Origin of the sequence: Streptomyces sp. NPDC001530 (genome assembly GCF_042894545.1) — a bacterium.
GTDB lineage: Bacteria > Actinomycetota > Actinomycetes > Streptomycetales > Streptomycetaceae > Streptomyces.
In genome coordinates, this window is record NZ_JBIAVS010000012.1 from 308,642 (window position 1) to 352,402 (window position 43,761).

Consider the following 43,761-nt stretch of genomic DNA (forward strand, 5'->3'; position numbering starts at 1 on the left):
TGGTACCAACTGAGCTACCCAGCCACGAGGTTTCCAGGAGAAACCTCAGCGGTCCTGACGGGATTTGCTGTACCCGATTGCGGCTGCGCCGCGGGCGCGGCCTCCACCTTGACAGGCCGGCGGGCTGTGGCGGGTTCTTGATCGGCGTCAGATGAACGGGCTTGCCGCTGGGCGTACGGGCTGGCGCGGGGGATACGGGTTTGCCGCTGGGCGTACGGCTTGGCTTCGGGGCAAGTAAACGATCAAGGGCCCCGTCCGTCTGGACAGGGCCCTTGGGTTGTGGCTGGGGCCGGGGTCGAACCGGCGACCTATCGCTTTTCAGGCGATCGCTCGTACCAACTGAGCTACCCAGCCACGAGGTTTCCAGGAGAAACCTCAGCGGTCCTGACGGGATTTGAACCCGCGGCCTCCACCTTGACAGGGTGGCGAGCACTCCAAACTGCTCCACAGGACCAAGCTGTTGTGTGCGAACAAGCGAACCTAGTGTCGCACACCGTGCTGCGTGCCCCCAACGGGATTCGAACCCGTGCTACCGCCTTGAAAGGGCGGCGTCCTAGGCCGCTAGACGATGAGGGCTATCGGCCCGCCTGGGCGCTTCTCAGCGCGTCGGGGACGTGAGAAGCATATGGGATGGCAGGAGGTATCGCCAAAACGGTTTACGGGGCGGTCCCGGAGGGCGTGGGGGACGGCGTGGGAGGAAGGCTCGCGCCCGGCTGGTTCTCCTTCGGCAGATGGCGGCTGACCTCGGCCGTTGTCAGGCCCAGACCGCCCAGCTTGATCTCGTCCCAGGCCTGGAGGTGGCGGGTGTCGCGGTCCATGTAGAGGATCGAGGCCTCGATGGGGTCGGGGTACTTGCCTTCCACGGCCCGCAGGCCGCTGCCGCCCGTCGAGCCCTCGATGCGCAGACGCGTGCCGTACTTCATGACCTCCATCTCCTCGTGGTGGAGATGGCCGGCCAGGACCATCGGCACCTCGCCGTCCGTCTCGCGCGCCGCCGACGGTTCGTGGGCGATGGCGACGTCCACGGGAGTGCCCGCCGCCCGCTGGTCGCGCAGGGCCGACGCCAGGCGCGCGCCCGCGAGCTCCTCCGCCGGGTTGCCGCCCGGCTTGATCGCGCGGTCGGGGGTGAACTGCGGATCGCCGATGCCGGCGAAGCGCAGGCCCGCGACCGTGACCGCCCGGCCGTTGTCCAGGACGTGCACGTTCTTCATGTGTTCCAGGTAGCGCTGGGTGAGGGCGGAGTCGTGGTTGCCGCGGACCCAGACGTAGGGGGCTCCGAGGTCCGCGATCGGGTCCAGGAAGCCGTTCTCGGCCGCGGTGCCGTGATCCATCGTGTCGCCGGAGTCGACGATCACATCGATGGCGTACTGCTGCACGAGCGACGCGATGATCTTCCAGCTCGCCGGGTTGAGGTGGATGTCCGAGACGTGCAGGACCCGGATCGTGGTCGGATCGGGCTCGTACGCCGGAAGCGTGGACGTGACGTCGTACAGCTTCGTCACGTTCGTCACCAGGCGCGCCAACTCCTTCTGGTAGACGTCGAATTCGCTGACGATGCTGCGCGCGTTGCCGACGAGGGAGGGCGCCGAGGAGAGGAGTCCGGAGAACTTCGGCTCCAGGACCGACTCCGGGTTCCACGTGGCGAATGCCGTCGCTCCGGACGCGGTCAGCAGGGTCAGGGCCAGTCCGCCGGCGGCGAGTGCGCGGCGCGGGCGCCGATAGACCGCGAGGCCGAGGGCCGTGGCGCCGGAGACGACCGCGATGCAGGAGCGTACGGCCAGGTCGAGTGTGCCGTGTTCGACGTCCCGCGCGACCTCGTCCTGGAGGCCGGACAGCCGCTCCGGGTGGTCGACCAGGGCCTGGGAGCGTTCCGGGTCGAGCTGGTCGACGTCCACGTCGAGACGCAGCGGGGCCTCGTGGCTGCGCAGTTCCAGCGCGCCGAGCGGGGCGACGTTGATCTTCGTGCCGCCGGTGAGGGAGGGGCGCAGGGTCATGGTGGTGTTCATGGGGCCGACCGGGACGCGTACGTTCCCCACGATCAGCAGTCCCAGCCAGGCGCCGAGGAGGACGACGCAGAGCAGGTTCAGAGCGCGGGCGTACGGGTGCGGCTGGGGGACGAGCTCGACCTCCGGGAGCGCGCGGCGGTCGCGGTAGTGGCGGCTCAGGGAGCGGGGCACCGTACGGGCGCGGTGGCGTATGCGGTGTGCGGCGGCGGTTACGGCAGCGGGGACGCGGGCCATTGGTCCCGTATGCCCAAGTGTGGGGGCGGGTATGCGGGCCGCGTCCCGACTCTCGTACGGGCCGTCGTGGACTGTCGTACGGGGGCGCGGTCGGCTGTCGTACGCCTTGGCCGTCCGCCTCTCGGGCGACCTCGGCGTGTCGGCCGGGGGGCGCGCCGAGGGCGCCGGTGGGTCAGCCCCAGCCCAGTTCGTGGAGGCGTTCGTCCTCGATGCCGAAGTGGTGGGCCACCTCGTGGACGACCGTGACGGCCACCTCTTGCACCACGTCGTCCGACGTTTCGCAGGAGCGAAGGGTCGGGCCCATGTAGATCGTGATCCGGTCGGGGAGGACCCCGGCGTACCACTCGCCGCGCTCCGTGAGCGGTGTCCCCTCGTAGAGGCCCAGCAGCTCCGGGTCGGACGGGTCGGGTTCCTCCTCGACGAACACGGCCACATTGTCCATGACCCGTGTCAGCTCCGGCGGGATCTGGTCCAGGGCCTCGCTCACCAGCTCTTCGAACGCTTCGCGCGTCATCTCCAGCACACGGCCATTGTCGTGCACCGTGTCCGAGAACCGTTGAGGTCTTCTCCTTCGGCGAAGTTGAGGTCTTCTCCTTCGAGGAAGGGGGCGAGGCCCGCTTGCGCGGGGCGCGTGTCTTCTTGTGGGTGGCGGGAGTTGGGCAGGAGGACTCCCCGATCCGTCCCCGGGCTCCCGGCTTCTCCCCACGTTCTCGACTTCGCTCGAACTGGGGGACTTCCATGAGCAGGGGACACCCCATCCGGAGGTGGCTGCCCGTGCGCGCCTTGTACGTACCCATCCGTCTGGCCGCCACGGTCATGGCGTTCGCCGCGGCGGCCGGTTGCATGAGCGTGGGTGACGACGGGGAGCGGCACGGCCCCTCGCACTCGGTGGGGCAGCGGGGTGGCGAGGCGCCCGACGGGGGTTCCGCGGCGAGCGGGGGCGGCCGCGGGTTCCACGGGGGCAAGGGAGCGAAGGGGGGTAACGCCTCGGCCGAGCCCGGGGAGTCCGCGTCGGGGAAGGCGTCTCCGTCGGCCTCCGCGTCCAAGGGCGCGAAGCCGTCCGCCGAGGCTCCGGAGAAGGGCAAGGGCGGGAAGGGGCAGACGGAGGAGCCCGCGCCGCCCCAGGGGGAGCCGAGTCCCACCCACACGACCGCGGAGCCGACGCCGCCGCCTCCGCCGCCCGCGTCCTCACCGCCGGCGTCCGATCCCGCCACGGCGGAGCCGTCGTCCTCGGCGCACGAGCAGCAGGCCACGCAACTGGTGGAGCGGGAACCGGCACCGGAGGCGGGGTCACCGGCGTAGGCTTCCGGGTGCACCGACTGGGTTTTCGCCCCCTCCTCGCACGCCGGGCGGGCCAAGAGTCAGCCCCTGACCTGCGCTGATGAGGCCGGTTTGCCTCAGGGGGTGGTGGGTGCGTATGGTGGTAGATCGTTTGATCCCATTTGCCCGGCGCCAACGCAGAGAGCGCCGCGTGTGGCGCGTACTCTCCCTTGCCGTGGCCGGACCGCATAGAGGCGGTCGATTGCGACTTCACGGAGTTTGGGCGCGTGCCGTAGAACTCCGGAAGGTTCGCATTTCGCATGTCTGTTTCCAGTACTGATCACGTCGTCGTGCCCGAGAACAACAACGAGGGCAACGAGGCCGTCGAGATCGTCGACACCGTCGAGTCCGCTCCCGAGGTCACCTTCGCGGACCTCGGTCTGCCCGAGGGCGTCGTCCGCAAGCTCGCGCAGAACGGCGTGACCACCCCCTTCCCGATCCAGGCCGCGACCATCCCGGACGCCCTGGCCGGCAAGGACATCCTCGGCCGCGGCCGCACCGGCTCCGGCAAGACGCTCTCCTTCGGTCTGCCGACCCTGGCGCAGCTCGCCGGCGGCCACACCGAGAAGAAGAAGCCGCGCGCCGTCATCCTCACCCCGACCCGCGAGCTCGCCATGCAGGTCGCGGACGCCCTGCAGCCGTACGGCGACGTCCTCGGCCTGAAGATGAAGGTCGTCTGCGGCGGTACGTCGATGGGCAACCAGATCTACGCCCTGGAGCGCGGCGTCGACGTCCTCGTCGCCACCCCGGGCCGACTGCGCGACGTCATCAACCGTGGCGCCTGCTCGCTCGAGAACGTCCAGGTCGCCGTCCTCGACGAGGCCGACCAGATGTCCGACCTGGGCTTCCTGCCCGAGGTCACCGAGCTGTTCGACCAGATCCCGGCCGGCGGCCAGCGCATGCTGTTCTCGGCCACGATGGAGAACGAGATCTCCACGCTGGTCAAGCGCTACCTGACCAACCCGGTCACGCACGAGGTCGACAGCGCCCAGGGCAACGTCACGACCATGTCGCACCACATCCTCATCGTGAAGCCCAAGGACAAGGCGCCGGTCACCGCCGCGATCGCCTCCCGCAAGGGCCGCACGATCATCTTCGTCCGCACCCAGCTGGGCGCCGACCGCATCGCCGAGCAGCTGCGCGACTCCGGTGTGAAGGCCGACGCGCTGCACGGCGGTATGACGCAGGGCGCGCGGACGCGGACGCTGGCCGACTTCAAGGACGGCTACGTCAACGCGCTCGTCGCGACCGATGTCGCCGCGCGCGGTATCCACGTGGACGGCATCGACCTGGTCCTGAACGTGGACCCGGCCGGCGACCACAAGGACTACCTGCACCGTTCCGGCCGTACCGCTCGCGCGGGCCGCTCCGGCACCGTCGTGTCGCTGTCCCTGCCGCACCAGCGCCGCCAGATCTTCCGGCTGATGGAGGACGCGGGCGTCGACGCCTCGCGTCACATCATCAACTCCGGTACGGCCTTCGAGCCCGAGGTCGCCGAGATCACCGGCGCCCGCTCGATGACCGAGGTCCAGGCCGAGTCCGCGGGCAACGCCGCGCAGCAGGCCGAGCGCGAGGTCTCGCAGCTCACCAAGGAGCTGGAGCGCGCGCAGCGTCGTGCGGCCGAGCTGCGTGGCGAGGCCGACCGGCTGATCGCCCGTGCCGCGCGTGAGCGGGGCGAGGACCCGGAGGCCGCGGTCGCCGCCGCCGCGGAGGCCGTCGTCGAGCAGGCCGTGGCCGAGGCTCCCGCCGAGGTGCCCGCCGTGTCCGAGCAGCCCGCCGAGCGTCCCGCGTACGAGCAGCCGCGTCAGCGCCGCGACGAGCGGGGCAACTACGAGCGCCGTGACGACCGTGGTGGCCGCTCCTTCGAGCGTCGTGACGACAACCGGGGCGGCTTCAACCGCGACCGCCGGGACAACGACCGTGGCGGCTTCCGCCGTGACGACCGTCGCGATGACCGTGGCGGGCGTTCCTTCGAGCGTCGTGACGACAACCGTGGTGGCTTCAACCGTGACCGTCGTGACGACCGTCGCGATGACCGTGGTGGCCGTTCTTTCGAGCGTCGTGACGACAACCGGGGCGGTTTCAACCGCGATGACCGCGGTGGCTTCAACCGTGACGACCGTGGCGGCCGTTCCTTCGAGCGTCGCGACAACGAGCGTGGCGGCTTCCGCCGTGATGAGCGTCGCGACAACGACCGTGGCGGGTTCCGTCGGGACAACGACCGTGGCGGGCGCCCCTTCGAGCGCCGTGACGAGCGGGGCGGCCACCGTGGCAGCGACCGTCCCTTCAACCGCGACCGTCAGGACAACCGCCCCTCCAGCGGCTTCCGCTCCGGCAGCCACGACCGCCCGTACGGCCGTCGTGACGACCACCGCGGCACCGGCACCGGTTCCTTCGGCCGCCGTGACGAGAAGCCCCGCTGGAAGCGCAACGGCTGACACAGCCTGACGTGATCCATCGAGGGCCCGTACGACTCCGGTCGTACGGGCCCTTCTCGTTGCCCCGACAACCCCTTCGGACCGCAAGTACCCACTGGTACGCTCCCGTTGCCCACTCAGGGCATGCACATTTCATTCACAGACGTCACGGGCGCCACAGGTGTCGTACGTCGAGGGGCCGGGGGGTTCCGTGGGGGGCCGTAAGTTCGTACGCCGTCGTGTGCTCGGACGCGGGGGCACGGCGCTGGCCGCGGTTCTCGCGGTGGCCGCGGGTTCGCTGGGGCTCCTGCCGTCGGGGACGGCCGTGGCCGCCACCGGCGCGGACGAGATCGTGCTGCCCGCCGCGGTCAGGACGAGTCCGCGCAATCCAGTGTTCTCGGGGTACGGCGACACCGGTCTGCTCTCCCAGCCCGAGGGATCCGCCCATCTGCGCTGGACGGACTACGCGACCGGTGAGTCGCGTGACCTTCCCCAGTACGACGGGGCCCCGGGGCCGGTGCGGCTCGCCCAGTCGGACACCGTCTACGAGATGACCACCACCAAGCCGTACGTCGTCCGGTTCACCGACCTTCCTTCGGGGGCCGACCGGGGGCAGGTCACCGTTCCCCAGGAGCTGAACTGGGGAGGCACCGCGGGCGGGACGGTCGTGGCGTACCTGGGCTCGGTCGCCGCGGTACGCGAGGTGCACCTGCTGAAGCCGGCCGCCGACGGAGCTGTCACCGACATGACGGTGACCGGCTGGCCGGAGGGCGCGCAGCTGCTCGCGGTGGACGCGCGCGACGCCAGGTCGCTGTTGATGCGCTACCGGATGTCCACGGACGACCCGAAGGTCTTCCTCGACCAGCTCGTGCTCGTCGACGTGCGCGATGGATCCGTGGCCAAGGTCTTCGCCCCCTACAAGGCGGGCTCCGGCCGGAGTCCCTTCCTCAGCCACGACTACGTCGGCTGGTGGTATCCGGGAGCCGGTGCGCGGCTGGTACGGCGGGACGACCTCGACGGGCCGGTGACCGAGGTTCCGGCCCAGGGAACCGAGGGGAAGATCGAGTTCACGGTCGTGGGCGACCAGGTCGTGGTGGCCGACGCGGACACGCGTGCCGTGCTCACGCGCCCCTTGGGCGGCGGCACATGGCGTGAGCTGTTCCCCACGATGGGCGGCTGGATCGATCCGGCCCCGGACGGATCGGCCGTCGTCCCGGCCGGCTCCGGGCCGCAGGACTGGGGCGTGCAGCGGCTCACCGAGTCGGCCGACGGGCAACTCGTCGCCCGCGAGATCATCGACCTGCCGCCGGTCCCGGCGCCGATCGACGGGCTGTCCCTCGCCAACGGCACGCTGAACTGGACGGACCAGACCGCGCCTCCGTCGTCCGACGTCATGTTCAACTCGCGCACCGTGCCCGCGGGCAGCAACCCGCAGGTGGGACCCGTGCGGCAGGGCGGCGCGTGGGTCAAGCCGTGCGGGGTCTGGTACGGCTGTATGCGCCTCTTCGGCGCCGGTGACGGTTCCACCGTCTATTCCGACCCATGGTCCTACGTCTACCGCCGGACACCCGCGGGCGAGGTCCAGTCGGTGCTGGTTCCCGATTCGTCCGGTGACGTGGTGGCGGCGTACGGCCGGTACGCGGTGCTCTCCGGCGGCACCAACCACAAGCAGCACATCGTCGACTGGACGCAGTCCAAGGTCGTGTCGACGCGTACGGCCACGGCCGCCACGGTGTGGGACGGGCAGCTGTGGACCACCACGTCCACGGCGGGCCATGTGTCGATGAGCCGTCTGGGGTCGGATGTGCCGGCCGTGGACGTCAACGTCGGTTCGGCGTGTGTGCCCAGCGAGCTGCAGGTCGATGGCCGCTGGGTCTACTGGGCCTGCGCGGCGCAGGGGACGGCGGGAGTGTTCGACCGCTCCCGGGGGCGGTCCGTGTCCGTACCGGCCGGGGACGCGCTGCTGGCCGACGGGTTCCTGGTCAGGCACGACGCGGGCCGCGGCAAGCTGGTCCGCACGGACTTCGCCTCGGGCAAGGCGGTCACGAACGATGTGGCGGATCTGCCCCGGACGAAGAACCTCGCGGAGCTGAGCGGCGGTTCGGACCGTCGTATCCGCTGGACCGTTGACCCGTACGGGAGCCGGGTGGCCTTCGTGGACCCGGGCGAGCGCATCCATCTCCTGACGGCCGGGTCGCCGGCGGCGCCGGCGTTCCGTGACCACGCGGGTCGGGACGGCCTCTCCGACCTGCTCACCCTCAACTCCTCCGGTGCGCTGACCTTCCAGCAGGGCACCGGCAAGGGAGGCTTCGCCGGGAAGGTGTCCGGGAGCGGCTGGTCGACCACGGTGGTCGCCGTACCCTTCGGCGACCTGAACAACGACCGCTGCAACGACGTCCTGGTGCGGATGAGCGACGGCTCCCTGCGCGGCTACACGCCCGCGTGCGGGCAGGCGCTGGTCCCGTCGACGTCGTACAAGGCGCTCGGTACGGGCTGGAACGCCTACAACGTCCTTACCTCGCCCGGCGACCTGACCGGTGACAAACGGCCCGACCTGCTCGCGCGGAAGGCCTCGACCGGGGATGTCTATCTCTTTGCCGCGAAGAGCGACGGGACGCTGGCGGCGGCCAAGAAGATCCGAACGGCGTGGACGGGGTACACGAAGATCGTCGGGGCCGGGGACCTCAACGGCGACGGGTTCGGTGACGTGCTCGCCCGTGACAGGGCCGGGACGCTGTACCGCTACAACGGCACGGGGACGGGCCTGTTGAAGGACCGGGTGAAGGTCTTCTCCGGGTGGGGAGCCTCGTACAACGCGATCGTCGGCGTCGGGGACATCACCGGCGACGGGAAGAACGACCTGGTCGAGCGGGACTCCTCCGGCAACCTCTACCGCAACGACGGCAAGGGGAACGGGTCGTTCGGCTCACGAGTGAAGATCGCGAGTGGCTGGCAAGGCTACAAGGGCCTTTTTTAGCCAATCGCCTGGCGCATGTCATGCCCTCGGCGAGGGAATCGCTGGGGGCATGACAGATGACGCCAAAGCGAGTGGGCTGTCGGACGAAGAACGGCTTGCCCAGCTCGGCTACACGCAGGTTCTCGCCCGCCGCATGTCGGCGTTCTCCAACTACGCGGTCTCCTTCACGATCATCTCGGTCCTGTCGGGCTGTCTGACGCTGTACCTGTTCGGCATGAACACCGGCGGTCCCGCCGTGATCACCTGGGGCTGGGTCGCGGTCGGACTGATGACGCTGTTCGTCGGGCTGTCGATGGCCGAGATCTGTTCGGCCTATCCGACCTCCGCCGGGCTGTACTTCTGGGCGCACCGGCTCGCCCCGTCCCGTACGGCCGCCGCCTGGGCCTGGTTCACGGGATGGTTCAACGTCCTCGGCCAGGTCGCGGTGACCGCGGGCATCGACTTCGGCGCCGCGTCGTTCCTCGGCGCGTATCTGAACCTCCAGTTCGACTTCGAGGTGACGCCGGGCCGCACCGTCCTCCTCTTCGCCGGGATCCTGATCCTGCACGGCCTGCTGAACACCTTCGGCGTACGGATCGTCGCCCTGCTCAACAGCATCAGCGTGTGGTGGCACGTGGCGGGCGTCGTGGTCATCGTGGGCGCGCTCGCCTTCGTCCCGGACCATCACCAGTCGGCGTCCTTCGTCTTCACGAAGTTCGTCAACAACACGGGCTGGGGCAGCGGCGTGTACGTCGTCCTCATCGGCCTGCTGATGGCCCAGTACACGTTCACCGGGTACGACGCCTCCGCTCATATGACGGAGGAGACCCACGACGCGTCCACGGCCGGCCCGAAGGGCATCGTGCAGTCCATCTGGACGTCGTGGATCGCCGGCTTCGTCCTGCTCCTCGGCTTCACCTTCGCCATCCAGTCCTACGACAAGGAGCTGGGCTCGGCGACGGGCGCGCCCCCGGCCCAGATCCTGCTGGACGCGCTGGGCGCCACGGCGGGCAAGCTCCTGCTGCTGGTCGTGATCGGCGCGCAGCTCTTCTGCGGGATGGCCTCGGTCACGGCCAACAGCCGTATGATCTACGCCTTTTCGCGTGACGGCGCGCTGCCCTTCTCGCACGTCTGGCACACGGTCAGCCCGCGCACGCGGACCCCGGTGGCGGCGGTGTGGCTGGCGGCGCTGGGAGCGCTGGCACTCGGCCTCCCGTACCTGATCAACTACACGGCCTACGCGGCCGTGACGTCGATCGCGGTCATCGGGCTCTACGTCGCGTACGTCATCCCGACACTGCTGCGGGTGCGCAAGGGCGACGCCTTCGAGCGCGGGCCCTGGCACCTGGGCCGCTGGTCCCGGCCGATCGGCATCGTCTCGGTCACCTGGGTCGTGGTGATCACGATCCTGTTCATGCTCCCCCAGGTCTCGCCGGTCACCTGGGAGACCTTCAACTACGCCCCGGTCGCCGTCCTCGTCGTCCTCGGCTTCGCGGCGACCTGGTGGCTGGCCTCGGCCCGCCACTGGTTCCTCAACCCCGACCACGAACGCACGATCGCCCGCGAGGCGGCCCGCAAGGGTGCACCCGAACCGGTCGATCCGTGACCCAGCGCGCCTTCGACGTGGCCGGGTCCCCGATACCCGATCGGAGTCCCGGCCGCGTCCGGCTATGCTCGGGGATGCATCGACACGCGATCGACATCGGGCGCCGGTGCGTGGACCCTTAGCTCAATTGGCAGAGCAGTGGACTTTTAATCCATTGGTTGTGGGTTCGAGTCCCACAGGGTCTACCGGCAAGGCCCAGGTCAGAGGGAATCTGACCTGGGCCTTCGGCGTGTTTCGGGGTCGTGGAGATCGTCAGCTCGCCCGATGCTCGCCCGAAGTGCAGACGATCAAGACATGGAGCGGCCCCGGCCGGTAGACGCATACCGGCCGGGGCCTGAGACCGCCCGCCCCCTCGGACACGGGGGCAGGCGCGGGCGGGGGTCAGTGACGCAAGGACACCTGGGTGGTCTGGGTCGGTACCGGCTTGCACAGGGCGACATGCCGGTAGACGGTCGTGCCGCCCACCGAGGCCGAGGCGATGTCGTGCGCCGTGTACTTCTCGCCGTCTCTGATCGGCTTGTCGCAGCGTCCGCAGAACTTCATCGCCTGGCCTCCCGCACCGCCGCGCGCAGGGCCTTGCCCGTCTCGCACTGGGATTGGTCGTCGGCGCACTGCTCGCACGTTCCGGCATGGTCGAGCAGGGTCCGGTAGGCGCGAGCTCCAGCGCACATGAGGCAGCCGCGCGGGAACCAGTGGGCCTCGACTCCGTGGGCATCGGAGGTCCGCTCCCCGAGGTCGACGGCCGCGCGGTTGTCGAGGGGCGCGCCGCACCAAACGCATGCCCGGCCGCACACCTGCGCTTCGGACAGCGTGTCAACGGACGGCACCGGATGGGCCGCGAGTTGGACCGTGCCTTGCTCTTTAGATCCGGCGTCTCTGCTCATGACTTGAGCAAACCGGAAGTGTCCTGTTGCCCATCAGGACAGAACTGGGGGAGTTACCGGCAGCCGACCGGACAGTTTTACCCAGCGGGCAGCGGCGGGAGCGCTACCGTCGAGGGACGCAGGTGCACGAGGGGGCACGGTCGTGGCCAGACAACGGAACGTCCAGCTTGAGGCGCTGCTCGCCGAGTTCGGGTTCACGCATCAGCGGCTGGCCGACGAGGTGAACCGGACGGCCGAGGACATGTTCGGCAAGGCCAACAACTGCACCGACCGGCATGTGCGGCGGTGGATCGCCGGGGACGTGCAATGGCCGTGGGCCAGCTACCTTCTTCCCCTTCAAGAGATCTTCGGACGCGGCCCGGAGGCCATGGGTTTCGTCCCGCGCAAGTCCTCACGCGTACTAGCCCCGCCTCGGCGGCCGGCGGCCGTGAAGGAGCAGCGCCCTGTGAGACGACGGGAGTTCATCGCGGTTGGCCTGGCCACCGCCCTAGGCCTGGACGCCATCCCCTCGGCCGGCCGTCTCGGTACGAGTGACGTCGAGCGGATCCGCGGTATCGTCCCCGCCTTGTACACCCACGATCACGCCCTCGGCGGGGGCGCCCTGCACGAGGTCGCCGCGCAGGCCCTCAGGCACGTCCACCATGCGCTCAACCACTGCACCTACGGGGAGCGTGTCGAGCGTGCCCTGTACGCCGCTACGGGGGATCTTGCCGCGTCCGCCGGCTGGTTCGCCTACGACGCGGGCAGGCAGGCGGAGGCGACCGGCCTGTACAACGAGGCGTTGCAGCACGGCATGCTCGCCGGGGACGGCATGCTGCAGGCGCGGGTGTGGTCCAACCTGGCGATGCAGGCCCGTCTCCTCGACCGTGATCAGGAGGCGCTGCGCATCGGCCGGGCCGCAGTCGAGACCCGCCAGGCCAAGGGCGATCCGTGGCTGATGGCGCTGCTCCACTGTCGCCAGGCCGTCGGGCATGCGCGCACTGGGGACCGCACTCGCGCCGAACGTTCCCTGGCCCGCGCTGAGACGGCCTATGACCGTGCGCAGGGCGAGCCCGCAGCCTGGCTGTCGTTCCTGACCCCTGCGGAACTGACAGGCCTTGCCGGGGCCGCACACCAGGCCCTCGGCCGCTACGAGCGGGCGCAGCAACTCACCGGCGCGGCCCTGGGCATGCTGGAGCCGCGCTTCGAGCGCAACCGGGTGTATTACACGGCGCAGCGAGCGCAGGCGCTTCTCGACGGCGGGGACATCGAGCAGGCGGTCACCGAGGCCGGGCAGGCGATCGCGATCGCAGGGCGGGTTCAGAGTGAACGGATTCAGGGGAAGCTCGGCGATCTGCGGCGGGACCTGCGGCGCTTCGCGCACGTGCACGCGGCGGCCGATTTCCTCGAGCAGACACGCCAGACAGGAGCGTGAAGCATGGACGGGCTGCGGCTGGAACGCAGGGACGCGACGGGCCTTGCTGATGTTCGGCACGAACTCCTCGATGTGTACGCGGAGATCTACGCGGACCGGCTCGGCGAGGAGTTCCACAGCATCGAGCGGTTCGACGAGCGGCTCGGCTGGAATACGGAAGTGCCCGGCTTCGCTGCGGTCGTCGGCTATCTCGACGACACCCCGATCGGCTACGCCTACGGCTGCACGCTGCCTGCTGACACCCGATGGTGGAACGGACTGCTCACCCCGGTGCCCGACGGTGCGATCGTCGAGACTGGCGCCCGCACATTCGCCCTGTCCGAGCTGATGGTCGTCGAGAAGCTCCGCGGTACGGGCGTGGCGCATCAGATCCACGACGAGCTTTTGCGCAGCCGGCCCGAGGAACGGGTGACGCTCCTCGTTGAGCGCGACCATCCGAAGGTCCGCGGCCTGTACGAGACGTGGGGCTACGAGTGGTTCGGCGAGGTGCAGCCCTTCACGGACGCGCCCCTGTACGACGCGATGGTGCTGAACCTGCACTGACCCCGGACATGACGAAGCGCGCCCTGCGCGGCTGTCATGACCGTGCAGGGGGCGTCTTCACGCGTACTCGCGGCGGGAGGGTCGAGTCCTGCAGCGAGCGGACCATTCCCGTTCCCGGGGTCGTCGGGCTGCGGTGCGCCGTCCTTGTGGCAGACGAGCGCGTCCGGGTCGTAGGACGGGACCTCGAGGTGGTAGCCGTCGGGGCAGGTCTGCCCGTCGCGACCGTCGGCGCCGTCGCTCCCATCCCTGCCCGGTGGACCGCTCGGCCCCGGGACGGTGGAGTCTGCCCCCGGCGGGCCGGGCGGTCCCGAGGGGCCGGGCGCTGTGGCGTCTGCGCCGTCCCGGCCGGGCGCCCCGGACGCGCCGGGCGACGGGATGATGGTGGGGGCAGGCTTCCGGGGATCGCCCTTGGGCCCCCGCGGCCCAGGGACGGGTACCGGCACTCTGGCCCGGTCGTCCAAGTCCTCGACCGCCATGGCGTGCGCCTTGATCCAGCTGGACTTGCCCGCGGCCGGCGGGCCGGTGACGACGTACAGCACGCTGCGTCGCCAGTCCCGTGAGGCTCGCTGCTGCGGCCGCGGCGCCATCCTGCTGCCCCTGGCGCTGTTGCACTTCCGGTGCGCCGAGCGGGCGTTGGCTGGGTCGAGGAGGTCGCCGCCTTTCAGCGCAGTGTGTCCGCGGTGGTGATTGTAGGTGTGCAGCCACTGCGGGAAGGCGTCGCGTCGTTCCTGTTCGCTGCGGTAGGGGCGGGCGCCTGACCTGCGGTCAAGCCGCCTTGGCCTGCCTGCGTTTGGCGGCGAGGATGGCGACGTCCTGTACTGCGTACCAGGGCTGTCGAGGGCTACGGGGGCCGAGCTGCTGCTCGGGGGTACTTCTCGGCGAGCGCGCGGGTGACGCGGCGGCCCTCTGGGACGTGGCTGGCGGGCAGGGACTCGATGAACTTGGCGCGCCGCTGGTACTCGGCGATCCCGGAGCGCAGCCCGGACAGGCCAGCCTCCAGGTCCTCGTCTTCGTCGCCGGACACGTAGCGGTGGCAGATGGGCTTGACGGAGTCGAGGTCGCCGGAGCCTTTCAGCTCGTGGATCCTCAGTTCGGCGGCGGGGTCGAGGGCGACGCCGAGGACGATGGCGAGCGCGCAAGACGTCTTGCCGGAACAACGGGCAGGCCCCGGCGTAGAGCTGACCTGGATATGAAAGGCCGCCCCGTCACCCAGGTGGCGGGCCTTTCTGCTCGGCCACTGCTCGTTCGAGTCCCACAGGGTCTACCGAGTACAGCGCCCCACCCGACTCAGGTCGGATGGGGCGCTGTTGTCGTTGTGGCGAGAACGGCGGGGGTGTCAGCCCGCGGTGAGTTCCGGGAGCGGGAGGGTGTGGTGGGTCTGGAGGACCTTCGCGCGGAGGTAGCGGACGTTGTGGGCCGTGGTGAAGACGCCGGTCGGGACGCGGTGGGAGACCGTGATGCCGAGGTCGCGGAGCTGGTCGGCCTTGTCGGGGTTGTTGGAGAGCAGGTCCAGGGAGTCGATGCCGAGGGCCTGGAGCATCTGGGCGGCGGCCGTGTAGTCGCGGTCGTCCTCGGGCAGGCCCAGCGCGGCGTTGGCGGCGTAGGTGTCGAGGCCTTGGTCCTGGAGGGCGTACGCGTCGAGCTTGTTGTAGAGGCCGATGCCGCGGCCCTCCTGGCGGAGGTACAGCAGCACGCCGCCCCGCTGTGCGATCTGCTCCACCGCCTCGCGCAGCTGCGGGCCGCAGTCGCAGCGGGCCGAGCCGAAGACGTCGCCGGTCAGGCACTCGGAGTGCAGCCGCACCAGCGGGTTGGCGCCGGGCTCGCCGAGGACGACGGCCAGGTGTTCCTTGCCGTCGGCGAGGCCGTGGAAGGTGACCAGCTCCGCGTCGACGGAGTAGCCGTCGCCGAAGCGCAGGGGCACGCGGACGCGGGTGCGCACGGTGGCGGTGGGGTAGTCGCGCATGTTGTCTCTCCGTCCAGCGGGTGCGTACGAGATGGTGCTTCAGATTTGAAGCACACCCTCGGACGGAGACCGTACCCGATGCTTCAAAGTTCAAGCAATAGCTTTTACGGTGTCTCGCGGATCACGCGGTCAGCGCCTCGCTGCGGTCGCTGCGGTCGCTGCAGTGCCTCACTGTGCGCACTGCGGACAAGCGCCTCACTGTGCGCACTGCGAAGAAGAACGTCGCCGCCACGGCAGATCTTCCCCGCCGACCCCGGGATCTTCGCCCTGGATCGCCCGCGCGATGCTCTCGCAGATCTCCTCCAACTGCCCCACCTGCTCGGGGGTCAGATGGTTGAAGACCGCCGACCGCACCGTCTCCGCATGCCCTGGCGCCGTCCGCTCCAGGATGGCCATGCCTTCGTCCGTGAGGATGGCGACATGGCCCCGCTTGTCGGTGGGGCAGCCCTCGCGCCGTACCGTGCCGTCCTTCTCCAGCCGCGTCACCGCGTACGTCAGCCGGCTGCGGGTGATCTTCAGGATCTCGGCGAGCTCGGTCATCCGCAGCCGCCGGTCCGGCGCCTCGGACAGCATGGCCAGGATGGAGTAGTAAAGGTGGGGCATGCCCGCCTCCGCCTGGAGCTGGCGGTCGATGGTGTCCTCCAGGAGCGAGGAGGCGGCGACGTACGAGCGCCAGGCGCGCTGTTCGGCGGGGGAGAGCCAGCGGGTCGTCATGCGTACAGTCTAGGTATTGTTTAAAAATTGAACCACTAGGACTTCATTCGCTGAGTCATGTCACGTCGTCCGAGTCGTACCGAGTCGTACGGATCGAGCCGTACCGAGTCGTCCAGTCGAACCTGCGAGAGCTGGAGGGTCCGCCCCCATGCCCCATCCCTACGTCCTGTTGTCCGCCGCCGTCTCCCTCGACGGCTTCCTGGACGACACCGGTCCCGAGCGGCTGCTGCTCTCGAGCCCGGCCGACTTCGACCGGGTCGACGAGGTACGGGCCTCCAGCGACGCGATCCTGGTCGGCGCGGGCACGATCCGCTCGGACAACCCGCGGCTCCTGGTCAACTCGGCCGAGCGGCGCGCGGCGCGGGTCGCCGCCGGGCGCCCCGAGTACCCGCTGAAGGTCACCGTCAGCGGATCCGGCGACCTGGACCCGGCGGCGCAGTTCTGGCACACGGGCGGCGAGAAGGTCGTCTACACGACGGACAAGGGGGCGGCCAGGGCGGCCGATGCCCTGCGCGGGCTGGACGACGGGCTCGGCGTCGAGCTGGTGTCCACGGGGGCCGAACTCGACTGGCGGGTGCTGCTGGAACACCTCCATGACGTACGCGGTGTGCGCCGCCTCATGGTCGAAGGCGGCGGGCGGGTGCACACCCAGCTGATGCGCGAGGGGCTCGCGGACGAACTGCAGCTCGCCGTCGCGCCACTGTTCGTCGGCGAGCCGGACGCGCCGCGGCTCTTCGGGCCGGGGGCGTATCCCCCCGGGCGCATGCGGCTGGTGGAGACACGGCCCGTCGGGGACGTCGTCCTCATCCGGTACGTCCCCACCGCACCCGGCGCCGGGGCGCTCGCCTCCGCCGCGGACCGGCACTGGCTGGCGCTCGCGTGCGAGCTGGCGGAGCTGTGTCCGCCCTCGGAGACCGCGTTCAGCGTGGGCGCGGTGGTGGTGGCCGCCGACGGGACCGAACTGGCGCGGGGACACTCCCGTGAGGGCGGCGACTTTGTGGTCCATGCCGAGGAGGCGGCGCTCGCCAAGATCGACCCCGCCGATCCGCGCCTCGGCTCCGCCACGGTGTACAGCAGCCTGGAGCCCTGTGCCCGGCGGGCCTCGCGGCCGGCGCCGTGCGCCCGGCTGATCCTCGACGCGGGTGTGCGACGGGTGGTCACCGCGTGGCGTGAGCCCGACACGTTCGTCGCCGGGGCCGACGGGAACGCGCTCCTCGCGGCCGCGGGCGCCGACGTGGTCGTACTCCCGGAGTACGAGGAGCGGGCCAAGGCGCCCAATCGGCACCTTCTGGGATAAATCCCTTGCTTGGGAGTGCCTGTGGAGTGCCTGCGAAGTGTCTGCGCGGGGGTGCGTTTAAACGTGTGTGCTTTGGGTCCCGCGAATGGCGTACACTGGTTTCAACGACGCGGGGTGGAGCAGCTCGGTAGCTCGCTGGGCTCATAACCCAGAGGTCGCAGGTTCAAATCCTGTCCCCGCTACTGAAGGCCAAGGGCCGGAACTCGGATTCACGAGTTCCGGCCCTTGGTGTTTCCCGGCCGTCACCGCCCGGGTGCGACCGGGCGGTGACGGTGCTGTTGAGGGCCCCTGTCCAGCGTTCTTGATCGTTATCACCTGGGGTGATCGGACGGTGCCCCTCCGCATAACAACTGACGCACCGTTAGTTGAGTGGATGTTTATGAGGCGTGGTCAACTCGCCCGTTTTTCGCCGCTGGTGACCCGTAAGTCCTGGCCAAAAGCGTTAATGATCAGTCCGAACAGCTTGGAATCCGGTACCCGCGTCTATTAACGTTCGATAACGCAGCGCGGTCGTCCCAGCCGTCACAAGAGGCGGCTCCGTGCGCACGCGCCGAATCCCGCAAGGGAGCCGGGGAACCACCAACTTGGGGTGAATCGAGCGTCTTCCACGGTGGAACAAACCGTGGTTGACGCGCGTAGGAGACCTTCCTGCTCCGAACCCGTCAGCTAACCCGGTAGGCGAGAAGGAAGGAAAGGAGCGCGCCCACGTGGCGTCCAACCGGCCTGCCCAGCAAACCTCGTTCGCGCCGAACGACACCCAGCCCTTCGGCTACGCGTACGGCAACGACGAGGGTCCCTGGGAGGAGTGGAATCCCACCGAGGATTCCGTCCGTCCCGTTCGCGGCCGGCACCGCGTCAGCAAGCAGCGCGGCGGAGGACTCGCCCGCAGCTCCACGGTTCTCGGCGTAGGCGTCATCGCCGCTGTCGGCGCGGGCGGCATGGCCACCGCGGCGCCCGGCAAGCCTCCGGTGTCGATCTCGCTGCCCGACCTGTCGTCGGTCACCGACTCCGCCAAGGCCCTGATATCCGACGCCGAATCCAGCGCACCCAAGGGTTCCGCCACCCCGCTCACCAGCGCCGGTCTGACCAGCGCCGACGCCGCGCAGGGCAGCACGGACGCGGGCGAGGCCCTGCGCGCCCGCATCATGCAGCAGGCCGAGTCGCAGCAGGACCAGGTCGACAGCGCCGCCCAGGAGGCCGCCGAGGCCGCCGCCGCGAAGCAGGCCGTCGCGCTCGCCGCCAAGGAGCAGGACGAGGCAGAGGCCAAGGCCGCCGCCGCCAAGAAGAAGGCGGAGGAGGAGGCCAAGGCGAAGGCCGAGGCGGAGCGCCTCGCCGAACTCGCCAAGAGCTACTCGCTGCCCACCTCCTCGTACACGATCACGTCGACCTTCGGGCAGGCCGGCTCCATGTGGTCCTCGGGCTACCACACCGGCCTGGACTTCGCCGCGCCCACCGGCACGCTGCTCAAGGCGATCCACAGCGGCACCATCACGGAGGCGGGCTGGGCCGGCGCGTACGGTTACCGCACGATCCTCACCCTCGAGGACGGCACGGAGCTGTGGTACAACCACCAGTCGTCGATCGGAGTCAGCGTCGGGCAGAAGGTCACCACGGGTGACGTCATCGGGCGCGTGGGCGCGACCGGCAATGTCACCGGGCCGCATCTGCACCTGGAGGTCCACCCCGACGGCGGGGACGCGATCGACCCGATGGCGTGGCTGCGCAGCAAGGGCCTCACCCCCTGAGCCGACGCTCGCCTCGAACCCCTGAGCCAGCCGGCTCTCGCCCCAGCTCCTGAGCCGGCTCTCGGCTTCAGCCCCCTGAGTTGATGCTCGCCTCAAAGCGTTGAGTCGACGCTGGCCTCAACCCTCTGAGGCCGACTCTCTTCGAACCCGGCCCGGTTCTCTTCTGATCCCCGGCGGTCCTGACGACACCCCCCCGACGTCAGGGCTGCCGGTCAGGCGTTTGCGGAATTCATGAATCCGGTACGGCGTTGGATTCGACCATGACTTCTCTGCGCAAGCTCGGTTCCTCCGACCTCGAGGTCTTCCCGCTCTCCCTCGGCGGCAACGTCTTCGGCTGGACCGCCGATGAGGCCCAGTCCTTCGCTGTGCTCGACGCGTACACGGCCGTCGGCGGCAACTTCGTCGACACCGCCGACTCGTACTCGGCGTGGATCGAGGGCAACAAGGGCGGTGAGTCCGAGACCATCATCGGCAAGTGGCTCAAGGCCCGCGGCAACCGTTCGGACGTCGTGGTGGCCACCAAGGTCAGCCAGCACCCCGAGTACCCGGGGCTGTCCGGTGCCAACATCAAGGCCGCGGCCGACGCGTCCCTGCGCCGTCTGGACACCGATTACATCGACCTCTACTACACGCACTTCGACAAGCCGGAGGTGCCGGTCGAGGAGATCATCGGTGCGCTCGACGAGCTGGTGAAGGCGGGCAAGGTGCGGCACATCGCCGCCTCCAACATCTCGCCCGAGCGGCTCCAGGAGTCCCTGGAGTTCTCCGACCGCGAGGGCCTCGCGCGCTACGTCGCCCTTCAGCCGCACTACAACCTCGTCTCGCGCGACACCTACGAGGGCGCTCTTCGGGACGTCGCCTCACGCTCCGGCCTAGCGGCCGTCCCGTACTACGCCCTCGCGTCCGGGTTCCTCACCGGCAAGTACCGCCCGGGTGCGACGGTCGACAGTGCGCGTGCGCAGGGCGCCGGCAAGCACCTGGAGACGGAGCGTGGCCGGAAGGTCCTTGCCGCCCTCGACGAGGTCGCCCAGGCCCATGACGCCCCGATCGCCACGGTCGCCCTCGCCTGGCTCGCCGCCCAGCCGACGGTCGCGGCGCCGATCGCTTCCGCGCGGACCGTTGAGCAGCTGCCGGCGCTGCTCGGGGTGGCGGACCTGGCCCTTACGGCCGCGGAGCTGACGAAGCTGACGGAGGCGTCGGCGTAACCGCCGAGTGTTTTCGCCCCCGCCGCCCCTACCCATTCCCGTCCCTTGGGGGCTCCACCCCCAAACCCCCGCCAAGGGGCTCCGCCCCCTGGACCCCCATCGGCCTTGACGGCCTCGTCCTCATACGCCGGACGGGCTAAGGACTTTCCAGCGCCGGCCCGGGGGAAGTTTCAGCCCGTCCGGCGTTTGAGGACGAGCGCGAAGCGCGATACGGGAGTCTGGGGCGGAGCCCCAGGTACGGGACGGGTAGGGGCGGAGGGGGCGAAAAACTACGAGCGGTACGGGTTGTACGCGGGATACGGCGCCGCAGGCCCGTAGAGCCGGCCGGGCCCGTGCGGCTGGCCGGGCCCGGTCGGTTGGGCGGGCCCATACGGTTGGGCGTGGCTCACGTACCCGTACGCGGGCCACGGCTGCGGATACGCGAGCACCGGAGCCGTCGCCCGCGCGGCGTACGCCAGCGCCGGCCGAGCAACCTCCCGCCGCCGCCACAGCTCATCGAGCAACTCCCGCTCCCGTACGACGAAGTCGGCACCCGCCCGCCCCCGCCGCCCCCGGTGACGCAGGAACGCCAGCGAGGTCGCGTACGCCTCGTACTCCGCGACCGAGCGAGCCGCACCCTTCCCGAAGTGATGGCCGGCCCACTCGCGGGCGAGCCGCCGCGCCCGCATCGAGCCGAGGACGTACGGCTCCGTCGCGGTCAGCCACCCGGCGACGGCGTACGCGGGCAGTTCCGAGCGGATGGTGCGCAGCTCCCGCTGCCGGGTCCAGACGGCCAGCCAGGTGAGCAGCCCGAACGCGGGCACCATGAACGCCGCGTACACCGCGAAGAAACCGTACTCCCCGAAGTTCGACGAGCCGTTCCACGCGGAGTGCATGCCCATGGCGAGCAGCAGCCCGCCGAGGGGGAGCAGGACGCGGCGCAGATGCTGGCGCTCGGCGGACAGCGCGGCGATGCCGAAGCCGATGCCGGTCAGCACGGTGAACAGTGGGTGCGCGAAGGGCGACATCACCACGCGGACGAAGAAGGTCGCGGCGGTCACGGACGCGAGCCCGCGCTCGCCGCTGAGCTGGTCGGTGCCGAATGCGGTGCCGAGGTAGAGGATGTTCTCGGTGAACGCGAAGCCGGTGGCGGTGACCCCGGCTATCACCACCCCGTCGACGATCCCGGTGAAGTCCCGTCTGCGGAAGAGGAAGACCAGCAGGACGGCCGCCGCCTTCGCGGACTCCTCGACGATGGGCGCTATGACGGTCGCGCCGAGGGTGTTGGCGTGGGACGGATCCGCGGTCGCGGTCGCTATCCATCTGGTCGCGAAACTGTTCGCGACGATCGCGATGAGCGCGGCCGCGCAGGCTCCCCAGGCGAAGGAGAAGATCAGGTTCCGCCAGGGGCCGGGTTCGACCCGGTCCAGCCACCGGAAGGCGGCTATGAGGAGCGGCACGGGGAACACGGCGAGGCCGAGGCCCACCAGAAAGCCCTCGGTGCCGGTCTGTTCGCGGACGAGGGCGAGGATGACGAGCCCGGACATGGCGAGCAGGGTGATCAGCGCGCCGTACCGCACCCATCTGCGCTGCCACCAGTGGGCGTGCCGCAGCGGCGCACCGCCGGTGGGGCCGCTGGGGTGCGTCGGGTACGGGGGACAGGTGGCCACGGCTTTGACCCTAACGAGGAAGGGGCGCAGCCCGCGACGGCGCCTGGTGCCGCCCGGGGGGGTTCCCGAGAGCCGCCGAAGAGACGCCCGAGAGACTCCCGCGGGTTTCAGCGAGAGCCTCAGCGAGGCTTCAGCGCGGCAGCCTTGGCCGTCGCCGGACTGCTGGTCCGATTGCTGCCCGGGTGGTTGGTCCGGAGCTGCCCGGGTGGTTGGTCCGGTGCTAGCCGGGTGGTTGATCCGGTGCTACCGGATGGTTGGTTCGGTCACTGCTTCGCATGCTGGTCCGGGTGGTCTACGAGGTGCTGTACGCGCCGGAACAGCAGGTCGTTCACCACATGACCCTTGTCCAGTCCCTGGCCCTCGAAACGGGTCAGCGGCCGGAAGTCGGGACGTGGCGCGTAACCGCCGTCGGGCTGGGTGTTCTCGAAGTCCGGGTGCGCGTTCAGCACTTCGAGCATCTGTTCTGCGTATGGCTCCCAGTCGGTCGCGCAGTGCACGAGGGCGCCCGGCTTGAGGCGGGTCGCGACGAGGCTGAGGAACTCCGGCTGGATCAGCCGCCGCTTGTGGTGCCGCTTCTTGGGCCAGGGGTCGGGGAAATACACGCGCAGCCCGCTGAGGGACTCGGGCGGGAGCATCTCCCTGAGCAGGATGATCGCGTCGCCGTTGCCGACCCGGATGTTGGACAGTCCGCTCCGGTCGGCGAGATTGAGCAGGTTGCCCTGCCCCGGCGTGTGCACGTCGACGGCGAGGATCCCGGTCTCCGGGTCCTCGGCGGCCATCTGCGCGGTGGCCTCGCCCATCCCGAACCCGATCTCGAGCACGACGGGCAGGTCACTGCCGAACAACTCCGCCAGATCGATCGTCCGCTGCCCGTCGATGTCCAGCCCCCACTTGGGCCACAGCCGCTGCAGCGCGTCCGCCTGCCCGGCCGTCACCCGGCTCCGCCGCGGCTGAAAACTCCGGATCCGCCGCTCGAAGTGCGAACCGGCAGGGTCCGCCTTCGGTCCGTCGGGGAACCGGGGCTCCCCCTTGGCACGGGTGTGACGCAGCGAGGCCCCGGCCGGGGAGGCGAGCTGCGGCTCTTCGACGGAGTCAGGGAAGTCAGACACAGTGGGGTCGATTTTACGGCGGTTTCTTCGCCCCTCCGCCCCTACCCATCCCATACCTGGGGGGGTCCGCCCCCCCAGACCCCGTATCGCGCCTCGCGCTCGTCCTCAAACGCCGGACGGGCTGAAAAATCAGTCCCTCCGGCGTTTGAGGAGCGGGGTCCGGGGCGGAGAAACCTCACGCCCGCGCCAGCGCGGCCAGCGCCCTGCGGGCAACCTCTCTGCCAATCGGCAGCGAAGCCGTAGCGGCGGGCGAAGGCGCGTTGAGTACGTGCACCGTCCGCGGCCCCTCCCGGATCAGGAAGTCGTCCACCAGCGTGCCGTCACGCAGGACGGCCTGCGCACGAACCCCGGCCGGGGCAGGCAACAGGTCGTCCGGCGTCACCGCCGGCAGCAGCCGCCGCACCGCCGAGGTGAACGCCGGCTTCGACAGCGACCGCCGCAGCTCCCCGGTCCCGTACCGCCAGTGACGCCGAGCGATCCGCCAGGATCCGGGCCAGGCCAGCGTCGCGCCCAGCTCCCGGGGGCGGACGACCCCCCACCCGTACCCTTCGCGCGCCAGCGCAGGCACCGCGTTGGGCCCGATGTGCACATCCCCGTCGATCCCCCGGGTGAGATGCACCCCGAGGAAGGGGAAGGCGGGGTCCGGCACCGGATAGACGAGCCCGTGCACCAGCTCGGGTCGCGCCAGCGAGTAGTACTCACCCCGGAAGGGCACGATCCGCATTCCGGGGTCGTCCCCGGCGAGCCGCGCGATCTCGTCGCAGTGCAGCCCCGCGCAATTGACCAGCACGCGCCCGCGGACGACTGCACCGTCGGCCGTACGGACGGCGGCGCCGAGGCCGGGGCGCCGGTCGACGCGGACGACCTCCGCCCCGTACCGGATCTCGGCCCCGGAGGACTCCGCGAGCTGCCGGGCCACCGCGACGAAGTCGCAGATCCCGGTCGTGCCGACGTGGATGGCGGCGAGTCCGCGCACCTGCGGCTCGTACTCCGCTATCTGGGCCGGTCCCAGCTCCCGTACCGGAATGCCGTTCTCCCGGCCGCGCTGGACCAGGGCGTGCAGCCGGGGCAGCTCGGCCTTGTCCGTGGCGACGATCAGCTTGCCGGTGACGGCGTGCGCGATGCCGTACTCCGCGCAGAACTTGACCATCTCGGCGGCGCCCCGCACCGCGTACCGCGCCTTCAGGGAGCCTGGGCGGTAGTAGATCCCGCTGTGGATCACCCCGCTGTTGCGCCCCGTCTGGTGCAGGGCGGGAGCCTGCTCCTTCTCCAGCACCGTCACCCGCGTGCCCGGCGCCGCGCGCGTGATCGCATACGCCGTCGACAGGCCGACGATCCCGCCGCCGATCACCAGCACATCGCAGTCATACACGCTCCGCACCTGCTCCACCTCCCGACTTCGATAGTGCACTGCGCCACTGACAATGCCTTCAAACCCGGGAGCGGGCCGCGCCCCCGTCAGGGGCGCGGGGCTGTGACATTGTGCGGCTCCGCCGCGTGGGCGTGACCAGGCACAGACGGCCCGCAGACGCCGAACCGGCGTGTGAAACCCGGCCCCCAAGCGGAGCGCTTACGCGGGAGCCATAAGCAGCGGCCGTGCGCGCTCCCGCAGCTCGACCACGCGCGGTTCGTCGCCGTACGGCTCCAGCCGGTGCAGGAGATCCTTCACGTACTCGGTGGTGCGCGCGGAGGAGATGCGCCCCGCGACCTCCACCGCCCGTACGCCCTGCTCGCATGCCGCGTCGAGGTTGCCCGACTCCAGCTCGGCGACCGCCGACACCACCAGGCGCAGCCCGTGGGAGCGTACGAACTCCTCCGTCGGCTTCGACAGCGCCTGCTCGGTGAAGCGGCGCACCTGGCGCGGCGCCTTCAGGTCGCGGTAGCACTCGGCCGCGTCGGCGGCGAAGCGGTCGTAGGAGTAGAAGCCGAGCCAGGACGGGTCGTTGTCGCCGTCGCGGGCCCGCTCCAGCCAGCCCTCGGCGGCCCGCAGGGCGGTGCCGGCCGCCTGGGCGTCACCCGCGCGCGCGTGGGCGCGTGCCTCGACGAGGCGGAAGAAGCTCATCGTGCGGGCGGTGGCGAGGCCGCGGTTGCGTTCCAGGGCGGCCTGGGCGAGGTCGACGCCCTCGTCGCCGAAGCCGCGGTAGGTGGCCTGGAGGGACATGGAGGCCAGTACGTAGCCCCCCAGGGGCACGTCGGCGGCCGCTCGGGCCAGGCGCAGCGCCTGGATGTAGTAGCGCTGGGCGGCCTCCTGCTGGCCCGTGTCGAAGGCCATCCAGCCGGCGAGGCGGGTCAGTTCGGCACTGGCCCCGAAGAGCGCCCTTCCGACTTCGTCGGAGTACGAGCCCAGCAGCAAGGGCGCCGCCTCGACCCTTAAGCACTCCGGCACCATCGACGAACGCCAGTCGCCGCCTCCGTACTTGGAGTCCCAGCGCCTGGCGTCCTCGGCTGCCTCGCGGAGCTTCTGTACATCGCTGTGGCCGACTTTCAGCGGTGCTCCGGAGCCCTCACCGGGGCTCACCTCGCGCGCCACCGAGCTGTCGGCCGGGGTTATCAGCCACCGCGAAGCGGGAGTTGCGTATGCGCTCACTGCGAACGATCCCGCGAGCGACTGCCAGATGCCGCCGCTGCCGGCCCGGCGCCCGGCGAGGTCGAGGCGGTACAGCTCCGTCGCCGACCGCACCGCCTGTCCGACGTCACGGGGGAAGGCGAGGCCCACTTCCGGTGCGGGATCCGCGTCCGCCAGGCCGATCTCGTGGAGCGGCACCGGGCGGCCGAGCTTCTGGCCGATGGCGGCCGCGATGAGGTGCGGAGCCGCACCTTGCGGCACCATTCCCTTCGACACCCAGCGCGCCACCGACGTCTTGTCGTAGCGAAGAGTCAACCCGCGTTGAGCGCCAAGGTCGTTGACGCGTCGTGCGAGTCCTGCGTTGCTGATTCCCGCGAGGGCGAGAACGGCGCCGAGTTTTTCGTTCGGCCCGCGTTGCTCCCTGGACATGCGCCACCCCTCGACACAGACGGCTGCCGCGCTGGCATAACCACGCGGCATTCGTAAACCCAGCGTAGTTCGCCCAATCCCAAGCGTTAAGGGGCGTACTTCCGGATGGCGGGATTGTGGTCCGTACGACAGTACGGACGGTTGCGGCGTGCTCCCGCTGTGTGGCCGTGCGCCCGTCCGTGCGCTCTTCTCCGGCCATCGGGGGAGCGCTTCCATGGATCGTGCGTGGGTCGGCCCGCTGTACTGGATCCAGTGGGCTGGGGGACACCGCCGCCTCCATCCCCGCGGGCGGCGGACCGGTCCGGGAGGCGAACTCCGCCTCCCGGACTGTGCGTTGCCGGAGCGGTGCGCAGGGCCTGTACGGAGCGTGTGCGCTCCTGTCCATCCGCAGCCGATTTGGCCGAAAACCGACGGTGGCTTTCGGGGGCGATTAGGGCTCCTACCACGTCAGTTGAGGGCGTGCAGGGGGTTTTGGGGGAGCGTATCGGGGGCGCATTCGCGTCGGCCCGGGGGTGACCCGGAGGTGGCCCGGGGGTGGTTGGGCGTTGGCCGAGGGGGCGGCTGGGTGCCGCTCGGGGGTCGGTTCGCCGTCGGCGGCAGGTTGGTGGCATGTCGGTGGCGCGTGGGTTCAACGTCGGTAGTGCGTCGGCTCGGTGGCGGGTGCTCGGCGGGGTCGACATCGGTTGCTCGTCGGGCTCGGTGACGGTTGCTTGTTGAGCTCGGTGACGCGTGCTCGTCGGGGTTGATGCCGGTTGTGCGGCGGCCTCATATCGGCGTGGGCTGCCGCACGGGGGCGCATTTCGGGGAGCGCAAGCCGCCGCAGGGGCCCTCCCGCGCGCTTCCTTCGTGGCAGCATGGTGCCCAGTTCGTGCGGTGCACTGGTTGTCCACAGCCTGTGGAGGCGGCGATGCGATGGTTGGTGGGGTGGAGCAGTACCGCCGCCAGAGCGCCTGAGTTCGGCTCGGCGGGCGCCACCGGAAGCGACGGCGAGACCGTGCACCCGGTCGGCTCCCAACTCCTGTGGGGCGACCCCGATCCGCTCTGGGCGGTCGGCGACTGGCGGCCCGACGAGGTGCGCGTCGTGAAGGCCGACGCGCAGAACCGGATCGCCGTACTCGGCACCTGCGGAGCCTCCGACGAAGAGCTGCGGGTCGGGCTGTTCGCCGCGCGCGGAGGGGCACTTCGGCATCTGACCAACTGGTCCGGCAGCTATACGACGGTCGTTCAGGTAGGCCGGCGCGTGACCGTCTGCGGTGATCTCGCCGGTGCGCGGCCCGTGTTCTACACCCCCTGGGCGGGCGGTACGGCCTACGCGACCGCCGCGCTCCCCCTCGCCGACCTCATCGAGGCGAACCTCGACTTCGGGCACCTGGCGGCCCTGCTCGCCGCCCCCGACGTACCGGCCGCGGTGCACGACTCGACGCCGTACGAAGGTGTGCGGCGCATCCCGCCGGGGCACGCGCTCATCCTGCGCGCCGGGGCGCGCGAGATCGCCGGGTACGAGCCGGTCGCCTCCCTCGCGGTCGCGGCGCCGTCGGCCGACCCCGCGAGCGCCGTGGACGCCGTGCGTGACGCCCTCGTAGAGGCCGTACGCGCGCGTCTCGCCGCACCGCGCCATGTGCCGGGCACCGATGTGGACCCCGGGCCCGTGCCCGGGATGGGGCCGGCCGAGCGGCGCGCTGCGCGGGGGACGCCGGTGCCGGGGATTGGAGCGGACCTCTCCGGAGGGCCCGCTTCGGGGACGTTGGCGCTGCTGGCGGCGGGGCTTCCCGGGGCGCCCGGGACGGTCCTTGGGCATGGCACCGGGGCGGGTGAGCGTCTCCTCGCGGTGACCTTCAACGACCTTGCCGTCAGCGGGCGGGAGGCCGAGTTGGAGCGGGCCGGGACGCTGGCCGCGAATCCCCGGCTGCACCATGTGGTCGTCGCCGGGGGCGAAGAGGTGCTTCCCTACGCCGACTTGGAGGGCCCGCTGACCGACGAGCCGGGCCCGTCGCTGGTGACCGCTGCCCGGCACCGTGCGCGGCTCTCCTCGGGAAGCGCGGACCACTTCACCGGGTACGGCGCCCGGCAGGTCCTGGACGCGCATCCGGCGCGGCTCGCGGACCTGCTGATGGACCGCAAGCGGCGTCACCTCGTGCGGCCGGTCGCCGCGTTGGCGAAGGCGGACGGGTCGGTGATGGTTCCCGCGCGCGTGTACGGCGCGGCGCGCAAGCTGGCCCGTACGCCGTACCGCACCGGTGTCGACGTCCTCGCCGACCGGTTGCTGCACCGGCGGTTCGAGGAGCCGGGAGGTGCCGTGGGGGCGTCGCTCGCCGCGCTCACCTGGGCCAGACCTGGGCCTGCGGCGCGGTGGCTGACCGGGGAGGCGTTGGCTGAAGTATCGGTTCGCCTGCAGGGGGCGACGGGGCGGCCCGGGGTTGGACCCGGGCAGCGGCCGGGCGACTTCCGCGCGCGTGCGGCTCTTGCCCGCCATGCGGCGGACCTGCGCGTCCTGGAGCAGGCCGCCGAGATCCGCTTCCAGCGGTTGCACGCGCCGTTCCTCGACAACCAGGTGGTACGCGCGTGCCGTGACCTTCCGGAGGCGCTGCGGGTGCAGCCCGGGGCTCGGGCGGCGATTCTGCGTACGGTGCTGGAGGGGGCGGGGGTGGCTGATCTCCCCCCTGGGTGGGGCGCGCCCTCCCACGCGTCCTCGGCGGCGGCCGCGCGTACCGGGTTGCGGGTGGCCGCGGATTCCCTGATCGCGCTGTTCGACACCCCACTGCTCGCCCAAGCGGGCCTGGTCGAGGCCCGAGTCGTCCGCAAGGCCCTCCGCGCGGCCGCGGAAGGCGAACCCCTGCCCCTGGACGGTCTGGCCGACCTGGTCTCCCTCGAGCTGTGGCTACGACGACTGCTGGCCCGACGAGGCACCTGCTGGACGGGCACCCCCGCCCGACAACGCGCCGTGCCGGCAGGGATCGTGCCGCAGGGGCGGGCGTTGGGGGCGGGGGCGGTTCGGCGGGGGTAGCGGGGCCATTCCTTCGGTGGTGGGTGCGGCGCAGGCCGCCGGTGGGTGGGGCGAGGCCGTGCCGGTACATCCGCGCCGTCGCCGGTCGCAGTGTGGGGTGCTGCCACGGCTCTGCCTGCTGGCTACCGGCTGGTGGGTGGGGCGGGGCCGTGCCGGTACATCCGCCCCGTCGCCGGTCGCAGTGCGGGGGGCGCCCCGGCTCCCCCTGCTGGCCACCGGCCGGTGGGTGGGGCGGGGCCGTGCTGGTACATCCGCGCCGTCGCTGGTCGCTGTGTGGGGTGCTGCCACGGCTCTGCCTGCTGGCTACCGGCTGGTGGGTGGGGCGGGGCCGTGCTGGTACATCCGCGCCGTCGCTGGTCGCTGTGTGGGGTGCTGCCACGGCTCTGCCTGCTGGCTACCAGCCGGTGGGTGGGTCGGGGCCGTGCTGGTACATCCGCGCCGTCGCTGGTCGCTGTGTGGGGTGCTGCCACGGCTCTGCCTGCTGGCTACCGGCCGGTGGGTGGGGCGGGGCCGTGCCGGTACATCCGCCCCGTCGCCGGTCGCAGTGCGGGGTGCTGCCACGGTTCACCCTTGCTGGCAACCACGTAAGCGACGGGGCATGTGATGTACCGGCACGGCCCCTCCCGTGCGTCGGCGACTGCGGGTGCGTTCCGCTTACCGTGCCTGCCCCCGTCCACTCCGCGGACACCGACCAGCCGACCAGCCAGCTCGTGGTGCGTTTGCGGCCGAGGCGACTCACCGCAGCCCATCCGCCCACCCGGCCGCATTTCCCACCCATCCCGCTCCCCCCGGTCCACGGCGCCGTCCCCCTCCACCCCGCTGGCGCCTTCTGCTCCGCCGGTGTCATCCAGCCCGCCCGGCGTTCGAGGCCGAGGCGAGGTGCGACACCTCCCCACCCAGCTCACCCACCCACCCCGCTGTCCCGCCTCCCCCGGGCCCCAGGCATTTCAGCCCGTCCGGCGTTTGAGGACGAGGCCGTTCGGGCCGATGCGGGGGTCTGGGGGAGGCAGTCCCCAGGGGCGGGAGGGGAAGGGGCGGAGGGGGCGAAAAACCGCACCCACCCGCACCACCGCGCCCGGCGAGGTAGGAGGCAGGGCGGCTTGCCCGGGGAGGCTCGCCGGAGAAAGGCGGTGCTCTGGGGAGTGGGGACGGGGAGAATGGGTGGGTGCGGTACAGGATTCTGGGGGTCGCCCAGGTGGAGGATGACCGGGGGGCCCTGGTTCCCGTGGGCGGCCCCCGCGTGCGCGCACTGCTCGCAGCCCTGGCGCAGCGCCCCACCCGCACCACCGCCCTGGACACCCTGATCGACGAGGTGTGGGCGGACGATCCCCCACTGGACGCCCCCGCGGCGCTACAGGCCCTCGTCGGCCGCCTGCGCCGAGCCATCGGCAAGGACACGGTCACCTCGGAGGCGGGCGGCTACCGCTTGCGGGCCGCCAAGGACGACGTGGATCTGTTCGTCTTCGAGCGGCTGGTGGGGGAGGGCAAGGCCGCCCTGGACCGCGGTGACGCCACAACCGCCTCCGACCGCCTGCGCGAAGCCCTCGCCCTGTGGCGCGGCCCCGCCTTCGTGGACCTCCCCGACCGCGCCGCGGCGACCCGCCCGGAGGCCCTCCGCCTGGAGGCGACACGGACCCGCATCGAGGCGGACCTGCGACTCGGCCGCGCCACCGACGTCGTACCGGAGCTGAAGGAACTGACGACGGCTCACCCGTACGACGAGGGGCTGCACGTTCTGCTCATCCGCGCCCTGCGCGACGCCGGCCGCCGTGCGGATGCCCTGGCCGCGTACGAGGGGGTGCGCCGCGGATTGCAGGACGGTCTGGGCGCGGATCCCGGACCGGAACTGCGCTCCCTGTACGCGGAGTTGCTGGACCCGCAGCCGGAGAGCGAGCAGGGGTATGGGGCGGGGAGGGCGGCTCAGCCCCGCGTGCGTGTGGATGCCGCGTCGGCGGCGGCATCCGCCGAGCCGGGAGAGCCCTCCCGTGCACTGCGGAGCGGGAACATTCGTCCGCGTCTGAACTCATTCGTCGGCCGGGAACCCGAACTCGACGCCGTCCGTTCGGATGTGCAGAGGGCACGCCTGGTCACGCTGACCGGACCAGGTGGTTCGGGAAAGACCCGCCTCGCCGAGGAAGCCGCCACCGGGCTTCCGCAGGCGTGGCTGGTCGAGTTGGCCCCGCTCGACCGGCCCGAGGCGGTCCCGGGCGCGGTGGTCAGCGCCCTCGGTCTGCGCGAAACCGTGCTGATCACCAACGAGATGGCGGTGCCGCAGGACGACCCGGTCGCCCTGCTCGTCGAGTACTGCGCCCCGCGCAGCCAACTCCTGATCCTTGACAATTGCGAACATGTCATCGGCGCGGCGGCCGAGCTCGCCGAGACTCTGCTGACGCGCTGCCCCGGGCTCACGATCCTCGCCACCAGTCGTGAACCCCTCGGCGTGCCCGGCGAGTTGGTGCGCCCGGTCGAACCCCTGCTGCCCGATCCCGCGCGCCGTCTCTTCATGGAGCGGGCGTCGGCCGTGCGCCCGGACGCCGACAGCGACGCCGCGTTCCACGACCTCGCGGCCGTGGACGAAATCTGTCGGCGACTCGATGGTCTGCCCCTGGCCATCGAGCTGGCCGCCGCCCGGCTGCGGTTGCTCACCCCGCGGCAGATCGCCGACCGGCTCGACGACCGCTTCCGGCTGCTCACCTCCGGGAGCCGCACGGTGCTGCCCCGCCAGCAGACCCTGCGCGCCGTCGTCGACTGGTCCTGGGACCTGCTCGACGAGCGGGAGCGGACCGTGCTGCGTGAGGCGTCCGTGTTCGCGGGCGGCTGGGACCTGGCGGCCGCGGAGGCCGTGTGCACCAGGCCTGCGGCCGACCTCGTCGGGGCGCTCGTCGACAAGTCCCTGATCGTCGCCACCCCGTACGACGGTGACGGAGACGGGCCTGGTGGCATGCGGTATCGGATGCTGGAGACCATCCATGAGTACGCCTCCGAGCGTGCCGCCGAGGTCCCCGAGCTGCGCGCCGCGGCCGAGCGGCGCCACCGCGCGTGGGTGCGCGCGCTCGTCGAGGAGGCCGAGCCGCTGCTGCGTTCCGCCGAGCAACTCCCTTGGATCCGGCGCCTGGAGACCGAGCTCGACAACATCCGGGCGGCCCTCCACCGCGCGGTCGTCGGCCGTGACGAGGAGGAGGCCGGCTCCCTCGTCCTCGCCATGGGCTGGTTCTGGTGGCTGCGCAACTTCCGTCGTGAGGCCACGGAGTGGACGGACCTCGTGCTGCGCTTGGGCACGGCGATCGACCTTGGCGTCCTGTCCAGCGAGAAGAGGGGCGCGACCGTGGGGCCGGGCGAGCGCGCTCGCCCGGGCGGGTCTGCCGGAGCCGCCGGTGACGCCCTTCTTGCCGAGCTGGCCGCCGTCGATCCGGTCGAGGCCTTCCTCGACGCGCCCGGTCGCGACGAGCGTCACCCGCTGCGCAGCATGCGGATGAGGCTGCGCATGCTCCACCTGTTCATGAAGCTGGATGTCGAACCGCCGGACGAGCGGGACGACGGCCGAATGCGGGAGTACATCAGGCGGGTGCCGGCCGTCTTCGAGGAGGGCGGCCCGGACGCGGCGCGCATGCCGGGCCTCGTCTGGCCGATGGCCGCCTTCTTCCTGGGCTCGCGCGACATGCGGCCCACCATGGACGCGTGGGTCGCCAACTGCCGTGCGTACGGCGGCGAGTGGGAGATCGGCGTCTCCCTGATGTTCCGTGCGCACATGATCGTCGACGCTCCGGGCGGTTTGTACGGCGTGGACGACGACCTGGCCGAGCTGCGGGTGCTCAGCCGCCGGGTGGGCGACCGGTGGATGCGGGCGCAGGTGTGTAGCGCGGCCGGTGAGGCGGCCATGGCGCGCAGCCGTTTCGACGCGGCGAAGGGGGAGTACGAGGAGGCGCTGCGGCTCGCCTTCGAGGTGGGCGCGTATGCCGAGACGCCCTTCCTCATGGCGCGGCTGGCCGAGATCGCCTACCGCGCGGGGGAGCGGTCCGAGGCGCTGGCCGCTCTGGACGAGGCGAGCGCGGCGGCCGACCAGTACGGGGTGATGGACTCCCGGGCGTTCGTCCGCCTGCTCCGTGCCCAGTTGGCCCTGGACGACGGGGAGGTGGCCTTCGCGCGCGAACTGTTCGAGCAGGCGCGCGAGGAGAGCTCCCGAGGCACCCCGCCCCCGCAGTTCACGGCGGCGCTGAACTGGATCGACGCGCTCGTCACGGCCGCCGAGTCCGGCCCGGAGCGCGGTCTGCGGAAGCTGTTCGACGCCCTGCGGGAGGCGGTGGACGACCGGTGCGCCGATGTGGTGGCCGCGGGCCTCGTTGATGTCGCGGCGAGCCTGCTCACCGAGATCGGCGAGCACCCGCCCGCGATCCGCCTGCTCGCCGCCGGTACGCGGTGGCGCCAGGGCCATCCGCGCCCCGCGCGCGAGCGCGCCGAGGCCGAGCGTACGGAGGCAGCCGCGATGGCGGCCCTCGGCCCCGCCCGCTATGAGTCCGAGCGCTCCACGGGGTCGGACTTCACCACGGACGACGCCCTGCGGGACCTGGCCGAGGCACTGAAGGAGCACCCCGCCGAGTAGCGGCGCGTCGACGCGCACTCACTGGCACAGGAACCTCGACTCCGCCCAGTCCGCCAGCGCCGCCGAGTCGAGCGGCGAGTGGGGTTCGACGACGAGGCGGCTCGTCTTGTGGCCGGTGAGGTTCACATGAACGGGGACCGCCCGGTCGCCACCCTTGAGCATCGGCGACTGCCACATCAGGGACCCGTCGACGTACACCGAGAAGCGCACCTTGCCGAGGCCCATCGTCAGGTCGTCGACGCCGGCCATCGCGTCGTACGAGGAGCAGCTGCGGTTGAGGTCGATGGTGACGGACGACTGGCCGTGGACGGTCACGCCGTGCGCGTACTGATTGTTCGCGATCGACACCCCCTGGCGCTGCCACACCCAGCTGCTCTCGCCGAGCCGCATCTCGGGCTTGGTGTGGTCGCCGTTGACGTCGTACTCCAGCTCGCTCCACTGGTAGACGACCGGTGCGGGAGGGGGAGGGGGAGGGGTCGGAGTCGGGGTCGGAGTCGGAGTCGGAGTCGGGGCGGGCGAGGCCTTCGTCGGGGCAGGTGTGGGGGACGGCTTGGGTGTGGGCTTCGGGGTGGGCTCGGGCGTCGGCGTAGGGGTCGAGGTGGGTGCCACCACCGGCGGCTTCGGTCCGGGTGCCACCACCGGCGGCTTCGGCGCGGGTGCCTTCTTCGGCGGCTTCGGTGACGGCAGCGGCGCTTCGACGGCTGGTGAGGTGGCCGGTTTGGCCTCGGGCTTCTTGGCCGAGCTGTCGTTGCCGACCAGGGCGAGTGCCACCGCCGCGGCGGCCACCGCGACGACACCCGCCGCGATACCGGCCTTGACCGGCGCACCGATCCCCTCCGAGGCGACCGCGCCGCCACCTGCGCTCGCACCGCCGGAGCTGCCACCCGCCGCGGCGGCCGCGCCGGCTCCGGCGCCACCGGCGATGAGCGCGACGGCCTTCGCGTACCCGGCGGCACCGAACCAACCGATGACCGCGACCGGCACGACCGCGGGGATCCCGCCGGCGACTTCCTCGATCTGGCCTGCGGCCAGTCTGCACTTGGCGCACTCCTCCAAGTGCTTGCGCAGCCCGCGCTCGGCACGCGTGCGCAGCCCGCCGCGGGCGTAGGCGCCGAGCCGGTCGGCGTAGCGCGCGCACTCCTGGTCCCTGGTGAGCGTGGCGCTCACATGCGCCTGGAGATAGGCCTGCTTGAGGCCCTCGCGGGCGCGGCTGGCGAGGACACGCGTGCCGTTGGCGTCGAGCCCGAAGAGCGTGGCGACCTCGCTCGGCGACTCGTCCTCGACCTCCGTGTGCCACAGCACGGCCTGCCAGCGCTCCGGCAGCGAGCGGAACGCCTGCATGGCCATGGACTGCTCGGCCTCGTGCATCGCGCGCACGTCGGCGCCCAGGTCCAGTGTGCCGTCGTCGGAGATCTCGTAGGTGCGCGCGGCCTGCGCCGCGAACACGGCGAAGTCGTCGACCAGTTGCTCCCGCTTCGCCGACTTCATCCAGCTCGCGGCCACCCGGCGGACGGTCGTCAGCAGATACGCGCGTACGGCGTGCTCGGGGCCGCTGCCGCGGCGCACCGCCTGGAGCATGCGGGCGAACACCTCGGCGGTGAGGTCGTCCGCCGTGTGCGCGTCCCGGCAGCAGGTGCGCGCGTAGCGGCGCACGGCCTCCGCGTGGCGCCGGTACAGCTCCTCGTACGCCGTGTCGTCGCCCGCGCGCATCCGCTCGATCAGATCGGCGTCCGACGGCGGCAGATCGCCCGGGGGCGGCAGGGCGCTGCCCTCGCGCCGGTGGAGCCGGTCGCGCTGCGGCGGAACGCTGTGATCGGGCGCGCCGCCGGACGATGCGCCGCCGGAAGGCGTGGCACCGGACGGTGAGTCACCGGACCGTGAGCCACCGGACGGCGCGCCCCCGGACGGTCCGGCACCCAGGGTGGTGCGGCCCTGTGGCCCGCCCTGGCTGGGTACCTGCGGCGTCGGCAGTCCGCCGGTTCCTGTGCCGCCGTCGGCGCCGTCGTCACCGAGTGACTCGTCCCGCCCGTCAACGCTCATCGCGGAAAGCCCCCGCCTGCACACTCGGACCCGAATACCGGGAAAGAGTGCCACACGGTTCAGGGGCGGGAGCCCCCAGCACGGATCAACCACTCATCCGTGGGGCCTTCCCACCCGGGAGCACTGGAGTCACTCGTTTGGGGAACAGTCAACGAACTACCCCCGCAAGGCAGTTGCCGCTACATCCGAAATGTCTGAGGCGTGACCAGGCGGCACCCCGTACGCGAGCGGCGCAGCACCCGCGCCCAGGACGGCCCGTGTTTCCGGGAAAGCCCGCTACTCCGGGTTCCGGGAACCCCGGCACTCCGGGAACCCCCGGCACGCCCGCGAAACCTGGCACTCCAGGGAACCCCAGTACTCGAGTGACAGCTCACGCCGGACGCGAGCGCAGCCCCTCCAGCAGGATGTCGAGGAGCCGGGCCGAGGCCGCGGCCTGCTGGGCGGCGTCCGGCAGCGAGGGCGCCGCCGTCGCTATGACCAGCAGGACGTCCGCCACGGTGACGTCCGCCCGCAGCTCGCCCGCCGCACGCGCCCGCTCCACCAGTCGGCCGACCACGTCGAGCAGCGCAGCCGCACCGGCGTCGTCCGCCGCCGCGACCACCGACTCCTCCTCGGGCGACGGCCGCTGTTCGACGAGCCGCAGCTCGGGCGAGAGTTGGGACCGCTGCTGCGGCACCCGCGCCTCGTCCGCCTCGACCCCGTCCTCCGCGACGCCGACCCGCAGTATCTGCGGCGGCAGCAGCCGCCCGGCGCCCGAGGCCACCGACGTACGCAGGAAGCGCGAGAGCGCCGACCACGGCTCGTCCTCCTGGCCGAGCGCCGCGCGTGCCTGGTCGGTCAGCCGGGAGGTCTCCTCCTCGGCTATCCGCCGGACCAGGACGTCCTTGCTCGGGAAGCGCCGGTACACCGTGCCGACACCGACCCGGGCGCGCCGGGCGACGTCCTCCATCGGCGCGCCGTACCCCAGCTCGCCGAAGACCTCGCGCGCCGCGCGCAGTACGTGCTCCAGATTGCGCTGTGCGTCCACGCGCAGCGGCGTCGTGCGCGATCCTTCGCCCAGACCGCGGCCATTGCCGCTCGCCGCCCCGCTGACCGTGCCACCGGACGCGATGGCAGACGCGGAAGACCAATGAGAGTCCTGAATGTGCATAAGCGTTCCCCCGGTAATGACGTCTCCCCCCGGAGACTCTCCCCGCCATTGGTAGCCGGAGCGTGCGGAACAAGCTTGTGTGCACGAGCCCGCCCTACGGACTCGTCGAGCGCATCCCCCTACACCCCGTCGACACACGAACATAGTTGAGAGGGGGTCAATTCAGAAGGGGCAGGTTCCGCACGGAGCGCCCCCCGATCGGAGTACGGGGCGGTTACGTCCCGATTGCGCCCCCTCCGCCCACCCCGCTCACCCCCGCTGACCTGCACATCTTCCGTGGACTCCGGCAAATCGGCCAACCCTGCGCGTTGTCGGCGCCCGGTCACACAAATTGCCGGGGCTGTGGACAAACTCCAGAGCTGGGTGCGTCATGGGATGGTGAAGGAACGTGCGCGCATTCTCATTGTCGGCGGCGGCTACGTCGGGATGTACACCGCTCTGCGCCTGCAGAGGAAGTTGAATCCTGAACTGAAGCGGGGCGATGTGGAGATCACGGTCGTCTCGCCCGACCCGTACATGACGTATCAGCCGTTCCTTCCCGAGGCGGCCGCGGGCTCGATCTCGCCGCGCCACGTCGTCGTCCCGCTGCGCCGGGTCCTCGACCAGTGCAAGGTCGTCATCGGCGAGGCCCAGTCGATCGACCACGCCAAGCGCACCGCGACCCTCACCACGCTCGCCACCGAGGAGGAAGGCGCGGGCGCGGAGCAGATCACGTACGACGAGCTCGTCCTCGCCCCCGGCTCGATCTCACGCGCCCTCCCGATCCCCGGGCTCGCCGACTACGCCATCGGCTTCAAGACGGTCGAGGAGGCCATCGGCCTGCGCAACCACGTCATCGAGCAGATGGACATCGCCTCCTCCACCCGCGACCCCGCGATCCGCGACGCGGCCCTGACCTTCGTCTTCGTAGGAGGCGGTTACGCCGGCGTCGAGGCGCTCGGCGAGCTGGAGGACATGGCCCGCTACACCGCGCGCTACTACCACAACGTGCAGCCCGAGGACATGAAGTGGATCCTCGTCGAGGCCTCGAACCGCATCCTCCCCGAGGTCGGCGAGGAGATGGGCAAATACACGATCACCCAGCTGCGCCGCCGCAACATCGACGTACGCCTGGAGACCCGCCTCGACTCCTGCGCGGACCGGATCGCCGTCCTCAGTGACGGCGCCCGCTTCCCCACGCGTACGGTCGTGTGGACGGCCGGCGTGAAACCGCACCCGATCCTCGCCGCCACCGACCTCCCCCGGAACGAGCGCGGCCGCCTCAAGTGCACCCCCCAGCTGACCGTCGACGGCGTCACGCACGCGTGGGCCGCGGGAGACGCCGCCGCCGTCCCCGACGTCACCGCCGCGGAACCCGGCAAGGAGACCGCGCCCAACGCCCAGCACGCCCTACGCCAGGCCAAGGTCCTCGGCGACAACATCGCGCACTCCCTGCGCGGCGAGCCGCTCGAAACGTACTCCCACAAGTACGTCGGTTCGGTCGCGTCCCTGGGGCTGCACAAAGGCGTCGCACACGTCTACGGGCGCAAGTTGAAGGGCTATCCTGCCTGGTTCATGCACCGCGTCTACCACCTGAGCAGGGTGCCGACCTTCAACCGCAAGGCCCGTGTGCTCGCCGAATGGACCCTGGCGGGGCTCTTCAAGAGGGAGATCGTGTCTCTCGGTTCGCTCGAACACCCCCGTGCGGAGTTCGAACTCGCGGCCGGTGGAAAGCATCCTCTCGACCCGAAGCTCGACCCGAAGGGGTCGTCCTGACCGGACCCAGGAACTCCACCGGTTGGGCCGGCGTCTGACGGATGTCGGCCCGGTCGGCCAGACTGCCAGACTGGTCCACGACCTTGGGCGGGCCCACCGCTCGCCCTTCTAACCCACGAGGCTTTCCCCACTGTGAACTTCACGCGCTGGAGCGCCCGGCTCCCCGGAACGCAGCGCCGCGCCGCAGCGCGGACCGAGCACACGGTCTCCCCGGACCGACGAGGGGAAGGCTCCGTGCCGGCGGCCCGCGCCGAACGGCTGAGCGACGACGCGCCGCCCGCGCTCGCCGTCGACGAGCTGCCCGTGCGCGAGGTCCTCGACCGCGTCCCGGCGCTCGTCGCCCTCGTGCACGGCCCCGAGCACCGCGTCGCGTACGTCAACGACGCCTATACGGCGGCCTTCGGGGTACGACCGGTCGGCGATCCCGCGCGCGAAGCGCTTCCCGAGCTGGACGAGCTCGGCCTGCTGCCGCTCCTCGACCAGGTACTGCGCAGCGCGAAGCCCCGTACGGTCAAGTCCCGCAAGGTGCCCAGCGGCCGCTCGTACACGTTCACCTGCACCCCCGTCGACACCTCCCCGGAGGGCCAGGGCGGCGGCGTGCTGATCTTCGCCACCGACGTCACCGACCACGCCGAGGCCGCCGAACGGCTGCGCGCCAGCGAGCGCCGCCAGCGCGAAACCGCCGTCACCCTCCAGCGCTCCCTCCTCCCCCAGGAGCTGGAGGAGCCCGACGACCTGCGCATCGCCGCCACCTACCAGCCCGGCGGCACGGAGGCCGCGGTCGGCGGCGACTGGTACGACGTGATCACCCTCGGCGGCGGCCGCACGGCGCTCGTCATCGGCGACGTCATGGGCCGCGGGGTGCGCGCCGCGGCCGTCATGGGCCAGCTGCGTACGGCCGTACGCGCGTACGCCCGCCTGGACCTCCCCCCGCACGAGGTCCTGCAGCTCCTCGACGGCCTCGCCACCGAGATCGACGCCAACCAGATCGCCACGTGCGTGTACGCCGTCCACGACCCCAACGAGGGGCGGCTGGTGTACGCCTCGGCGGGCCATCTCCCCATCCTGGTCCGCGACGAGAGCGGTACCGTCCACCGCGCCGACGAGCCCACCGGACCGCCGCTCGGCACCGGCGGCTGGCTGCACGCGTCGGGATCGGTCCCCCTGGGGCCCGGCTCCACCGCCGTCCTCTACACGGACGGCCTGGTCGAGCGCCGCGACGAGGACTTGGACGAGGGCATCGCGTCCCTGGAGCGTGCCCTCGTCGGCGCCACGGGTACCCCTCAGGTGATCTGCGACCGCCTGGTCCGCTCGGCGGGCGTCACGGCCGACCACGACGACGACGTGGCGGTCCTGGTCCTCCAGCACCCCGCTCGTACGGGGCCGGACGGCGAGCTCTTCCGCAACGCCGCCCTGGAGCTCCTCGGCGGCGTCGAGGCGGCCCCACGCGCGCGTGCCTTCGCCTCCGGCGTGCTGACCAGCTGGCGTTTCCCTCCTGAGCTGCACGACCTCGGTGTCCTCGCGGCCAGCGAACTCGTCGCCAACTCCCTCCAGCACGGCACCCCGCCGATGCGCCTGCGCCTGCGCCGCACCGACCGCCGCCTCATCATCGAGGTGACCGACGGCGACGACCACCTCCCGCGCCGCCGCCGCGCCGAACCGGGCGACGAGGCCGGGCGCGGCATCGCCATCGTCGCCACGATCGCCTCCGGCTGGGGCTCCCGGCGCACGCCGGGCGGCGGCAAGGCGGTGTGGTGCGAGTTCGCGCTGCCCCGCGGGGGGAGTTGAGGCGGGGGCTGGTCGCGCCCACGCGGCGGAGCCGCACACTGTCACAGCCCCGCGCCCCTGACGGGGCGCTCCACTCAGCGAAACCCCACCCGCAGTCCCCGCGCGTCACCTAGCCGCCCGCCCCACCCGGTGCTAGTAGCTCCCCCATGGCAGACGAAACGGGCTTTCAGCTCAAAGGAAGTGCTCCCGAGCGCTACGAGCAGTACGCCGCGCCGTTCATGGCGCCCTTCGTGGAGGCGGTCCTGGACGCCGTCGACCTGTTCCCCGGTGCCACGGTCCTGGACCTGGCCTGCGGCACCGGCTTCGCGGCAAGGGCGGCGGCCGCCCGCGTGGGCCCGGCGGGCCGCGTCTCGGGTGCGGACGTCAACGACGGCATGATCAGGGTGGCCAGGCAACACGCCCCCCGGATGTACCCGGACATCGAGTTCACCGTGGCCCCGGCGGACAAACTCCCCTACGAGGACGCCGCCTTCGACGCGGTCGTCTGCCAGCAGGGCGTCCAGTTCGTCCCCGACCTGGACGCGGCCTTCGCGGAGACGGCCCGAGTGACCCGCCCAGGAGGCCGCTTCGCCGCCACCACCTGGGCCTCCAGGGACCTGATCCCGTACTTCGTGGCCCAGTACGAGGCCGTCAAGGAGTACGGCGGCCCGGAGCTCGCCGCGGACTACGAGAACGCCTTCTCCGGCACCGCCGAACGCCTCACCACCGCCCTCCGCACCGCCGGCTTCCACGACATCACGGCCCACGAGGTCAGCTTCGGCATCGCCTTCCCGCCCCTCGCCGAGTACGCCCCGGGCCAGCTCTCGTCGACGTCCTGGGGCCAGGCGATCGCCGACAGCGGCGGCGACGACGCCCTCGTACGGGCCGGCCGCGCGGTCCACGCCCACCTGGCGGACCGCACCGCCCCCGACGGCAGCGCGACCCTCCCCTTCACGGCCAACCTGGTGACGGCGGTCCGCTGAGACGCAGAACGGCAGTCCGCTGAGACACAAAGACGGCCGCCACCACGTAGAGACGTGGCGGCGGCCGTCGTACGTCCGTCCGTCAGGAACCCGTCGAGACCGGCACCGGCTCCGTCGGCGTTCCGCCCTGCGCGACCACCCGGCTCCTCGCGAGCGAGGGCTGATTCTGTACGGGGGTGAGCTGCCGCCCCAGCCGCACGGCCAGGAACGTGATGCCGAGCGAGAAGAGCAGGAACGTCACGATGTACGGGCCGTGCAGCGACGCCGCCATCGGACCGCCCACCGCGGGACCGACCGCCAGCGCGAGCTGCTTCACCAGGGCGAAGGCGGAGTTGTACTGACCCGCCATGCCCGTCGGCGCCAGATCGGCGACCAGCGGCGCGACGGTCGGCGACAGCATCGCCTCGCCCAGCCCGAAGAGCGCGTACGTCGAGACGAAGGCCGCCGTGGCCATGGTCTGGCTACCGTGCCCGAGGCCCGCGTACCCGGCCGTGAGCCAGGCGACGGCCCAGATGAGGCCGACCGCGGCGATCACCCGGGACCGCTTCCGGCGCTCGACGAACTTGAGCACCGCGAACTGCGCGACCACGATCATCGCGGTGTTCGCCGCCATCGCCGTACCGAGCGCGGAGGTGGAGATCCCGGCCGCCTCGACGCCGTACGCGGAGAGGCCCGACTCGAACTGCCCGTAGCAGGCGAAGAACAGTACGAAGCCCAGCACGGACAGCTGCACCATGGCCCGGTTGCCGAGCAGCTGCTTCCAGCTGCCGCCCTTGGCCTGCGGCGCACCTACGACCTTCGGCGCGTGCGGCATCCGCACGGTCGACATGATCATGACGAGCAGCAGGAACATCGCCGCCTCGATCGCGAACAGCAGCGTGAACGAGCTCGCCCGCGACGTGTCGACGATGTGGCCGCCGATCAGCCCGCCGATGCCGAGCCCGAGGTTCTGCAGAAAGAACTGCGTCGCGAAGGCGCGTGACCGCGTCTCCGCCGAGGAGCAGTCCACGATCATCGTCGCGAGCGCCGGCTGCATCACGGCCTGTCCGGCACCGAGCGCGGCCGCCGACAGCAGCACGGTCGTGGCGCTGTTCGCGAGCCCGAGGCTCATCGCTCCGAAGGCGGCGGTGACCAGGGCGGCAAGCAGGACCGGCCGCGGGCCGCGCCGGACGATGGCCCGTCCGGCGAACGGCAGCACGACGAGAGCGGCCACGGCGAAGACGGCGAGCACGATGCCCGCCGTCATGGAGCCGAGTCCCCGCACCTGCGCCACATAGACGTAGAGGAAGGGGACGGTAAAGCCGAGCCCGAACGCGCTGAGTGCGTTGCCCACGTGGATCCGGCGCATCGCTGCGCCCATCGCCCTGGTCACTTTCACCTGCCTTGGTCGCGAAGCTTCCCCCTGCATGGATGCAGACCTGAAGACTTCGAAGCTAAAGTTAGAGGTTGAACTGTACACCTCGAAGGACTTCAACGCCAAGCAATGCCATGCGATACTGCGACCATGGGCGACACCCCCGGCGTCAGTGAGCCGACACTCGAAGAACAGATCGCCGCCTACCAGCGCGAGTTCCGGGACCTCGACCCCCAGGTCGAGAAGATCGTCTCGGCCCTCTCCCGCCTCAACCGGCGTATGAACGTCGCATACGGCCGCCAGACCGCCGCGCTCGGCATCAGCAACGCCGAGTGGGAGGTCCTCAAGGCCCTCGTCCTCTCCGGGGCCCCGTACCGCATGGGTCCGAGTGACCTCGCCAAGCGGCTCGGCCTCACTCCGGCCGCGATGACCCACCGCATCGACCGCATGGTCGCGGAGGGGCTGGTCACGCGAGAGCGCGACGAGTCCAATCGGGTACGCGTCATCGTGGAGCTCACGGATGAGGGGCGCGAGAAGTGGCTCGAGGCGATGCGCCTCGCCACCGTCTTCGAGGAGGACCTGCTCCAGGACCTGTCCGCCGATGACCGCGGCGTCCTGGGTGAGGTGCTGACCCGTCTTCTACGACGCGTGGAGCACGCCCAGCCGGACGCGGGCGGTCGGCTCAGCGACCTCGACTGAGGGCCTCGGCCCGGGATCTCGACCCCCGATTAAAGATCTTGACAGGAGAGGTTGACATCGCCTTCGCCGGTCCGTAAGGTTCTTCGAGTTGCCACGGGGCTGTAACGGTTCTGCGGCAGCACCTCCGCCGCAGATGCGGCAACCAAACCACCAGCACGATCTCCCAACGGGGTTGAATTCGGCGTGCCCGAATTCAATTCGCTTTGGGTTCGGCGGCCCGATTAGGAACTGCCGAGAGGATCCGCTAAAGTTTGGGACGTCGGAACGGCCCAACAGCCGCGAAGACAAACCCCGCTGACTGGGGGTCAGGCCCGAAAGGATCTGATAGAGTCGGAACCGCCGGAAAGGGAAA

Annotated in this window: 29 protein-coding genes, 5 tRNA genes, 1 pseudogene and 1 riboswitch; of the genes and pseudogenes, 17 read left to right on the top strand and 18 right to left on the bottom strand. The window is 71.1% G+C overall.

The window, feature by feature from the left end; all coding sequences use genetic code 11:
* Positions 1–280 precede the first annotated feature (280 nt).
* The 5 genes from ACFY0T_RS26085 to ACFY0T_RS26105 all read right to left on the bottom strand — a co-directional run bounded on the left by ACFY0T_RS26085 (position 281) and on the right by ACFY0T_RS26105 (position 2,763).
* Positions 281–354 (bottom strand) — tRNA-Phe (locus ACFY0T_RS26085).
* Positions 355–379: 25 nt separating this feature from the next.
* Positions 380–454, bottom strand: a tRNA-Asp gene (locus tag ACFY0T_RS26090).
* A gap of 49 nt (positions 455–503) precedes the next feature.
* Positions 504–576 (bottom strand) — tRNA-Glu (locus tag ACFY0T_RS26095).
* Positions 577–656: 80 nt separating this feature from the next.
* A complete protein-coding gene (locus ACFY0T_RS26100) occupies positions 657–2,240 on the bottom strand; it encodes a metallophosphoesterase (RefSeq protein WP_388875053.1) in 1,584 nt (527 codons plus the stop codon).
* Between the two features lie 172 nt (positions 2,241–2,412).
* Complete coding sequence (locus ACFY0T_RS26105; RefSeq protein WP_388875056.1) at positions 2,413–2,763, bottom strand: metallopeptidase family protein; 351 nt, start codon at positions 2,761–2,763, stop codon at positions 2,413–2,415.
* 251 nt (positions 2,764–3,014) lie between these two features.
* Between ACFY0T_RS26105 and ACFY0T_RS26110 the strand changes: the two genes are divergently transcribed.
* The 5 genes from ACFY0T_RS26110 (at position 3,015) to ACFY0T_RS26130 (ending at position 10,724) form a co-directional block, all read left to right on the top strand.
* Entirely contained in the window at positions 3,015–3,542 is a 528-nt protein-coding gene (locus ACFY0T_RS26110; RefSeq protein ID WP_388875059.1) for a hypothetical protein, read from the top strand.
* Between the two features lie 278 nt (positions 3,543–3,820).
* Positions 3,821–5,998 carry a DEAD/DEAH box helicase gene (locus ACFY0T_RS26115; protein ID WP_388875062.1) on the top strand — a complete coding sequence of 726 codons (2,178 nt, stop codon included), beginning with the start codon at positions 3,821–3,823 and terminating at the stop codon, positions 5,996–5,998.
* Between the two features lie 190 nt (positions 5,999–6,188).
* Positions 6,189–8,954, top strand: a complete 2,766-nt coding sequence (locus tag ACFY0T_RS26120; RefSeq protein WP_388875065.1) for an FG-GAP repeat domain-containing protein — start codon at positions 6,189–6,191, stop codon at positions 8,952–8,954.
* Positions 8,955–9,003: 49 nt separating this feature from the next.
* A complete protein-coding gene (locus ACFY0T_RS26125; RefSeq protein ID WP_388875068.1) occupies positions 9,004–10,539 on the top strand; it encodes an amino acid permease in 1,536 nt (511 codons plus the stop codon).
* A 112-nt stretch (positions 10,540–10,651) separates the two neighbouring features.
* A tRNA-Lys gene (locus ACFY0T_RS26130) sits at positions 10,652–10,724 on the top strand.
* 196 nt (positions 10,725–10,920) lie between these two features.
* On the opposite strand, the gene ACFY0T_RS26135 is transcribed toward ACFY0T_RS26130, so the two are convergent.
* Together ACFY0T_RS26135 and ACFY0T_RS26140 are read right to left on the bottom strand one after the other, a co-directional pair.
* Entirely contained in the window at positions 10,921–11,082 is a 162-nt protein-coding gene (locus ACFY0T_RS26135; RefSeq protein WP_388875071.1) for a hypothetical protein, read from the bottom strand.
* The gene (locus tag ACFY0T_RS26140) at positions 11,079–11,423 is read right to left on the bottom strand and encodes a hypothetical protein (protein ID WP_388875074.1); all 345 of its coding nucleotides are present in this window, start codon (positions 11,421–11,423) and stop codon (positions 11,079–11,081) included. The genes ACFY0T_RS26135 and ACFY0T_RS26140 overlap by 4 nt, the downstream gene beginning before the upstream one ends.
* Before the next feature lie 142 nt (positions 11,424–11,565).
* Here ACFY0T_RS26140 and ACFY0T_RS26145 point away from each other — a divergent pair, with 142 nt between their 5' ends.
* Positions 11,566–12,837: a hypothetical protein gene (locus tag ACFY0T_RS26145; RefSeq protein ID WP_388875077.1), complete on the top strand. Its 1,272-nt coding sequence runs from the start codon at positions 11,566–11,568 to the stop codon at positions 12,835–12,837.
* A gap of 3 nt (positions 12,838–12,840) precedes the next feature.
* Positions 12,841–13,380 (top strand): GNAT family N-acetyltransferase, encoded by a 540-nt coding sequence (locus ACFY0T_RS26150; RefSeq protein ID WP_388875080.1) that lies wholly within the window; start codon positions 12,841–12,843, stop codon positions 13,378–13,380.
* A 656-nt stretch (positions 13,381–14,036) separates the two neighbouring features.
* Here ACFY0T_RS26150 and ACFY0T_RS26155 read toward each other — a convergent pair.
* From ACFY0T_RS26155 to ACFY0T_RS26170, 4 genes and pseudogenes are all read right to left on the bottom strand, one after another.
* Positions 14,037–14,195: pseudogene (locus tag ACFY0T_RS26155) on the bottom strand (IS481 family transposase); the annotation flags it as partial.
* Positions 14,196–14,221: 26 nt separating this feature from the next.
* The gene (locus tag ACFY0T_RS26160) at positions 14,222–14,404 is read right to left on the bottom strand and encodes a hypothetical protein (RefSeq protein WP_388875187.1); all 183 of its coding nucleotides are present in this window, start codon (positions 14,402–14,404) and stop codon (positions 14,222–14,224) included.
* A gap of 312 nt (positions 14,405–14,716) precedes the next feature.
* A complete protein-coding gene (gene ribA / locus ACFY0T_RS26165; RefSeq protein WP_388875083.1) occupies positions 14,717–15,343 on the bottom strand; it encodes a GTP cyclohydrolase II in 627 nt (208 codons plus the stop codon).
* 195 nt (positions 15,344–15,538) lie between these two features.
* A complete protein-coding gene (locus ACFY0T_RS26170; protein ID WP_388875086.1) occupies positions 15,539–16,057 on the bottom strand; it encodes a MarR family winged helix-turn-helix transcriptional regulator in 519 nt (172 codons plus the stop codon).
* Positions 16,058–16,205: 148 nt separating this feature from the next.
* Here ACFY0T_RS26170 and ACFY0T_RS26175 point away from each other — a divergent pair, with 148 nt between their 5' ends.
* From ACFY0T_RS26175 to ACFY0T_RS26190, 4 genes are all read left to right on the top strand, one after another.
* Positions 16,206–17,354 (top strand): dihydrofolate reductase family protein, encoded by a 1,149-nt coding sequence (locus tag ACFY0T_RS26175; RefSeq protein WP_388875089.1) that lies wholly within the window; start codon positions 16,206–16,208, stop codon positions 17,352–17,354.
* 108 nt (positions 17,355–17,462) lie between these two features.
* A tRNA-Met gene (locus ACFY0T_RS26180) sits at positions 17,463–17,536 on the top strand.
* 356 nt (positions 17,537–17,892) lie between these two features.
* A riboswitch (cyclic di-AMP (ydaO/yuaA leader) is annotated at positions 17,893–18,050 on the top strand.
* A gap of 11 nt (positions 18,051–18,061) precedes the next feature.
* On the top strand, positions 18,062–19,099 hold the full coding sequence (locus tag ACFY0T_RS26185; protein ID WP_388875092.1) for a M23 family metallopeptidase: 1,038 nt from the start codon (positions 18,062–18,064) through the stop codon (positions 19,097–19,099).
* Between the two features lie 260 nt (positions 19,100–19,359).
* The gene (locus ACFY0T_RS26190; protein WP_388875094.1) at positions 19,360–20,304 is read left to right on the top strand and encodes an aldo/keto reductase; all 945 of its coding nucleotides are present in this window, start codon (positions 19,360–19,362) and stop codon (positions 20,302–20,304) included.
* A gap of 269 nt (positions 20,305–20,573) precedes the next feature.
* Here the strand turns inward: ACFY0T_RS26190 and ACFY0T_RS26195 are convergent, their stop codons facing one another.
* The 4 genes from ACFY0T_RS26195 to ACFY0T_RS26210 all read right to left on the bottom strand — a co-directional run bounded on the left by ACFY0T_RS26195 (position 20,574) and on the right by ACFY0T_RS26210 (position 26,057).
* Positions 20,574–21,953: a PrsW family intramembrane metalloprotease gene (locus tag ACFY0T_RS26195; RefSeq protein WP_388875096.1), complete on the bottom strand. Its 1,380-nt coding sequence runs from the start codon at positions 21,951–21,953 to the stop codon at positions 20,574–20,576.
* 263 nt (positions 21,954–22,216) lie between these two features.
* Positions 22,217–23,062 carry a tRNA (guanosine(46)-N7)-methyltransferase TrmB gene (gene trmB / locus ACFY0T_RS26200; RefSeq protein ID WP_388875099.1) on the bottom strand — a complete coding sequence of 282 codons (846 nt, stop codon included), beginning with the start codon at positions 23,060–23,062 and terminating at the stop codon, positions 22,217–22,219.
* A 175-nt stretch (positions 23,063–23,237) separates the two neighbouring features.
* A complete protein-coding gene (gene lhgO, locus ACFY0T_RS26205) occupies positions 23,238–24,443 on the bottom strand; it encodes an L-2-hydroxyglutarate oxidase (RefSeq protein WP_388875102.1) in 1,206 nt (401 codons plus the stop codon).
* Between the two features lie 189 nt (positions 24,444–24,632).
* Positions 24,633–26,057 carry an MFS transporter gene (locus tag ACFY0T_RS26210; protein WP_388875105.1) on the bottom strand — a complete coding sequence of 475 codons (1,425 nt, stop codon included), beginning with the start codon at positions 26,055–26,057 and terminating at the stop codon, positions 24,633–24,635.
* A 907-nt stretch (positions 26,058–26,964) separates the two neighbouring features.
* On the opposite strand from ACFY0T_RS26210, the gene ACFY0T_RS26215 reads away from it, so the two are divergent.
* Positions 26,965–29,061, top strand: coding sequence for an asparagine synthase-related protein (locus ACFY0T_RS26215; protein ID WP_388875108.1), 2,097 nt, complete (start codon positions 26,965–26,967; stop codon positions 29,059–29,061).
* A gap of 1,165 nt (positions 29,062–30,226) precedes the next feature.
* The gene (locus tag ACFY0T_RS26220) at positions 30,227–33,661 is read left to right on the top strand and encodes a BTAD domain-containing putative transcriptional regulator (protein WP_388875109.1); all 3,435 of its coding nucleotides are present in this window, start codon (positions 30,227–30,229) and stop codon (positions 33,659–33,661) included.
* 18 nt (positions 33,662–33,679) lie between these two features.
* Here the strand turns inward: ACFY0T_RS26220 and ACFY0T_RS26225 are convergent, their stop codons facing one another.
* Both ACFY0T_RS26225 and ACFY0T_RS26230 read right to left on the bottom strand, forming a co-directional pair.
* A complete protein-coding gene (locus ACFY0T_RS26225) occupies positions 33,680–35,701 on the bottom strand; it encodes a sigma-70 family RNA polymerase sigma factor (RefSeq protein ID WP_388875112.1) in 2,022 nt (673 codons plus the stop codon).
* A gap of 370 nt (positions 35,702–36,071) precedes the next feature.
* Complete coding sequence (locus tag ACFY0T_RS26230; protein WP_388875120.1) at positions 36,072–36,851, bottom strand: TetR/AcrR family transcriptional regulator; 780 nt, start codon at positions 36,849–36,851, stop codon at positions 36,072–36,074.
* 375 nt (positions 36,852–37,226) lie between these two features.
* Here ACFY0T_RS26230 and ACFY0T_RS26235 point away from each other — a divergent pair, with 375 nt between their 5' ends.
* The 3 genes from ACFY0T_RS26235 (at position 37,227) to ACFY0T_RS26245 (ending at position 41,356) form a co-directional block, all read left to right on the top strand.
* Positions 37,227–38,606, top strand: a complete 1,380-nt coding sequence (locus ACFY0T_RS26235) for an NAD(P)/FAD-dependent oxidoreductase (protein ID WP_388875123.1) — start codon at positions 37,227–37,229, stop codon at positions 38,604–38,606.
* Between the two features lie 132 nt (positions 38,607–38,738).
* Positions 38,739–40,394, top strand: a complete 1,656-nt coding sequence (locus tag ACFY0T_RS26240; protein WP_388875127.1) for a SpoIIE family protein phosphatase — start codon at positions 38,739–38,741, stop codon at positions 40,392–40,394.
* A 146-nt stretch (positions 40,395–40,540) separates the two neighbouring features.
* A complete protein-coding gene (locus ACFY0T_RS26245; protein ID WP_388875130.1) occupies positions 40,541–41,356 on the top strand; it encodes a class I SAM-dependent methyltransferase in 816 nt (271 codons plus the stop codon).
* Positions 41,357–41,438: 82 nt separating this feature from the next.
* On the opposite strand, the gene ACFY0T_RS26250 is transcribed toward ACFY0T_RS26245, so the two are convergent.
* Positions 41,439–42,716 (bottom strand): MFS transporter, encoded by a 1,278-nt coding sequence (locus ACFY0T_RS26250; protein ID WP_388875178.1) that lies wholly within the window; start codon positions 42,714–42,716, stop codon positions 41,439–41,441.
* Positions 42,717–42,860: 144 nt separating this feature from the next.
* Here ACFY0T_RS26250 and ACFY0T_RS26255 point away from each other — a divergent pair, with 144 nt between their 5' ends.
* Complete coding sequence (locus ACFY0T_RS26255) at positions 42,861–43,409, top strand: MarR family winged helix-turn-helix transcriptional regulator (RefSeq protein WP_388875133.1); 549 nt, start codon at positions 42,861–42,863, stop codon at positions 43,407–43,409.
* The last annotated feature ends 352 nt before the right edge of the window (positions 43,410–43,761 follow it).

Coding starts and splice junctions, on each gene's coding strand:
- ACFY0T_RS26175 (WP_388875089.1), top strand. CDS start 16,206: ATGCCCCATCCCTACGTCCTGTTGTCCGCCGCCGTCTCCCTCGACGGC.
- ACFY0T_RS26140 (WP_388875074.1), bottom strand. CDS start 11,423: ATGAGCAGAGACGCCGGATCTAAAGAGCAAGGCACGGTCCAACTCGCG.
- ACFY0T_RS26250 (WP_388875178.1), bottom strand. CDS start 42,716: ATGGGCGCAGCGATGCGCCGGATCCACGTGGGCAACGCACTCAGCGCG.
- ACFY0T_RS26135 (WP_388875071.1), bottom strand. CDS start 11,082: ATGAAGTTCTGCGGACGCTGCGACAAGCCGATCAGAGACGGCGAGAAG.
- ACFY0T_RS26115 (WP_388875062.1), top strand. CDS start 3,821: ATGTCTGTTTCCAGTACTGATCACGTCGTCGTGCCCGAGAACAACAAC.
- ACFY0T_RS26245 (WP_388875130.1), top strand. CDS start 40,541: ATGGCAGACGAAACGGGCTTTCAGCTCAAAGGAAGTGCTCCCGAGCGC.
- ACFY0T_RS26210 (WP_388875105.1), bottom strand. CDS start 26,057: ATGTCCAGGGAGCAACGCGGGCCGAACGAAAAACTCGGCGCCGTTCTC.
- ACFY0T_RS26190 (WP_388875094.1), top strand. CDS start 19,360: ATGACTTCTCTGCGCAAGCTCGGTTCCTCCGACCTCGAGGTCTTCCCG.
- ACFY0T_RS26100 (WP_388875053.1), bottom strand. CDS start 2,240: ATGGCCCGCGTCCCCGCTGCCGTAACCGCCGCCGCACACCGCATACGC.
- ACFY0T_RS26235 (WP_388875123.1), top strand. CDS start 37,227: ATGGTGAAGGAACGTGCGCGCATTCTCATTGTCGGCGGCGGCTACGTC.
- ACFY0T_RS26215 (WP_388875108.1), top strand. CDS start 26,965: ATGCGATGGTTGGTGGGGTGGAGCAGTACCGCCGCCAGAGCGCCTGAG.
- ribA (WP_388875083.1), bottom strand. CDS start 15,343: ATGCGCGACTACCCCACCGCCACCGTGCGCACCCGCGTCCGCGTGCCC.
- ACFY0T_RS26125 (WP_388875068.1), top strand. CDS start 9,004: ATGACAGATGACGCCAAAGCGAGTGGGCTGTCGGACGAAGAACGGCTT.
- ACFY0T_RS26150 (WP_388875080.1), top strand. CDS start 12,841: ATGGACGGGCTGCGGCTGGAACGCAGGGACGCGACGGGCCTTGCTGAT.
- ACFY0T_RS26225 (WP_388875112.1), bottom strand. CDS start 35,701: ATGAGCGTTGACGGGCGGGACGAGTCACTCGGTGACGACGGCGCCGAC.
- ACFY0T_RS26255 (WP_388875133.1), top strand. CDS start 42,861: ATGGGCGACACCCCCGGCGTCAGTGAGCCGACACTCGAAGAACAGATC.
- ACFY0T_RS26230 (WP_388875120.1), bottom strand. CDS start 36,851: ATGCACATTCAGGACTCTCATTGGTCTTCCGCGTCTGCCATCGCGTCC.
- ACFY0T_RS26170 (WP_388875086.1), bottom strand. CDS start 16,057: ATGACGACCCGCTGGCTCTCCCCCGCCGAACAGCGCGCCTGGCGCTCG.